At 71.4% G+C, this 53666-nt stretch carries 51 protein-coding genes and 1 pseudogene; 21 read left to right on the top strand and 31 right to left on the bottom strand.

Annotated features, from left to right (window positions below; all coding sequences use genetic code 11):
* Positions 1 to 95: pseudogene (locus ABGB05_RS32700) on the top strand (IS982 family transposase); the annotation flags it as partial.
* A 219-nt stretch (positions 96 to 314) separates the two neighbouring features.
* Here the strand turns inward: ABGB05_RS32700 and ABGB05_RS32695 are convergent.
* Complete coding sequence (locus ABGB05_RS32695) at positions 315 to 554, bottom strand: winged helix-turn-helix domain-containing protein (protein ID WP_347657820.1); 240 nt, start codon at positions 552 to 554, stop codon at positions 315 to 317.
* Positions 555 to 1443: 889 nt separating this feature from the next.
* Between ABGB05_RS32695 and ABGB05_RS32690 the strand changes: the two genes are divergently transcribed.
* Positions 1444 to 3669 carry a transporter substrate-binding domain-containing protein gene (locus ABGB05_RS32690; protein WP_347657819.1) on the top strand — a complete coding sequence of 742 codons (2226 nt, stop codon included), beginning with the start codon at positions 1444 to 1446 and terminating at the stop codon, positions 3667 to 3669.
* A 39-nt stretch (positions 3670 to 3708) separates the two neighbouring features.
* Here ABGB05_RS32690 and ABGB05_RS32685 read toward each other — a convergent pair whose 3' ends face one another.
* Positions 3709 to 3843: a hypothetical protein gene (locus ABGB05_RS32685; RefSeq protein WP_347657818.1), complete on the bottom strand. Its 135-nt coding sequence runs from the start codon at positions 3841 to 3843 to the stop codon at positions 3709 to 3711.
* A 102-nt stretch (positions 3844 to 3945) separates the two neighbouring features.
* Entirely contained in the window at positions 3946 to 4353 is a 408-nt protein-coding gene (locus tag ABGB05_RS32680; RefSeq protein WP_347657817.1) for a hypothetical protein, read from the bottom strand.
* A 457-nt stretch (positions 4354 to 4810) separates the two neighbouring features.
* Between ABGB05_RS32680 and ABGB05_RS32675 the strand changes: the two genes are divergently transcribed.
* Positions 4811 to 6142, top strand: a complete 1332-nt coding sequence (locus ABGB05_RS32675; protein ID WP_347657816.1) for a diaminopimelate decarboxylase — start codon at positions 4811 to 4813, stop codon at positions 6140 to 6142.
* Between the two features lie 70 nt (positions 6143 to 6212).
* Here the strand turns inward: ABGB05_RS32675 and ABGB05_RS32670 are convergent, their stop codons facing one another.
* From ABGB05_RS32670 to ABGB05_RS32650, 5 genes are read right to left on the bottom strand one after another with little or no spacing between them, the layout of a single operon-like run.
* Positions 6213 to 6389 (bottom strand): hypothetical protein, encoded by a 177-nt coding sequence (locus tag ABGB05_RS32670; RefSeq protein WP_347657815.1) that lies wholly within the window; start codon positions 6387 to 6389, stop codon positions 6213 to 6215.
* A 20-nt stretch (positions 6390 to 6409) separates the two neighbouring features.
* Complete coding sequence (locus ABGB05_RS32665; RefSeq protein ID WP_347657814.1) at positions 6410 to 7321, bottom strand: acetylhydrolase; 912 nt, start codon at positions 7319 to 7321, stop codon at positions 6410 to 6412.
* A complete protein-coding gene (locus tag ABGB05_RS32660; protein WP_347657813.1) occupies positions 7312 to 7665 on the bottom strand; it encodes a transcriptional regulator in 354 nt (117 codons plus the stop codon). Before ABGB05_RS32660 ends, ABGB05_RS32665 begins: the two co-directional genes overlap by 10 nt.
* On the bottom strand, positions 7662 to 8387 hold the full coding sequence (locus ABGB05_RS32655; RefSeq protein ID WP_347657812.1) for a hypothetical protein: 726 nt from the start codon (positions 8385 to 8387) through the stop codon (positions 7662 to 7664). The genes ABGB05_RS32660 and ABGB05_RS32655 overlap by 4 nt, the downstream gene beginning before the upstream one ends.
* A gap of 58 nt (positions 8388 to 8445) precedes the next feature.
* On the bottom strand, positions 8446 to 9129 hold the full coding sequence (locus ABGB05_RS32650) for a phosphatase PAP2 family protein (protein WP_347657811.1): 684 nt from the start codon (positions 9127 to 9129) through the stop codon (positions 8446 to 8448).
* A 182-nt stretch (positions 9130 to 9311) separates the two neighbouring features.
* Here ABGB05_RS32650 and ABGB05_RS32645 point away from each other — a divergent pair, with 182 nt between their 5' ends.
* From ABGB05_RS32645 to ABGB05_RS32635, 3 genes are all read left to right on the top strand, one after another.
* On the top strand, positions 9312 to 10280 hold the full coding sequence (locus ABGB05_RS32645) for a GlxA family transcriptional regulator (protein WP_347657810.1): 969 nt from the start codon (positions 9312 to 9314) through the stop codon (positions 10278 to 10280).
* Positions 10280 to 10897, top strand: coding sequence for a DJ-1/PfpI family protein (locus ABGB05_RS32640; RefSeq protein WP_347657809.1), 618 nt, complete (start codon positions 10280 to 10282; stop codon positions 10895 to 10897). Before ABGB05_RS32645 ends, ABGB05_RS32640 begins: the two co-directional genes overlap by 1 nt.
* 185 nt (positions 10898 to 11082) lie before the next feature.
* A complete protein-coding gene (locus ABGB05_RS32635; RefSeq protein ID WP_347657808.1) occupies positions 11083 to 11535 on the top strand; it encodes a hypothetical protein in 453 nt (150 codons plus the stop codon).
* 115 nt (positions 11536 to 11650) lie between these two features.
* On the opposite strand, the gene ABGB05_RS32630 is transcribed toward ABGB05_RS32635, so the two are convergent.
* Positions 11651 to 11782: a hypothetical protein gene (locus ABGB05_RS32630; RefSeq protein WP_347657807.1), complete on the bottom strand. Its 132-nt coding sequence runs from the start codon at positions 11780 to 11782 to the stop codon at positions 11651 to 11653.
* An 89-nt stretch (positions 11783 to 11871) separates the two neighbouring features.
* On the opposite strand from ABGB05_RS32630, the gene ABGB05_RS32625 reads away from it, so the two are divergent.
* On the top strand, positions 11872 to 12036 hold the full coding sequence (locus tag ABGB05_RS32625) for a hypothetical protein (protein WP_347657806.1): 165 nt from the start codon (positions 11872 to 11874) through the stop codon (positions 12034 to 12036).
* A gap of 59 nt (positions 12037 to 12095) precedes the next feature.
* On the opposite strand, the gene ABGB05_RS32620 is transcribed toward ABGB05_RS32625, so the two are convergent.
* Entirely contained in the window at positions 12096 to 12824 is a 729-nt protein-coding gene (locus tag ABGB05_RS32620) for a restriction endonuclease (RefSeq protein ID WP_347657805.1), read from the bottom strand.
* 112 nt (positions 12825 to 12936) lie between these two features.
* On the opposite strand from ABGB05_RS32620, the gene ABGB05_RS32615 reads away from it, so the two are divergent.
* Positions 12937 to 14097, top strand: coding sequence for a histidine phosphatase family protein (locus ABGB05_RS32615; protein WP_347657804.1), 1161 nt, complete (start codon positions 12937 to 12939; stop codon positions 14095 to 14097).
* A 142-nt stretch (positions 14098 to 14239) separates the two neighbouring features.
* On the top strand, positions 14240 to 15346 hold the full coding sequence (locus ABGB05_RS32610) for an ADP-ribosylglycohydrolase family protein (protein ID WP_347657803.1): 1107 nt from the start codon (positions 14240 to 14242) through the stop codon (positions 15344 to 15346).
* Between the two features lie 131 nt (positions 15347 to 15477).
* On the opposite strand, the gene ABGB05_RS32605 is transcribed toward ABGB05_RS32610, so the two are convergent.
* The 10 genes from ABGB05_RS32605 to ABGB05_RS32560 all read right to left on the bottom strand — a co-directional run bounded on the left by ABGB05_RS32605 (position 15478) and on the right by ABGB05_RS32560 (position 30399).
* Positions 15478 to 16659: a phosphotransferase gene (locus ABGB05_RS32605; RefSeq protein WP_347657802.1), complete on the bottom strand. Its 1182-nt coding sequence runs from the start codon at positions 16657 to 16659 to the stop codon at positions 15478 to 15480.
* A gap of 283 nt (positions 16660 to 16942) precedes the next feature.
* Positions 16943 to 18952 (bottom strand): ABC transporter permease subunit, encoded by a 2010-nt coding sequence (locus ABGB05_RS32600; protein ID WP_347657801.1) that lies wholly within the window; start codon positions 18950 to 18952, stop codon positions 16943 to 16945.
* 65 nt (positions 18953 to 19017) lie between these two features.
* A complete protein-coding gene (locus ABGB05_RS32595; RefSeq protein WP_347657800.1) occupies positions 19018 to 20448 on the bottom strand; it encodes an extracellular solute-binding protein in 1431 nt (476 codons plus the stop codon).
* Between the two features lie 710 nt (positions 20449 to 21158).
* The gene (locus tag ABGB05_RS32590; RefSeq protein ID WP_347657799.1) at positions 21159 to 22853 is read right to left on the bottom strand and encodes an NAD-binding protein; all 1695 of its coding nucleotides are present in this window, start codon (positions 22851 to 22853) and stop codon (positions 21159 to 21161) included.
* A complete protein-coding gene (locus ABGB05_RS32585; RefSeq protein ID WP_347657798.1) occupies positions 22850 to 25378 on the bottom strand; it encodes a hypothetical protein in 2529 nt (842 codons plus the stop codon). The genes ABGB05_RS32590 and ABGB05_RS32585 overlap by 4 nt, the downstream gene beginning before the upstream one ends.
* A gap of 731 nt (positions 25379 to 26109) precedes the next feature.
* Positions 26110 to 26799 carry a TetR/AcrR family transcriptional regulator gene (locus ABGB05_RS32580; protein ID WP_347657797.1) on the bottom strand — a complete coding sequence of 230 codons (690 nt, stop codon included), beginning with the start codon at positions 26797 to 26799 and terminating at the stop codon, positions 26110 to 26112.
* 76 nt (positions 26800 to 26875) lie between these two features.
* Complete coding sequence (locus tag ABGB05_RS32575; protein WP_347657796.1) at positions 26876 to 27925, bottom strand: PQQ-dependent sugar dehydrogenase; 1050 nt, start codon at positions 27923 to 27925, stop codon at positions 26876 to 26878.
* A gap of 227 nt (positions 27926 to 28152) precedes the next feature.
* The gene (locus ABGB05_RS32570) at positions 28153 to 28689 is read right to left on the bottom strand and encodes a DUF1097 domain-containing protein (protein WP_347657795.1); all 537 of its coding nucleotides are present in this window, start codon (positions 28687 to 28689) and stop codon (positions 28153 to 28155) included.
* Between the two features lie 55 nt (positions 28690 to 28744).
* The gene (locus ABGB05_RS32565) at positions 28745 to 29482 is read right to left on the bottom strand and encodes an SDR family oxidoreductase (protein ID WP_347657794.1); all 738 of its coding nucleotides are present in this window, start codon (positions 29480 to 29482) and stop codon (positions 28745 to 28747) included.
* Positions 29483 to 29511: 29 nt separating this feature from the next.
* Positions 29512 to 30399 (bottom strand): SDR family NAD(P)-dependent oxidoreductase, encoded by an 888-nt coding sequence (locus tag ABGB05_RS32560; RefSeq protein WP_347657793.1) that lies wholly within the window; start codon positions 30397 to 30399, stop codon positions 29512 to 29514.
* A gap of 924 nt (positions 30400 to 31323) precedes the next feature.
* On the opposite strand from ABGB05_RS32560, the gene ABGB05_RS32555 reads away from it, so the two are divergent.
* The gene (locus ABGB05_RS32555; protein ID WP_347657792.1) at positions 31324 to 31743 is read left to right on the top strand and encodes a hypothetical protein; all 420 of its coding nucleotides are present in this window, start codon (positions 31324 to 31326) and stop codon (positions 31741 to 31743) included.
* Between the two features lie 62 nt (positions 31744 to 31805).
* Here the strand turns inward: ABGB05_RS32555 and ABGB05_RS32550 are convergent, their stop codons facing one another.
* Complete coding sequence (locus ABGB05_RS32550; protein WP_347657791.1) at positions 31806 to 32429, bottom strand: TetR/AcrR family transcriptional regulator; 624 nt, start codon at positions 32427 to 32429, stop codon at positions 31806 to 31808.
* A gap of 145 nt (positions 32430 to 32574) precedes the next feature.
* Between ABGB05_RS32550 and ABGB05_RS32545 the strand changes: the two genes are divergently transcribed.
* Complete coding sequence (locus ABGB05_RS32545; RefSeq protein WP_347657790.1) at positions 32575 to 33612, top strand: ATP-binding cassette domain-containing protein; 1038 nt, start codon at positions 32575 to 32577, stop codon at positions 33610 to 33612.
* Entirely contained in the window at positions 33609 to 34427 is an 819-nt protein-coding gene (locus ABGB05_RS32540) for an ABC transporter permease (RefSeq protein ID WP_347657789.1), read from the top strand. The genes ABGB05_RS32545 and ABGB05_RS32540 overlap by 4 nt, the downstream gene beginning before the upstream one ends.
* A 132-nt stretch (positions 34428 to 34559) precedes the next feature.
* Here ABGB05_RS32540 and ABGB05_RS32535 read toward each other — a convergent pair whose 3' ends face one another.
* The 5 genes from ABGB05_RS32535 to ABGB05_RS32515 form a co-directional block, all read right to left on the bottom strand.
* A complete protein-coding gene (locus ABGB05_RS32535) occupies positions 34560 to 35456 on the bottom strand; it encodes an ABC transporter ATP-binding protein (RefSeq protein ID WP_347657788.1) in 897 nt (298 codons plus the stop codon).
* A gap of 16 nt (positions 35457 to 35472) precedes the next feature.
* On the bottom strand, positions 35473 to 36276 hold the full coding sequence (locus ABGB05_RS32530; protein ID WP_347657787.1) for a hypothetical protein: 804 nt from the start codon (positions 36274 to 36276) through the stop codon (positions 35473 to 35475).
* Positions 36273 to 36992 carry a hypothetical protein gene (locus ABGB05_RS32525; protein WP_347657786.1) on the bottom strand — a complete coding sequence of 240 codons (720 nt, stop codon included), beginning with the start codon at positions 36990 to 36992 and terminating at the stop codon, positions 36273 to 36275. Before ABGB05_RS32525 ends, ABGB05_RS32530 begins: the two co-directional genes overlap by 4 nt.
* A gap of 64 nt (positions 36993 to 37056) precedes the next feature.
* Positions 37057 to 38001 (bottom strand): zf-HC2 domain-containing protein, encoded by a 945-nt coding sequence (locus ABGB05_RS32520; RefSeq protein WP_347657785.1) that lies wholly within the window; start codon positions 37999 to 38001, stop codon positions 37057 to 37059.
* Positions 37998 to 38714: a sigma-70 family RNA polymerase sigma factor gene (locus ABGB05_RS32515; RefSeq protein WP_347657784.1), complete on the bottom strand. Its 717-nt coding sequence runs from the start codon at positions 38712 to 38714 to the stop codon at positions 37998 to 38000. Before ABGB05_RS32515 ends, ABGB05_RS32520 begins: the two co-directional genes overlap by 4 nt.
* 283 nt (positions 38715 to 38997) lie before the next feature.
* Here ABGB05_RS32515 and ABGB05_RS32510 point away from each other — a divergent pair, with 283 nt between their 5' ends.
* Together ABGB05_RS32510 and ABGB05_RS32505 are read left to right on the top strand one after the other, a co-directional pair.
* Entirely contained in the window at positions 38998 to 40293 is a 1296-nt protein-coding gene (locus tag ABGB05_RS32510; RefSeq protein ID WP_347657783.1) for an asparaginase, read from the top strand.
* A 216-nt stretch (positions 40294 to 40509) separates the two neighbouring features.
* Positions 40510 to 41778 (top strand): TrpB-like pyridoxal phosphate-dependent enzyme, encoded by a 1269-nt coding sequence (locus ABGB05_RS32505; protein WP_347657821.1) that lies wholly within the window; start codon positions 40510 to 40512, stop codon positions 41776 to 41778.
* Positions 41779 to 41932: 154 nt separating this feature from the next.
* Here the strand turns inward: ABGB05_RS32505 and ABGB05_RS32500 are convergent, their stop codons facing one another.
* The 5 genes from ABGB05_RS32500 to ABGB05_RS32480 are packed head-to-tail and all read right to left on the bottom strand — an operon-like array spanning position 41933 to position 44880.
* Entirely contained in the window at positions 41933 to 42886 is a 954-nt protein-coding gene (locus ABGB05_RS32500; protein WP_347657782.1) for a hypothetical protein, read from the bottom strand.
* Positions 42855 to 43544, bottom strand: a complete 690-nt coding sequence (locus ABGB05_RS32495; protein ID WP_347657781.1) for a hypothetical protein — start codon at positions 43542 to 43544, stop codon at positions 42855 to 42857. Before ABGB05_RS32495 ends, ABGB05_RS32500 begins: the two co-directional genes overlap by 32 nt.
* A gap of 48 nt (positions 43545 to 43592) precedes the next feature.
* The gene (locus ABGB05_RS32490) at positions 43593 to 44000 is read right to left on the bottom strand and encodes a VOC family protein (RefSeq protein ID WP_347657780.1); all 408 of its coding nucleotides are present in this window, start codon (positions 43998 to 44000) and stop codon (positions 43593 to 43595) included.
* Positions 43997 to 44518 (bottom strand): SRPBCC family protein, encoded by a 522-nt coding sequence (locus ABGB05_RS32485; RefSeq protein ID WP_347657779.1) that lies wholly within the window; start codon positions 44516 to 44518, stop codon positions 43997 to 43999. Before ABGB05_RS32485 ends, ABGB05_RS32490 begins: the two co-directional genes overlap by 4 nt.
* Positions 44515 to 44880, bottom strand: a complete 366-nt coding sequence (locus ABGB05_RS32480) for a metalloregulator ArsR/SmtB family transcription factor (RefSeq protein WP_347657778.1) — start codon at positions 44878 to 44880, stop codon at positions 44515 to 44517. Before ABGB05_RS32480 ends, ABGB05_RS32485 begins: the two co-directional genes overlap by 4 nt.
* A 189-nt stretch (positions 44881 to 45069) precedes the next feature.
* On the opposite strand from ABGB05_RS32480, the gene ABGB05_RS32475 reads away from it, so the two are divergent.
* From ABGB05_RS32475 to ABGB05_RS32445, 7 genes are all read left to right on the top strand, one after another.
* Positions 45070 to 46011 (top strand): SMP-30/gluconolactonase/LRE family protein, encoded by a 942-nt coding sequence (locus ABGB05_RS32475; RefSeq protein WP_347657777.1) that lies wholly within the window; start codon positions 45070 to 45072, stop codon positions 46009 to 46011.
* A 229-nt stretch (positions 46012 to 46240) separates the two neighbouring features.
* The gene (locus tag ABGB05_RS32470; RefSeq protein WP_347657776.1) at positions 46241 to 47740 is read left to right on the top strand and encodes an FGGY family carbohydrate kinase; all 1500 of its coding nucleotides are present in this window, start codon (positions 46241 to 46243) and stop codon (positions 47738 to 47740) included.
* Positions 47737 to 48408, top strand: coding sequence for a histidine phosphatase family protein (locus ABGB05_RS32465; RefSeq protein WP_347657775.1), 672 nt, complete (start codon positions 47737 to 47739; stop codon positions 48406 to 48408). The genes ABGB05_RS32470 and ABGB05_RS32465 overlap by 4 nt, the downstream gene beginning before the upstream one ends.
* Before the next feature lie 22 nt (positions 48409 to 48430).
* On the top strand, positions 48431 to 49219 hold the full coding sequence (locus ABGB05_RS32460) for a DeoR/GlpR family DNA-binding transcription regulator (RefSeq protein WP_347657774.1): 789 nt from the start codon (positions 48431 to 48433) through the stop codon (positions 49217 to 49219).
* Positions 49197 to 50726, top strand: coding sequence for an FGGY-family carbohydrate kinase (locus tag ABGB05_RS32455; protein ID WP_347657773.1), 1530 nt, complete (start codon positions 49197 to 49199; stop codon positions 50724 to 50726). The genes ABGB05_RS32460 and ABGB05_RS32455 overlap by 23 nt, the downstream gene beginning before the upstream one ends.
* A 3-nt stretch (positions 50727 to 50729) precedes the next feature.
* Positions 50730 to 51740 (top strand): 2-hydroxyacid dehydrogenase, encoded by a 1011-nt coding sequence (locus ABGB05_RS32450; protein ID WP_347657772.1) that lies wholly within the window; start codon positions 50730 to 50732, stop codon positions 51738 to 51740.
* Between the two features lie 347 nt (positions 51741 to 52087).
* Positions 52088 to 53666: DHA2 family efflux MFS transporter permease subunit (locus ABGB05_RS32445; RefSeq protein WP_347657771.1), on the top strand; the 1579-nt coding region annotated here is incomplete at its 3' end.

Raw genomic sequence — 53666 nt, 5'->3', positions numbered from 1 at the left:
TCGGTCAGCGCCTCCTCGCTCTGGCCGCTGTGATCTGGCACAACACCAACATCGGCGCACCCAACCCACGATCACTCATCGCGTACGACCATTGACCAGCAAAGATTTAGGACTCAATCATCTAGGTTTCTATATGCTCGGCCATCGCACCAGGAGTCGTCGCTCCACCATCCCCACGAGGCAGATCAAGTCCGGGCTACGCCTACGAACCCCCGCTTCGGTCGCAGGATCGGTGACGACGGGCCAGCCGACGCACCTGAGCGAAGGCTGGCTAAACAGCAGCGGTCACCGCCGTTGCCGGGCAGACTGCCCGCTCAGGGCTCCCGCATCCACGTTGCCGGATCGGTGATGAAGATTCCCTTGCCCTGGTGACGCCGGATCACCCGCAACGCCTCCAGCCGCGCGTACGACATCTGTACGGTGCCGTGACTGACGTCGTACTGCGCACGCAGCTCAGCAATCGAGGGCAGCTTGTCCCCCGGCTTCAGCCTCCCCGATCTGACGTCGGCGATGATCTCGTCGGCTATCCGCCAGTAATCCGGCATCTCAGGCATGGCGCTCCTTGCGTGGCACGCCAATTCGATCACATGACACCCCCACTCAACAAGCTGCATTGACTTATCTAGCTGTACTAGATATGTTTCCTGATGAGCCGCTCCTCGCGTGGCAACGAGATCGGCTCACCTGCGGTCGGGGCGGGTGCACACGTCCCGACCTTTCCTGGACTGCCCTGCTGTCGTACCGCCGAACGAGGCTGCGGTGGCAGGTGCCGGGCGGGCCGGTCACGGCCGGCAGGTGGACGGCCCGCCCTTCCAGTTCGGACCAGAGGGAGGTATTGGCAACCGCGCCCACCGCTCGACCCCGGGCAGCCCCGGCCCGAGACGGTACCCCCACGACGGGAAGGATCGAGGTGGCACAGATCTATCGAAGTGGTCACGCCTACGGCGGCGGCCAACCGGACCGCTGCCCCCGCTCGAGGTACGGACCCGCGAGTTCGCGCCGCGCCGACGCGGCATCGACCCAGCGGAGGTACGCGCCTTCCAGCGCAGACTGGCCGACGAGCTGGCCGCTACCCTGCAGGAGCTACGGATCGCCTGCCAGGAGAACGACCGGCTCAAGCGGGCGCTACGAGACTGGCATACCCAGCACGCCCGCCGGTGCGACCCGGAACAGCGGTCCCGGGGCAACACCGGCCGCTGGTAGCCGGCAATGCCCTCGCAATGGTGGTCGCCCCCGGACGGTCGACGTCAGCCAGCCGCCCCGATCACCCCTCCCCCACCGCCCGGACCGTCGCAATGGTGGTCGGCCCCGGAGGTCGACATCAGACCGTGATCGAGAAGGTGGTGTCGGCGCTGAGCCGGGACGGCCAGGGGCTTCGTCGCCGGATCGGCGTCGGAGGCTGCCCGCCGTTACGGGCCATCGACGGCCGACTAGGCTGCCGGGGTGGCGGACGGTGGCTTCCGGCTGAGTGTGGACTATGGCACGTCGCACACTGTGGCCGTGATGCGCTGGCCGGACGGGCGTACCCGTCCACTGTTGTTCGACGGTTCGCCGCTGCTCTCCTCGGCCACCTGCGTCGAGGACGGCGGCACGATCCTGTCCGGTCAGGACGCCACCGGCGCGGCCCGGCGGCGGCCGCACGGCTTCGAGCCGTATCCGAAGCGGCGCCTCGGCGAGAGCACTCTCTGGCTCGGTGACCGGGAGGTCGCCGTCAGCTCGCTGGTGGCCGCCACGTTGGCCCGGGTCGCAGACGAGGCCGCTCGGGTCGCGAGGCCGGGCGAGCCCGGATCGGTACTGCTTACCGTGCCCGCCACCTGGGGGCCGACCCTGCGGGCGCTGCTGGTGGCCGCCGCCGTCGAGGCCGGCCTGCCCGAGCCCCGGCTCGCCGCCGAGCCGGTCGCCGCCGCGAGCTACCTGGTGGGGGCCGGTGAACTGGCCGTGCCGGCCGGCGGTCACGTCGCCATCTACGACCTGGGCGCGGGCACCTTCGACGCGACCGTGGTCCGCCGCACCGCGACGGGCGGCTTCACCGTGCTGGCCACCGACGGGCTGTCGCAGACCGGCGGGCTGGATCTCGACGCGGCGCTCGTCGGCCACATCGGTCGGGTGCTGGCTGACCGCGACCCGGTCCGGTGGCGGCGGCTGACCGCACCCGACGACGACGCCGACCGCCGCGCCGCACTGGCCCTCTGGGACGAGGCCCGTCGGGCGAAAGAGAGCCTGAGCCGGACCTCGGTCGGTTACCTGCACGTCCCGCTCTTCGACGAGTCGGTGCCGGTCGGCCGGGAGGAGTTCGAACGTCTGGCCCGGGTGGTGCTGGACCGCACCGTCGAGGTGATGATAGCGGCGGTCCGCTCGGCCGGCACCGGAGCGGAACCGGCCACGGTCGTCCTGGTCGGGGGCGCGAGCCGGATCCCGCTGGCGGCCACCCTGCTGCACCGGGCCCTCGGGGTGGCGCCGATCGTCACCGAGCAGCCGGAACTCGTGGTCGCCGAGGGCGCCCTCGCGGTACCGCCGGACGACATGCTGCCGGCCGGCCCGGCCCCGGCACCACCCGCCCCGCCGCTCCCGGCACCGCTCCCCCCTGCGGCCACAGCACCGACTGGCCCGCCGGTCCCAGCACCAGCCGGAACGCCACCGCCCGCCTCAATGCCGACCGCCCCTCCGACGTCACCACCTCCGACCGGCTCTCCGGCGCCGGAGCCCAGCACGTCAGCCCCGGTACCGGTGCCGGGAGCCGACCCGTCGGCCGGCGTCCCGGGCCGGTCGGCGCCGTCCCGGGCACGCGGCCGGGTCCTGCTCGCCGGGGTACTCGTGCTGGCCGTGCTGGCCGTCGCCGTGGTGCTGCGCCCGTGGGACTGGCCCGGCGGTGGGGACGCCGGCCCCACGCCGGGCTCGCAGCCGACGCCGACCTTCGCCGACGGCACCACCATGCGAAGGTTGCAGGCAGCGGGGCGGATCGTGATCGGCAGCAGGTTCGACCTGCCCGGCACCGGTTACCGGGAACCCGACGGGACGATGTCGGGGTTCGACGTGGAGATCGCCCGGCTGATCGCCAGTGAACTCGGCCTCGACCCCGCCGGCGTGCAGTGGACGGAGGCTTCGTCGACGGACCGGGAGCAGCTCCTCGAGCAGGGCGCGGTCGATCTCGTCATCGCCACCTACACCATCACCGAGACCCGCGCCCACCGCGTCGCGTTCGCCGGGCCGTACCACCTGCCGGGGCAGCAACTGCTGGTACGCGCCGACGAGACCACGATCACCGGCCCGGAGTCGATACCGACCGGCCGCCGAATCTGCACCGTCACCGGTACTCCACACCGTAGCCGGCTCGAAGAGCAGCTCGGCCGGTCGTTGGCGACGACCTCGCTCGGCAGCTACCAGGAATGCGCCGAGGCGCTGCTGATGCGCGGGGTCGACGCGATCACCGGGGACGGGTCGGCCCTGGTGGGCCTGGTCGCCGGCAGCGACGCGGGATTCCGGCTGGTGGGCCGGGCATTCGACCCGCAGCCGTACGGGATCGGCCTGCGCAAGGATGACGAGCCCTTCCATGTGTGGCTCACCGAGACGTTGCGGCGGATCATCGCCGACGGTCGCTGGCGGGCCGCCTGGCGGCGCACCCTCGGCCAGTACGACAAGCAAGAGCCGACAATTCCTGAGGTCCGCTGAGTTCAGAGCGGTCTTCGCATCGTGCCCCAACGCGTCGATTCAACCCTCGTCACCGACGACGGGCCTGAGCCCGTACTCCACGTAGCCAGCGCCTGCGCCCACGATCACCACTGCATCCAGCCAGCAGCCGTCGACGCTGCCTTCCCCGACGACTTCCCACCTGAGCTCGCCCACGGCCGACACATCCGGGCCCTCAGGGGCGACTCAAAGCCGGTCCGAACCCGGTCGACCGCCGCGAGCGCGGTTCAGCCCACAAGCCGGGGACACTGAGTTTGGTCAGGTACCGGACCGCCGCGTTGACCGGGCGGGCCGGGCGGCGATCCAGGTCCGGGTCCGGCGGTAGCCGATCCCGAGCATCGTGGCGACGGCGACCGTCAACACGTACCACCAGAGGTCGCCGTCCCGGGTGGTCAGCTCGCCGTACCGGTTGGCGAGGAACCCGGTGAAGACCAGTACCGACAGCCCGCCGACCCAGGACACGGCTCGCAGGTCGGCGACCCGGGCCGCGAAGACGCCGGCCGCCAGGGCCATCACCACCAGTCGCGCCGGCAGCTCCCGGGGCGGGAACAGGGCCCCCGCCACGCAGGCGGCCAGCACGACAAACACCGATCCGACGCCGACGTTGATCCCGGTCGGCGTACGCCCCGCCCGGTCGGACTGCACCCCGGAGCCGGAACTGGACATCTCCCCCACCTCACTCCGACGCCCGACGGCACCGGGCGTCCACCCGGACCGGGGAAGGGCTCCGGCACACCGCCACCGACCCAGGTCAACGCAGGATCGGGCGGCCGCCAACCGGCCTTGACGCGTTCCCGACGGGGAGCGCCGGTTTCCGCACGTCCCGCCGACGGGCCGGCGACAGACCGCCGACGTGATGACGGGCCGGCAACAGACCGCCGTCCTGATGACGGGTCGGCGACAGACCGCCGACCCGGTGACAAACCGCCCACCGACCTGACGATCGGCCGCTGACCAGCGCAGCGCCGGACCGGTGACCCGCCCGGCCAGAAGGGCCGTATCGGCGGCATGGGGAAGCGGGCCGTCGCCGTAGCGGCGGCGTCAAGACCCCTGGCGGACCGACCGCCGCCAGGGCGACCGTCGTCGCCGTGACCACATCCGTCCGTTCTGCTGGAGGCGTCCGATGACCCTGGCGGAGATCCTTCCCTCCCTGCGCACCTCGCTGCGGACACCGCTGGAGGAGGTCTGGCCGGCCACCGCGTCCTGGGGCGCGCACGGTGACCTGTTCGTCGGTGGGGTCGGCCTGGCCGACGTGGCTGCCCGGTATGGCACCCCGACCTACCTGCTCGACGAGGGCGACGTACGGGCCCGCTGCCGCGACTACCTGGCCGCGTTCGGTCCGGACAACGTGGCGTACACGGCGAAGGCGCTGCTCAGTCGGGGTGTCGCCCGATGGGTGGCCGAGGAGGGGCTACGGCTCTACGTCGGTTCGGCGGGTGAGCTGCGGGTGGCGCTGGCGGCCGGCTTCCCCGCCGACCGGGTGGTGCTGTACGGCAGCGCGAAAACCCCCGAGGACCTGGTCGCGGCGTACGCGGTCGGGGTCGGCACGATCGTCGTCGAGTCGGTCGGGGAGATCACCCGGCTCGCCGCGACCGCTCCGCCCGGCCAGCGGGTGCTGCTGCGGGTGATCGGGGCGACCGATCCGGCCGACGGCGTCGACCGTCGCTTCGGGCTGCGGATCGCCTCCGGGGACGCGGCGGCGGCGGTGGCCCGGATCGTCGCCCAGCCCCGGTTGACCCTGGTCGGGGTGGACTGCTCGGTCGGCCACCAGGTCAGCCGGTTCAACCGGTACGAACACGAACTGCACGTGGTGCTGGACTTCCTGGCCTCGATGCGGGCCCGGCACGGTGTCTCGGTGACCGAGTTGAACCTCGGCGGCGGGCACGCGGTCGCCTACTCCGGTGGTGATCCCAGCCTGGCCCTGGCCGCCTTCGCCGGACGGATCCGGGGTGTGCTGCGGCTGGTCGCGGAACGCCACGAGCTGCCGGTGCCCCGGCTGACCGTCTCGCCGGGCCGGGCGATCGTGTCCCGGGCCGGGGTCACCCTCTACCACGTCGTCTCGGTGACCCGGGACCAGGACGGACGCGGCCTCGTCGCGGTCGACGGCGGGATGACCGACTGCCCGACGGGCGCGCTCTGCGGTGCCCGGCACAGCGCGGTGCTGGTCGGGCGCCCCAGCTCCGCCCCGTCGGTGCCGACCTGCGTCGTGGGCCGGCACAACGACGTCGACGACGTGGTCGTACCGACCCTGGCGCTGCCCTCCGACGTACGCCCCGGTGATCTGCTCGCGGTGGCCGGCACCGGTGCCTACCACCACAGCCGGGCGTCCAACTACCACCTGGTCGGCCGGCCGCCGCTGCTCGCGGTCCGCGACGGCCGGGTCAACACCCTGGTACGCCGGGAGTCTCCGGAGGATCTGCTCCGCCGTGACGTGGACGAGCCGGGCTGCTGCTGACCACGGGTCCCCGGCGGCCGGGCGCGGCCTGTCGGGCCGCCCGCCACGTGTGGTGGGCGGCCCGTGGCCGTCAGGGGAGGTACCGCACCTCGGGGAAGGCCCGGCTCGGACCGTCGAGTAGCCGGCTCCGGATGCCGCGGAGATGACGGTCGAAGAAGGCCAGCGGGTAGGCCTGCTGGATCCGGGTCGCGCGGGCCGGGTCCAGCGTGCCGATCCAGCCCTCGAGCTCCTCGTCAGTCCAGCCCATCAGCCTCGCCAGCTGCGGGATCAGCGACTGGTGGTCGCAGTAGGCGCCGTGCCGGGCACCCTCGGCCTGCACGTTGAGCCGCCATCCGCGCAGGAGTTGCCAGAACTCCTCGACGGGTGGGGCGTCGACCCGGTTGAAGTCTGTGCGGTCATCAGCATGAACGGCCGGTCCAGGGCTGCGGGCCGTGGTCCCGACTCCATCGGGCCGTCGAAGCTGAGACCGGCCCGCACCCGGCTGTCCACGTTCATGACCAGGGCGGCGGCGGTGGCGCCCTTCGAGAAGCCGTACACGCCGACGTGGCGCAGGTCGAGGGCGGCGGCCAGGCCGGCGGGCAGCGGAAGGTGTCCGGGGTTGCGGCCGGCGGCGATCTTCTCGAGGCGGTCGAGAACAAAAAGGATGTCGTCGGCGTGGGTCCAGGGTGTGGTCGACTCGTCGTCGGGGACGGCGAGCCGGCCGTCGGGGAACTCGACGTAGGCGTCGTGGGGGTGGTCGACGGTGGCCACGACGTAGCCGTGGCTGACCAGTTCCTGCGCCACGACGGTGGCCTCGGAGCGGTGGCCGTTGGCGCCGTGCGAGAACAGGATCACGGGGTAGCGGCCGGGGCGCACCGGCGCGCCGTCGCGGCCCGACGTGAGTGGTCCCGCCGCCACGTCGGGGTCGAAGCCGTTGTCCTCGAGGAGTGCCCGCAACGGCGCGGCCGGCATCCACGGCGTTCGCGGATAGTGCCGGGCGCCGGGCGTGGCCGGGTACCAGACGCTGGCCATCGTGCTGCGGTCGGCGAGGTGCAGCGACACGGTACCGACCGGATGCGGGCCGGTGGGTGCGGGCAACGTGAGCCGGACCGGGGCGGCCGTCACCCGGCTGGCACCGGCAGCCGTGGCGAGCGGGACGGCCAGGCCGGCGGCGAGCAGGCTGCGGCGGGTCAGGGGCATTTGTCCTCCGTGGTGGTTTCGACGCGGGCGATCAGCACCTTGAGCCGGCGGATTTCCTCGGCGAGGGCGGTGTTGCCGGCGGGGGTGAGGGTGATCCAGGTGCGGCCACGTTTGCCCTCGTAGCCCTTCTCGATGTCGATCAGACCGGCCGTCTCCAGCACGCTCAGGTGCTTGGAGAGGTTGCCGGCGGTCAGGTCGAGCTGGATACGCAGGTAGCCGAACTCGACGCGCCGTGCCTCGTGCGCGATGGCGAGGATGCCCAGCCGCACCCTCTGGTGCACGACCTCGTCGAGGCCGGTGGCCGGGTGGTCGGACGGGTCCGGGGTGTCGGTCGCGGCGGTCACCGCCGCCTCCGGCGGGCCACCGAGAAGCCGATCCCGCCGGCCAGGAGCACCGTGCCGGTGATGAGCTGGGGCGTCGTCATCGACAGCCGGAGCTGGGTGTCCGCCGCCGACATGAACGACAGGAGTGCCCAGTCCGGCGGTACGGCGCCCTCGGTCGTCGGCAGCACCAGCAGCACCAGCGCCAGGTAGCCCAGGGTGAACAGCAGCAGCGGGACGTTGCGTTCCAGGCGGGCCAGCACGAGCAGCGCAAGACCGATCAGGCCCCACGGGGCGATCAGCCGGTCCAGCACGATCCACCAGAACGGCGACGGACCGCCCCCGAACGGCGGGTGGCTCGGGAGGTAGAGCGCCGCCGCCACATACGCCGTGGTGAGGACGCCGGCAGTCACGGCACCGGTGATCGCGTACGGCAGCACGCGGGCCCCCAGCCCTTGCGCCCGGGCGGCCCGCACGTAGCTGACCGCGATCGCCGCGTAGCCGAGCAGGAGTGCCGGCGGCCAGTAGTAGAGCAGGCCGCGCCGCGCGAACATGCAGCCGTCGGCTTCGCACCGCACCATCATGAAGAGCCAGTCGAACGGGATGGCCAAGAAGGTCGCCGCGGCCAGCACCAGCAACGCGACCCAGGTCAGGCGCTGGTCGCGGCGCACGCGGCCGGCGAGGATGCGCATGTCGGAGAGGAGGCGGCGGGGGTCGTCGCCGGCCGACACCGAGTCAGTGGTCATAGCAATAGGTTTCCACAGCAAACCTATTTGCACTACCCCCAACTTGGCGAAACACAGTTCAACCCAGACCTGCCCCGATGGACCCAGCCGTCGACGCGGCCGCGCGCCGGGCCGGCCAGAGCCGGAGCACGCTGGCGAGCAGCAGCCCGACGCCGGTGGTCGCGGTGACGGCGGCCACCACGTCGATGAGGTAGTGCTCGCCGAGCAACACCCGACTGGCCGACACCAGCAGCACCGCGCCGACCGCGACCGTCAGCACCGGTCGGCGCCATCCCGGACCCAGCCGCCAGGCGAGCAGTACCGCAGTGAGCGCGGCGGCGGTCACCACCACCGCGTGGCCGCTCGGATAGGTCCAGTCCGCCGCCGCGACCGGCGGGCCGGGTCGCTGGAAGACGACCTGCAGCAGCAGGGCGCTCGCGGAACCGAGCAGCAGGAGCAGGTGCCGGGCGAGTGGTCCGGCCGCCCGCCGCCGATCCCGCCAGAGCAGCCGGCCGGCGACCACCAGCAGCAGGGCCAACGCCGCCAGGGTGCCGACGCCGCTGACCACGGTGGCCACCGCCGCCACGGGCACGCCCGGATCGGCGTACAGGTGACTCAGCAGCCAGGCGTCCAACGGTGGGACGTCGTCACCGAGCAGCACGCCGACCAACGACACCGTGGCGGGGCCGGCGGCCCCGCCCAGAAGCACAACACGGCGGTCGGCAGGCGGACCGGCCGGAACGAGGTCAGGACTGATCGACATACCGACAGTCTGGGAGTTCCGCCGGCCGCCCGACCTCCGTCGACGCCCTGAGATCCCCCGGATACCCCGCCCCCTGATGGCCGACGTACCCCCGGGGCCGGCCGCCGCAGACCGCTATCGTGGCGGAAATCGTCAAGACGGCGTCATTGCCGCCGGCTCCGATCCGCCGCGACCATGGGTGCATGAACCGCCGCCGGATCGTCTTCGTGCTCTTCCCCGGATTCCAGGTCCTCGACCTGACCGGCCCGCACGAGGTGTTCACGCAGGCCGAACGGCTCACGCCCGGCTACACGCTGGAGACCGTGACGGCGACCGGCGAACCGGTCACGTCCAGTGGTGGCCTGACCTTCACCCCGACCAGCGGCATCGGGGCGGGCGACGGCGAGCCGATCGACACCCTGATCACGGTCGGCGGGCCGGGTCGGGCGCGGGCGTGCGCCGACCGGCGGCTGGTCGACTGGGTCGGCACGGCCGCCGCCTGCTCCCGGCGGATCGCCGCCGTCTGCACCGGCGCGTTCCTGCTCGCCGAGGCGGGGCTGCTCGACGGCCGGCGCGCGGTCACCCACTGGGCGAGCTGCGCCGAACTCGCCCAACGGTATCCGGCGGTCACCGTCGAAGCCGACCCGATCTTCGTCCGGGACGGTACGGTCTGGACCTCGGCCGGCGTCACCGCCGGCCTCGATCTCGCCCTCGCGCTCGTGGAGGCGGACCGGGGTGCCGAGACGTCCCGGACGATCGCCCGGCGCCTCGTCATGTTCGTGCAACGCCCCGGCGGTCAGACCCAGTTCAGCACCCAGCTCGCCGCGCAGCGTCCGAGCCGTACGTCGCTGCGCGACGTGCAGACCTGGATCGCCGAACACCTCGCCGACGATCTCGGCGTGCCGGTGCTGGCCGCCCGGGCCGGCATGAGTGAACGGCACTTCACCCGGGTCTTCGCCGCGCAGACCGGGCAGACCCCGGCCGCGTACGTCGAAGCGGCCCGCGTCGAGGCGGCCCGACGACTGCTGGAGAGCACCGACGGCACCGGCGAGACGATCGCCCGGCGCTGCGGCTTCGGCACCGTCGAGACGATGCACCGCTGCTTCAAACGGACCGTCGGGGTCACGCCCGGCCGCTACCGGCAACACTTCGCCGACCGAGGAGAACTCTGATGCGCATCGTCATCCCGCTGTTCGAGCGGTTCACCGCCCTCGACGCGGTCGGCCCGTACGACGTACTCAACCACCTGCCCGGCGCCAAGGTGGTGCTCGCGGCGGCCGACGCGGGTCCGGTCCGGGACGGCGCCGGCCGGCTCGCGCTCACCGCGGACGCGGCGCTGGCCGACATCACCGCCTGTGACGTGCTGGTGGTGCCCGGCGGCCCCGGTGCCCGCGACTACCCGGCCGACGGCCCGCTGCTGGACTGGCTCCGCCGGATCCACCCGGGCACCCGGTGGACCACCTCGGTCTGCACCGGTTCGCTGCTGCTCGGCGCCGCCGGGTTGTTGACCGGACGCACCGCCACCACCCACTGGGCCCGGACCGGGCAGCTGGCGTCGTACGGCGCGACGTACACCCCGAAACGGGTGGTCGTCGACGGCAAGCTGATCACCGCCGCCGGTGTCTCGGCCGGGCTCGACATGGCGCTCACCCTGGTCGCACGCCTCGCCGACCGACTCACCGCCGAAGCCATCCAGCTCCTGATCGAGTACGACCCGCAACCGCCCTTCGACGCCGGGTCCCTGGCGAAGGCGTCCCCGGCGGCCCGGGAGCGACTCAGGACTCTCTGACCGCCGCGCCGACGCCCCGGTCCGCCAACCGAGGCGGGCGACCGCGAGGGTACGGATGCCGGGCACGAAGGTTGCCGATCAACCGGCGGCGCCGTCGCCGGTGAAACCCTGCTGAAAGGGCGATGAAGACTCGTCTCGATAGCGTCGCGCCGACATCCGGATCCGATCAGCCGCGGAGGTAGGCGATGAGACGTGGACGCACGATCGTCGGGACACTCGGCGTCGCCGTGGGCATGCTGGTTCTTGCCCTGGCCGGCGCCCCGGCACAGGCGGCCCCGACGTCCCCGGTGACGGACTCGACCGTCATGGCCGCGTCGCCGGGTATCTCGCCGGCCGCCGAGCGGGTCACGCACGTCGGCCGGTACGACTTCGCGGACCACCCCTGTCCGCTCGGCCGGGCCTGCCTGGCCGTCTGGGACGACACCGTCAGTCAGTGGAAGGTCTTCCACCTGTACCGGTGCGGCGTGTACACGCTGTCGAACTGGTACGACCTGGGGGCGATGAAGAACAACCAGACCGGCAACGCCGCGGTGCGGACCTACGGATCCGGCGGTGGCCCGATCAGGACGTACCCGCCGAACGGCAACAACATCTACGAGGTCGACTGGTATCCGGTGTGGACAGTCAGGCCCTGCTGATCCCGGCCGGCGTCGGCGGTGGCGGTGGTCGCCCTGCTCGTCGTGGCTGACCGACGTTTCCGCCCGGCGACCGACCCTCTGCGGGCCGGCCCGGCCGTACGGTGCCCCGCCGGAGTCACCCCGATGTGCGGATGTCGTCGAGTTCGGTCTGCCCCTCGCTGGCGCGGTCGGGCAGGAGCAGCAGCGTGACGGCCCGTTCCAGCCGGGCACCGATGCGTTCCCAGCCCCGTACGGCGGTGCGCAGCACATCCCGGTCGCCGGTGAGCCTGCCTGGCCCGGGCCCGGGCCAGGCAGGCTGCCGCCCAGGCGTTGTCGGCGCCCGCCGGTTCGGCCCGGGTGAGCAGGTCCGCCGCGTCGGGCAGTTCGGCGACCACGGCGGCGATCGGCACCGGCCTGCCGGTGTTCGGCCACTCGGGTGACTACCAGCGGCTCGACCTGGTCAACGCACAGGCGTTCGATTGCGGCATCATCGCCCTGCACTACGCGCCCAAGCGGTCCTGAACCTGGTCCGCCGACCGCGACGCCGGGTCGGTTGGTCCGGCGTCGCGGTCGGGACCCGCTCAGCCTCGCCCGAGCGAGGCGGGCGGAATCCCGGTGTACGCCCAGTGCGCCAGGGCCGTCCGGTCGAGCAGGACGATGTCGAGTTCCCGGGCGAGTTGCTGTCCGTCGCCAGCGGTGAACGAGCCGTTGGTCACGATCGCGCAGATGTCTCCCCGGTGGATGCTGCGGCAGGTGCCGGCGAAGCGCTGGATCGCGGCGCTGCCCACCCGGTTCGTCGGGCTGTGCCGCTTGCACTGCAACACGAGCCGCCGGTTGTCGGGGGTGGTCGCGACGATGTCCGCGCCCCGGTCGCCGGCCCGACCGCTGACCGTCACTCCCGAGAATCCGGAACGGGTGAGCAGCGCGGCCACCCACTGTTCGAACTGCGGACCGGTCATCGTGTCGGTGACCTCGACGTGCAGCGCCCGCGCCTGCTCCTCCGCCCGCTGGCGCTGGTTGGCCCGGACAACCAGGGTCAGCACGCCAGCTCCGGCGGCCAGCAGCCCGACCAGGATGACAACCGACCAGATCGGATGTCGCCGGACGAACTCGGTGACCAGCCACAGCGCCACCAGCAGGGCCAGACCGGCAAGCCACCAACCGGACCGGTCGGGGGTGGACCGGGCCGCCGGACGGCGGCGCGATACCCGGGGCGCCCGCCGGAGGCGGGAGGTGGTCGCACGTCGGGTGCGCTGGTGGCCCCTGACCCGGGTGCCGTCGCGTCGTCGGTACGAACGCACTCGAGACATCGAAACTCCTGTAACGAGAGGGTGCCCCAGTGTGACATTCGCGTACGACAATCCTGTCGTCCGCCAAGGTGGCAAGATCAGTTGGATCATCGGCGACAGGCGAGGAGGCAGGGTGGCGAACCGGTTCCTGCATCTGGTCCGGCACGGCGAGGCGACCGCCGACGGCAGGCTCACCGAACGGGGTGAGCAGCAGGCCCGGCTGGTGGGCCGGCGGCTGGCCGGGCTGCCGATCACCACGATCCAGCACAGCCCGCTCCCCCGGGCGGTCCGCACCACCCAACTGATCAGCGAGTGCCTGCCCGAGGTGCCGGTACAGGTGTCGGAGCTGCTGGACGACCACGTTCCGCCGGTACCCGACCCGCAGTCGCTTCCCGACGTCTACCTCCGGTTCCTCGACGGCGTGACCGCCGAGGAGTACGCCGTCGGAGCACGGCTCGCCGAGGCGGCGATCGCCCGGTACGCGGTGCCTGCCGAGGTCGACACCCACGACCTGGTCGTCACCCACAACTTCCAGATCGGCTGGTTCGTCCGGCACGCCCTGCACGCCCCCGGCTGGCGCTGGTTCGGCCTTAACCAGGGCAACTGCGCCCTGACCACGATCCTCTACCGTTCCGACCGCCCCCGGCCCTGGTGCTCTTCAACGACATGGGGCACCTGCCGCCGGAACTGCGCTGGACCGGCTTTCCGGCGGACCAGCACGTCTGACCAGCCCGGTGCCCCGGTCAGCCCGGTCCACGCACCTGTCGGTCAACCCGACACCGACCGGACGGGCCCTTGCCATACTGGCCCGATGATCGCCCCGGTGCTGCAGACCGCCGTGTACGTCCGCTCCCCCGACCAGACGCAGGTCCTGCTGATCCATCGAAACAAGCGCCCGCAGGACGTCCACCACGGCAAGTACCTGAGCCTCGGCGGTCACGTGGAGCCCGGCGAGGACGTGCTGACCGGCGCCCGCCGCGAGGTCTACGAGGAATCCGGCCTGGTCACCGCCGACCTGGCGCTACGCGGCACGATGCTCTGGACCGGTTTCGGCCCTCGACGGCTGGACCTGCTGTGTTTCGTCTTCCGAGCGGACAGCTTCGACGGTACGCCGCACCTCGGCAATCACGAGGGCACCCTCGAGTGGGTACCGATCAACGACATGCACAGCAGGCCGATGTGGGACAGCGACCATCTCTGGCTGCCGATGGTCTTCGACGCCGATCCCCGACCGTTCCACGGCGTCATGCCGTACGACGGCGACCGGATGCTCGACTGGTCCTACCAGCGCTGATCGCGAACCCGGTACGTCCGACGGCACGACCGCCGCGACGGTCCCAGGGGACACCGGCCGCCGGGACCGGCACCCGAGCGGTTGATCCGGCACGACCGCGAGGGGCAGCGCACGCTCCGTACCGGTTCCTATGCTCCGAGGCATGGATCTGAAGAAGCGGACGGCCCTGTTGTCGAAGACCCGGGGCTGTGTGCTCGGCCTTCTCCTCGGTGACGCGTTGGGCGGGAGCGGCGGCACTGTCCCGATCAGCGGCGCGGTGCCGGCGACCAGCGCCGGCCAGCTCGTCTGTTTCGCCATCGAGGGCCTGATCCGGTTCAGCGTGCGGGGCAGTCATCGGGGGATCTCCAGCATGCCGGGTGTGGTCTGGCACGCGTACCACCGGTGGGGCGCCCTACAGGGTGTCAAGGACATCAAGCGCTGGCGGGATCGGGAGTGGCCGGACGGCTGGCTGGCGGACCTCTCCATCCTCGGCCACGGACGGGGCACCGCACCATCCATCGCGACGGTGATGCGGGGCGGGGAGATGGGCACCGTCAAGGAGCCGGTCGGTACCAGCGTCGACGCGTACGGGCTTGTCCTCAGCCTGCCGGTCGGGGTGATGTCCCTGCTCAGACCCGCCATGCGCGGCGAGTTCGCCGCCGACGTCGCAGCGCTGACCCACGGGCCGGAGGCGATCGAGGCAGCCCACCTCGCCGGCGCGATCGTCTACCAGCTCACCGAGGAACCGGAGCAGGAGCAGGACGTGGAAGCGAGCCAACGACGAGCGCGGAGCCCGGCGTCGACAGTGGACATACCGGCGGCGGTGCGGACGACTCTGGAGACCTGTGCCGAGGAGGCCGGCGGTGCGGCCGGGCAGGCCCTGGAACAGGCGTTGGCCGCGGCCGCGTCCCGACCCGCCGACCCTGCCGAACTGGCCCGGCTCGTACCCGACGACCGGGCGGTCTCCGCGCTGGCCGGCGGTGTCTATCTCGCCTGCTCGCTACGAGATCCACACGGGATCTTCGAGGCGCTGCTGCTCGCCGCCTCGGTCGGGCAGGGCGGGCACGTGGCCCGGGTCACCGGCGCGCTCCTCGGTACGGCGTACGGCGCCGACCTGCTGCCCGCCAACCGGATCGCCCGGTTGGAACTGGCCTGGGTGGCCGACACCCTGGCCCGGGACCTGCTCGCCGAACGACTCGACTCCCCGTCCGGCGGCGAGTACATCGACGGACCCGACCCGTACTGGTACCGCCGCTATCCGGGCTGGTGAGCCGACCATCGGGCGTGGGCCTGCCGGGTAACCGCCTCGGCGGTACGGCTCCGGGCCGGGCGGTGGCGCGAGGGTCGGCCACCGCCCGCGCCCCGGGCCGGAAGGTGCGCTGGTGACGGGGTCAGCAGGGTTCATGAAAGGGTCAGGACCGCCACGTCGAGGAGCCGCTCCAGGGTGGACCGGGTCGGCAGGTGGGACAGCAGGTGCGTGACGCTGCGGTCCGCGTACCGTCGATCCTCCGGGTCACCGGCGGCCAGGGCGTAATCGACCTGCCCGGAGACGTAGTTCACCAGGCTGGTGACCGCTCCCCGGAACATGGTGAGATCCAGGTCCGGAAGGGTGCCGGCGGTTTCGCGGTACCCGTCGACCAGGGCTCGCGCCCCGACGGTGTTCACCGCGCCGCCGGGCTCGACGGTCCAGTCCAGCAGGCCGTTGGCGAGTTCCCAGCTCGGTGGCTGGCCTCCGGCGTGTTCCCACCCGGTGACCACGAGCCGACCGTTCGCGCCCCGCCGTACGCTCGCCGGGCCCAGCGTGTTGTGACACAGCACCGGTGCCGGCGGTGCCGGGGCGTCCGCCCCGATCAGCTCCAGGTCCACCAGGGTGGGCACCGCCGCGGCGAGCAGGGGCGCCCACCCGGCGGAGCGCCCCGTCGCCGTGGCCGCGACTTCCGGCCACTCCACCCCGCTCAACCGTGTCCCGTGCCAGGGGCTGATCCGGTCCACCGGCAGGGCGAGTCCGTGGATCGTGGCGAGGATCGCGCCCACCTCGCGGGTCACCGTCGCGCTCGCCGGGGCCGACAGCGGCGGCCCGGAGTGCAGCCACTCGGAGACCCGCCAGCGGTGTCCCTCGACGGTCTCCACGATCCGGCCCGACCGGCTGCGCACCGGAGTCGGCAGCAGTACGCCGGCGGCGGCTACCGCTTCCTGCAGTCGGACGTCGGTTTCGGCGTCGACGATCGGCCACCAGGTGTCCATCGTCCGGACCGCCCAGCGGCCACGGTCCGTCTCCAGCGACCACTGCCGGCCCATGTCGTCGGGGCGGGCCAGCGCCCGCATCTCGCCGACCACCTCGCCGAGCCGGTAGCGGTCGGCGAGCGCGCGGGCGAGCGCCGGGGCGGCGACGTCGGACCGGCCGCGCCGACGGTCGACCTCCGCCTTCAGTGCGGTCCAGGTACGGAAGCCGTACTGGCGGGCCAGCGATGCCTGCGCGTCGGCCAGTGACGCGGTCGGTTCGACGTCCCGCAGTCCGGCCAGCAGGTCCTTGGCCTGCTGACGCAGGTGGTCGAGATGGGGGTTGTCGGGCAGCGTTTTCACGGAGCACCTCGCTCTACGCCCGGACTCGCACGGGCGGATCAGAGCTTCGGCATCCGTCGCTCACCTCGGAGGCGAGGGGTGGCTTCAAGCCTTCCGGCGAGTCTCGGCGCGATCCCCACGCGCTACGGACGAGGGTAGCCCGTGGTCACCGACCACTGTCAAGTGCTCGCCTCGGACCCGTTGGCCCCCACCAGCCGTTCGCACCACGATCGGCTGGTGGGGGCCAACCTGCCAGCTGGCCCACCCGGGGCTCATGGCGCTCGTCGACGCGCGCGGATCCAGGTCAGCCCTTCACCGCGCCCGCGGTGAGCCCTTCGGTCAGGAAGCGCTGCCCGAAGGCGTACATGACCACCACGGGGATGCTGACGAGCAGCGACGCCGCGGCGAGCTGCCCCTGCGGTACGACGTCCCCGGTGATCATCGACTGCATCCCCACCGGGAGCGTCTTGTACTCGTCCTTGGTGATGAACACGAAGGCGAAGAGGAACTCGTTCCAGGCGTTGGTCAGGGTGAACAGCGCCACCGCCAGCAGGCCCGGCTTGGCCAGCGGCAGCATCACCCGGCGGAACGCCTGGAAACGGGTGCAGCCGTCGACCAGCGCGGCCTCCTCCAGCTCGACGGGAATCGACGCGAAGTACCCGGTCAGCAGCCACGTGGCGAACGGAAGCGTGAAGGTCGGGTACGTCACCACCAGCGACCACAACGAGTCGGTGAGCCGCGCCTCGATGAGCAGCTGGTACAGCGGGATGAACAGCAGCGCCCCCGGCATCACGTAGGTGATCAGCACCGTGACGGTGAACCCCTGCGCCCCTCGGAACCGCAGCCGGGCCAGCGCGTAGCCCGCCAGGGCGGCACAGACCAGTGCCACCACGGTGGACGCCAGGGACACCAGCACCGTGTTGAGGTACCAGCGCCCGAAGGGCTTGGTGGCGAAAAGGTCGGTGAACTGCTGCAGGGTCCACGGGGTCGGCCACAGGTCGTCGTTGCGCATGACGATCTGACCCTCGGACTTGAAGGCCGTGACGACGATCCAGTACAGCGGGACCAGGACAAAAACGAGCAGCGCGGCGAGCGCGAGACCGGACGCCAGGCCCGACATCAGGGACGACGCCCGGCGGTGTCCGCCGGACTGGAACGCCGAGACCACCCGGCCGACACCCGCCGCGACCAGCAGGATCACCCCGAGGACGACCGCCGCCTTCCAGATGATGTGTGGCGACGCCCAGGCCAGCGCAGCGGTGAGCACCAGGGCGACGACCCACGGCAGCGCCGTCCGCGCTTTCGACGTCGACCCCGCCGTCCGCCCTTCCGACGTCGACTCCGCCGTTCCCGCCTTGCGCTCGGTCCGTCCCGGCCGCGCCTTCCGGATACGTCGGGTCGGCGCGGTGCCGACGTCCCGGTACATCAGCCGGACCAGGAGGTACACCAGCCCGCCGATGACCGGCAGCATGACGAGCGTGACCGCCGCTCCCGCGCCGTACTGCAGTTGCAGGATCGCCTTCGAGTAGGCGACCAGCACGTACGGCGCGGTCGCGTCGCCCGGACCGCCCTGGGTCAGCAACCAGATGAGGTCGAAGTTGTTGAACGTCCAGATCGACGAGAGGGTCACCGTCACGGTGATCACGTGACGCAGTCCCGGCAGCGTCACGTGGACGAACCGACGCCACGGCGAGGCACCGTCGACGGTCGCCGCCTCGTACAGGTCTGCCGGGATGGCCTTCAACCCCGCGAGGAACGCGACGGTGAAGAACGGCACCCCCTTCCAGACGTTGACCATGATCACCGACGGCATCGCCAACTCGGCGTCGGACAGCCAGCCCGCGGGCCAGCTGTCGACCAGATGCAGGGAGGCCAGCAGCGGCCCGATCCCCGACTCGGTGAGCAGCATGTTGACGCTGCCGAAGATCGGGTCGAGCAGCGACCGCCAGCTGAACGCCGTGACCACCGTCGGCACCACCCACGGCAACAGCAGCAGCCCGGCCAACACGGCCCGCCCACGGCGCAGGTGGTGCAACAGCAGGGCGGCGGACAGCCCCAGTACGACCTTGAACACCTCGGCGTACGCGGTGAAGACGAACGAGTTCACCACGCCCGTACGGAACTGGTCGTCGTCGGCCAGGGCGAAGTAGTTCGCCAGACCGACGAACACGCTCTGCTGCCCGTGCCGTTCCGTCGTGCTGGTGACGACCGACCAGACGATCGGCACGAGCACGAGCCCGCCGACCAGTATGGCGGTGGGCGACAGGAACAGTGCCGCCAGCCGCCAGTCGCGACCCAGCCTCCGCCGGGTCACGCTGAGAGAGCCGGACCCCGGTGGCGGGGTTGCCGCCTTCGCCGGGGCCGGCGCTGGACGGACCGTCACTGTGGCAGCCCCTGCTGGGTGAAGATCTGCACCATCTTCTCGTGGGCGTCCTGTACGGCCTGCGCGGGCGCCGTACCCTGGATGACCTGCTGCATCATGTCGGTGAGGACGTAGGCCCCGACGGCGGCCTGCTGGCCCGCGCTGGCCTTCTGCGGGAAGTTCAGACCGTTCTTCGTCTTCAGCGGCAGCGACAGTTCGGTGATCTTGCGCATGATGGGGAACGCCGGGTCCCCGCTGGTGAAGAACGGGTCGGCGTCCCAGACCTTCTCCCAGGCGGGCAGCGCCAGGCCGGGCGCCTCCTGCGCCACCCCGAGCAGGGCGGGCGCACTGACCAGGTACTGCGCCAGCAGCTTGGCGAGCGGTGCGTTCTTGGCGCCCTTGAAGATGACGAAGGCCTGGGACTGTCCAAGCAGCAGCGGGTTGTCGGTGGCCGGCCCGATGCAGTCGGAGAAAACGTGGGTGTTGTCGTACACGGGGTTCTTCTTGGTCCTGGAGTCCGCGTAGACGCTGAGCTGGTTGCGGGTGTAGCCGAGGATCCCGGCGAGCCAGTTCTCGTTGTTGCTCGAGTCGGTCCAGGCGGCCACCCCGGGCGGCAGCATCGGCTTGTACTTGGGGTTGGTGTAGATGTCACCGAGGAAGGTCACCGCCTGAACCGTCTCCGGCGAGTTGAACATGACCTTCCTGCCGTCGTTGGAGGCGATCGCCCCGCCGTACGAGTTGATCAGCGCCTCGATCATGCCGTTGGCGTCACCGGACCGGTTCACGGTCATGCCCCAACCGAACCGGCGCTTGGCCGGATCGGAGATCTCCAGGCACAGGTCCCGCAGCTCTTCCCAGCTGTAGATGTCCTTCGGGGCGATGCCCTTGTCCTGCATCCAGTCCTTGCGCAGGAACGACCCGATCCCGATGAAGTGGTAGGGGATGGCGAACCACTTGCCGTCGAAGACGCAGAAGTTCTTGGACTCCGCGGTGGGCTCGCCGTACTTCGCGGTCAGCGCCTGGACGACGTCCGTCACGTCCTCCAGGTCGCCCAGCGCCTGGAACTGCGCGACGAACCGCGAGTCGGTCATGAACGCGAGGTCACGCGCCACGCCACCTTCGACCTCGGCATGGATCTTGGCCACCACGTCACCGGCGTCGGCCTGGACCAGGCTGTTCTCGATCTTCGTACCGGTGCTGTCGGCGAACTTCTTGATCGAGCTGTCGAGCGCCGCGTTCGCCGCCTCCGAGTACAGCTTCTGCGACAACATCCCCATCGAGGAGCCCTTCAACGACGCCGCGGCGTCGATCAGCTCCTTCGGAACCTCGGCCTGCACCCGGGGAGTCGACGGCGTACTGTCTCCGCACCCAGCCAGACCGGCCGCGCCGAGCAGCCCCACCCCCATGCCCAGAAAGCCGCGCCGGGACCACAACGGGTTGCCCTCCATGACCATCCCCCTCCTTCGTCTCGTCTCACCGCTGAACGTCGAAAGGGGGCCGGGAGGCTTGTCGCCTTCCCTGTGTACGCCTGAGGACGGCGCACGAGGACGGATTGTGTGGTGGTCGCAGCCCCCCTGCCGCGCAGTCATCGGGAAAGATGCCCCGTGCTCGGCGGGCCTCCCCAACCTGCCCCGAGACGTGCGCGCCGCCGGTCTGGGACGTCGGCCGGCCCGGCGGTGCGCTCACCCTACACATTCCGGAAAGTCGCGCCTAGGGATGGAAGGAAGTTCTGAGAAAACCGTTGCCATTTGTCACCGCCAATAGCAGCGCCCGAGGTCACGGCACGTCCCTCGCATCAGCAGCATCGAGGGCGATCGTGCTTCATTGTGACCCGGCGGTCACTCCGGCATGGATGCTCACGCCTCTCGCCCTGCCGACAGCCGGGTCCTCCGGCCCTTATCGCGCAGGCAACGGCCGGCTCGCGCTCCACGCTCGACGGTGGATCTTCGACCAACCGCCCGGCCGTCGCCCGTGGCTCCGCCCGCGTGAACCGGCCGGCGACACGCGTCACCGCCTCGTGCAAGGACCGCCACACAGCCGGGGTCTACGCTGCCGCAATCCGTGGCCAGAGCAGGGCGGTCCTGTACCACGGGGCGCGAGCGCCGCACCGGTCGGCCAGTCGACGCCCGTCACGTCGACCAGCAGCTCGAACACTCGTTCATCGCAACGGGCTTTCCACGCGGGTAAGTAGGCGCCCGAGCCCCGCCGAGGTACCAACCGCGATCACGCGGTGCTCGTGCTTCAGGCGTGGATCACCGAAAGGCGGGAACAGCATCGGGCGGTCCTGACCGTGGCTTACCGCTATGACGCGCACCAGCCCGGGCGCCTCAGCGGTACTGGTCAGCGCTCCGTCGAGTTGTGAACTGGCGCCGACGGCGAATTCGGCCAGCAGCAGAACGTCACGTTTGACAGGAATGATGCCCAACATCTCCCGTGACATCAGGCTGGCTGCGAAGGCTGGCGCGGCCAGGGCCGCCACGCTTCGGGATACTTGGATGCCGAAGGCCTCGGCGACCCGACTGGCGAGTTCGTCGTCGGCGAGACGCAGCACGATGGAGAGATTCGGCTGTCGGGAACGAGCACGCAAGGCCGTTTCAAGGTTCACCACGTCATCCGAGGTGACGACGATCAGCGCACGTGCGGCCGGTACAGCGTCGAGTGCCTGCATCCGGGTGGCGTCCTGGACGAGGACCGGAATGTTGAGTTGGCGGGCAATATCCACGCCGCGTGCCTGTTCGGAGCTGTCGACGGCGATGACCGGTACACCCTGGGCGTGTAGGTTGAGGATCACTGCGGTACCGACGTTGCCCAGTCCGACTACCACGACTGGGGCGCCCAAGCTCGAGAGTCGCCCGAGGGACCCGACCAACCGCGAGTTGATGACGGCCTCCGTTACCGCGGCGGCGAGCAGCGGTACGAGCCCGACGCCCAGCAAGGCCAGAGTCGCACTCACGATCTGGAGGAATACAGGTCGATCGAATTCGAGTTGCCAGCCGTTCGTGGCAAAGGCGATGGCTATCAGTACGGCGCTGACGGGGTCGAGTGCTTCTGCCCAGGCGATCAATGTACTACCGAGCGCGCAGAGCACCAGCATGACAATCAGTGCAGTTCGTATCGGTCGGCTGACCATACTGGATAGGCGTCGGAGTCGGCGTAGCAAGCCCGCCGTTCCGCCCTGCCTCGTTGTCCGGCGAGCCGGGCGAGGCGTACCGACAGGAACATGACCTGTCGCAACCCGGGCCAAAACCAGATCCGCCTGGTTGGCGTCGCCGGGAAGCAATTCCAGCCGGTCGCGGCAGGTAACCGCGAGCCCACAGACGACCTGATCGCCTGGTACCGCCTGACGCGGTGCGGTGTACAGGGTGCCCAGTTCGTCACTCTGGCAGACGACGGTGGGAGCATCCAGCGCGGCGTCCACGAAGGCTTCGCCGGCCAGCGCCGCGTCGGAGACCACCACCGTGTCGCCCAGCAGCAGACTGCGAACGCCGGCACCCAGGGTCTGGTCGAACATCCGCAGGACGACCCGGGCATCGGGGTTGATCTCTCGGATGATCAGGGCCGTCCGGATGTTGCCCACGTCATCCTGATCCAGCAGGGCCACGGCGTTGGCGTCAGCCAGCCCGGCGCGACGGAACGCGTCCGCGTCGAGATGCCGCGTCGGCACTGTCCGAACCGGCAGTCGGGCGATCTCGGCGTCGCGGTCACCGCCGCCCATGGTCAGCACGACGACACGGGCCCGGTAGCGCGCTACCAGTTCGACAACCGTGCGGTAGGCCAGGTCGTCGGAGCCGCAAACGACAACCTGGGCGGTGTCCGTGTCCGCATTCCCCCTGCCCGGCCCGAAAGAGGTCACAGCACATCCACGATCGAGGTGAGGTTCCGCGTGGGTAGCCCTGACGTCCAGGTAGTGACGTGGCTGCCGCCCACCACGGCCAGAATGTCTGCCACAGCCTCCCACTCCTGTGCGTTCAGACCGGCACGCCACAGCCGAACAGTGGAGCGCATCCAGTCCGTCGGATCCGCCTGAGGCGTGCACACATCGGCGAGAGGCAGCGGTCGGGGCGCGAGGTACACCGCGAGTAGGAACAGGTTGGCGGTATAGGCGGCAGCCGCTCGCACCACGTCGTCCGCCTGCGGTCGGTAAGGTACCGCCCGGCCCCGCGTCTCCCACCGGCGCGCATGGCCGCAGAGGTAGCGGAGAAGCTCGCGGCAGCGCCCCTGTTGCTCGCCGGGCAGAGCGGCGAACAATGCCCTGGCATAGTTCAGGATCGGCATGCGTAACGCCAGGCAACGGTGCGACAACAAAGCCCGCAGCATTCCGATGTCCAGCTCCATGCCGGCCCGCTGGGACATACGCCAGGTTTCCGTCAGCACGTCGAGCAGTTCCACGACATGCAACGCAATCAGGAACTCTTCGAACGTCGCGTGCAGAAACTCGTAACAGCGGTCGGGCTTGAGGCCGACTCTCGTGTTTATCTCGGATGTCTGCACAAAGAAGAACTGGCCGATGGTTCGCTCGGCGTTGCCCGCCGGGCTCGGCGTACCTGGGGACGGCTCCTCGTCAAGGAGGGCGGCGAAGTCAGCTGCCAACTCGGACTCGGAGACTCGCAGTCCGTCGGGCCTGTTGAACATGGCAAACGCCGCGATCCCCAGGTGCCGGAGAGCCCTCCGGACGGAGGTTTCAATTTCAGCAGGATTCTGAACAGTCTTTCCGACCTCCCGGCGGATGAAGTTGTCCAGGAGCCCGCGGTAGAGGTCGGCCTCCGAGAGAACACTGTCGGACAGGTCAGGCACCTGGGGATCGGAGCCGTAGAGCGCGAGCATCAACAGAAGCAACGGCTGGTGCGCGAGCTCAGCGTGCCTGAGCACAGCGTCGGCGGCTACCGCCCGGGTATGTCCGGCGAAAATTCCTGACCGATTGACCTCGTTCCAGGTGTCGAGCCAACGAACCACCGCTGGTTCGTCAAAGTCCACAAGCTGGACCATGGAGCACCCTGTGGGCAACCGCGCTCGATCTGCCACGACGGTACGGGTGGTCACGATCACGGCGACAGGACGTTGCATCTCGTATTCCCGTCGCTGGAAGTCCGCTACTTCCTGTAGATAACCGATCTTCGCCCTGTGATTCGCCGCAAGCAACAACTCGTCGAACCCGTCGAGCAGGACGACGCGGATCAACTCCGCACTCTCATCCGTCACACCAGCCCAGGTGACTCGGCCATGAGTGGCCGAATCGAGGGCTTGTTGGATCTGCTCCCAGACCGGAGCGTCAGCATCGACGGACCGGAGCGGAACACGTACCGCCACGTAACCCTCTGCCGGCAACCGGGCGGCCAGAACGCGAGTGAGTAGCGACTTCCCCGCACCGGGATGGCCCAGTACCAGCATGGGCAGCCTGGTCCCCTCCGGCGAGGCGAAGTGGCCCGCGAGGAACCTGTCAAGATCCGAACGAACGCTCTGTTCACCCCACCACGCTTCCTGGGCGGGTCGAGCGTTCGGCATGAAAACGGCGTGCCGGAACCGCGGCGTGACGTATCCCTCCTCCAGCGTGGGAAACGTCGTACCCGTCGAGTGGTGCAGTGTCCCCTCGGGTACGAGCGAATTCGTCAACGCACTGCGGTTGACCAGCCCCAGCATGCCTACCTGAGAGTGAGGGCCGGGCGCCGGCCGTGGCGCCGTCTGCAGTAGCAACTGCTCGAGCCGAACCAACTGTTCGGCCTGCTGTTCGAGGATGGCGCTTACGGAATGGCTCAAGATCGAGATCTGGCCGCGTGTGGCCGCGTGCTCCTGGAACCCAGCCCAGATGAGGAACTCAGGTACCTCGGCGGCGAGTTCGAGGTAGGACGACCGATAGCGTCTGACCGACTCACGCACGACCCGGTCGCGCAGACTGTCGATCTGGGGTATTCCCTGACGCACCTGCGGCCATGCCTCTAGGCCGTCGAAGAACCGGGTCGCCGTCTCGGTAGCCTGCGCGAAGAACCTCGGCAGCTCTGTGCTGGCGATCTCGTCAAACCCTATGACAGCAGAGGGCATTGCCACAGGCGCTTCGTAGAGGCGCTCCACGGCAGTCGCTGAAGTTCGGTAATCCAGCGTGATCAGCTGGATCTTTTCTCGTTCCGTCACCGCCAACGAACGGTAGCCCGAACCAATCGCCTCGGCGAGGCTCTCGAAGAACGCGGTGCCGACGATAATCGTGTGGGCGGCTTTCAACAGCTCATGTCGCCGGTGACCAGCCGCGCCACGGACGGCGGGCAGTCCATCCTGAGAAAGCTGACGTACCAGGTGGACCGCTGCGCCCTTCTGGTCCACCCAGCCCCACAGCGCCCCCAACGGCGCGGCGACCGTGGCCCCGAGCAGAGGTCCCGCCAGGATCACGCCTCCAAGCACCCTGTCCACAGTCTCCAGCAACGGAGGCTGATCTCGACCCAGGATCCGCAGGGCTCCACGGAAGGACACGGCGGGGTCACGCATTGCTTCTCCGTCCTTCTGCCTGGCCGAGGCGTCGGTACCTCACGTGACCCGATCTGCCACGACATCGTCAAGGCTCACCGCAACGCTGGTGACCATTTTGACAGGGGCCGACGATCCTGGGGTGCCGAAACTGGCGGACCTGGTACGGCCGCTGTCCGCCGCTCCGAGGCGACCTGCGCTGATCTGGCCTGCTCTTGCCCAGGTCTGTGCCCGGAGCGCCCCGGCCCTTGGTGGAGACGGTGATCATTGCGCGGGGCCTACCGCACTCGACGAGGCTCCCGCGGACGCCCGTCCGGCACGGTCTCGTGCTGGGCCGACAGCACGGCAGGCGAACCGACACCACCCGTCCAGCGGCGTTGCAGTACCGGCCCACGCTTGCTGATCCCTACCACGACCACCTGTGCCGATGCCGTACACAAGAACCCGCCGTCGGCGCAGGTGCCTGTTGGCGGAGATCAGAGAGTTGGGCTGCGCCGGCAGCATCAACCCCGCTCCACCGCCACATCGCCAACGCCCGGCTGGATCACCCACGCCCAAACCGCCGACCTGCCCCACCTAAACAACACCTTCACCCGCGGGCTCAGTCTGACCGCGACACTCTCAACGCCGCCGTCAGCTGCCGGTTCCTGCCCCTATCACTGCCTGCCTATGCGGTGTAACCATTCGCCGAGCAAGACGCGTTCCCCGTCGGTGAGGACGGTGGCCTCGTCGAGGTGGGCTTGTAGCGAGACCGCGGCGTTGAGCAGATCGGTGGAGGTGGCCGCGGTAACGGTGTCCGTGGTGATGGCGGCCAGGATGGACTCGCGGGCGATCGTCGAGAGTGCCAGGTCGCGTTTCGCCGGCGGTGTGGCGATGAGCGTGAGCGTCACACCTTTGCCGGTGGAGTGGACGAGTTGGGCGGCGCGTTCCTCGGTCACGCGAAGCCGGCCGACCTGGGCAATGCGGTTGACCCGGTGGGCGAGGATGGCGGCGGCCTGTTCCGCGGCCGGAGACTGGTGGCCGGGACGTACGTCGCCGAAGATGAGGGTGTAGAACGCCGGCTGGGCGAGACCGAATTCGACGTGGAGATCCCAGCCGAGGCGCAGGTCCTCGACGGGATCGTCGCTGTCCGCTATCGCGGTCTTCCCAGCCAGGTAACTGGCGAGACCGTAACTGCCGGCGGCGTCGAGCAGGCCCTGCATGTCACCGAACAGCCGGTAGATGGCTGGCGCCTGCACGTGGGCCGCCGCGCAGACGGTACGCGTGGAGACGGCGTCGCGTCCGCCTTCGGAAAGGAGCGTCGCCGTGGCCTCGATGATGCGTTCGCGGGGGCCTTTGGCGGGCATGGCCGTAGGGTACATCGGCTGTCACCTCCTCACGCCGACAAGCCGCGGAGCGTCGCCGGGATCGTCGGTGTGCCACTCAGCCTGGTCGGACCTCGACGCGCAGGATGCGGTCGTCACCCGGACGCGGATCGGTACCGCCCCAGGTGGCGCGGTCGGTGTTGGAGGTGACCAGCCATAGGGCCCCGTCGGGGGCGACCTCGACGGTACGGATGCGTCCGTGGTCGCCTTCGAAGTGCTCGACGGCATCCCCGGTCGCAGCGTTGCCGTCGACCGGTAGTTGCCACAGACGTTGACCGCCGAGCGCGCCGATCCACAGGGACCCGGCGGCGTACGCGACACCCGAGGGCGAGGCATCGTCGGGGTGCACGGTGAAGATCGGCGGCACTCCGGTGCTGCCGTCCAGGCCCTCGGTTTCGGGCCAGCCGTAGTCCTGCCCCGGTCGGAGGATGTTCACCTCGTCCCAGGTGCGGTGGCCCAGTTCGGACCCGTATGCCGTACCGTCCGGCCCGAAGGCGATGCCCTGGACATTGCGGTGCCCGGAGGAATAGATCGGAGAGCCGGGCGTGGGGTTGTCTCGCGGGATGGAGCCGTCCGGACGGATCCGCAGGATCTTGCCGTTGAGGGTGGCCTCGTCGGCAGCGTTCTGCGGCTCGAACGCGTCGCCCGTGCCGATCCACAGGTTGCCGTCCGGGCCGATCACGACGCGTCCACCGTGGTGGCGGTCGGCAGTCTGGATTCCGTCGAGCAGCACCCGCTCCTGCCGCAGCGATCGGAAATCGTCGGCGACCCGAAGGGCGACGATGGCGTTCTCCTGTGCACCGGACACCGAGGCGTAGACCGTGCGATCGGTGGCGAAGTCGGGTGAGGCCGCCATGCCGAGCAGGCCGCCCTCGGCGCTGGCCACCACACCGGGTACCGTGCCGACCGGCTGCGGCGTGCCGCCGCCAGCCGGGACTCGGACGACATCACCGCTGATCCGCTGTGACACCAGCGCGGATCCGTCGGGAAGGAAGGCCAACCCCCAGGGCGCGTCCAGGCCGCGGGCGATCTCGACGGGTTCGCCCAGCGTCGCGACTGGGCGGTCATCGTACGTGACGCTCGGCTGCCCGCTGCCGGGGCTGGTCATCGGCTGGGGATCGGGCGAGCAGGTTGTCAGGGCAAGCGCGGCGATCAGGCTCGAACCCGTCGCGGCGTGTCGAAGTGGTCGATGGAACACGGCTGTACCTCCTCTGAAGGGTGAGCTTCCGCCGCTGGCCGGTCGTAGCTGGTGTGGTGCACGATCGAGCCGGCACCGTGCCGGTGGGCCGGGTTGCACCGGCCTGTCGACCTGTGGTGCCGGCTCGTCCGCGCCACTCAGGCGGCGAATCGCCGTTGCAGGCGCTGGCAGGTATAGCCGGCGCCGGCGCCGACGCCGCTGGCCGCGATCAAGGTCAGCAGCCCCGTCAGTACGTCGTCGGGGTGCAACGCGAAAAACGCGACGAGACCGACGAACCAGGCGAGCATGTTGTTGAGCACGGGTGTGGTGCGCATGCCGACGGCGACGCAGGCGAGTACGAACACCGCGACGGGAAGCGCCGCCACCCCGATCGACGGAGACAGGAGGGCCACGATGAGGTGCCCGACCACGGCCAGCAGCATTCCCGCCCACAGACTGATCACGGCGTGGACGCCGTGCAGGGCCGAGGTGGGGCGGGTGAACCAGGCCACCCAGCCGACGAACATCGCCCAGGCATGTAGACCGACTGCCTCGGTGAGGAACGCCGCCGCTGCCGCGATGACGGCTGCGACGAGGGTGAAGCGTACGAATTGACCAGAGGACGATGCTGCGGCGCGCGACACGGGCGCGGCCGGTGTCGGTGCGGTTGCGGAGTCGTGGACTTGCCGAGTCATCTGCTGTTTCCTCCTCATGCCGCCAAGGGCGGCTGGTTGGGCGGTCAGCGGTTCGTCAGGCGGCGCCGCCGTTGACGAAGATGGTCTGCCCGTTGATCCATCGACCGTGACCGGCGAGCAGGGACACCACTTCGGCGATGTCCTCCGGGCGGCCGAGCCGTTCCATCGGGTTCTGCTTCGCGATGCTCTGGATGAGGTCGTCGCTCTTGCCCTCGAGGAACAGGGCCGTCGCCGTGGGTCCTGGAGCCACTGCGTTGACGGTGATGTCCCGGCCGCGCAACTCCTTGGCCAGGATCGGGCTGAGGGCCCCCACGGCTGCCTTGCTGGTGGCGTACGCGGCGTAGCTGGGCAGGTTGAGTCGGGTGACCGAGGTGGAGAAGTTGATGATCGCGCCGCCCGGACGCAGACGACTGATCGCTTCGCGGGCGACGACGAAGGTGCCGCGAAGGTTGGTGCGGTGCATCCGGTCGAACTCGCCGAGGTCCAACTGGGCGACCCGGCTGAGGACCATGACGCCCGCGGCGTTGACGACAACGTCCACGCCGCCGAACGACCGCTCGGCGGTGTCGAACAGTGCGGTGACCCCTCTCTCGTCGGCCACGTCCACCTGAGCCGTCACGGCGCGCCCCCCGACGGTCCTGATCGCCGCGACCGTGGAGTTCGCCTCGGTCTCGTTACCGAGGTAGCCGACGACCACGTCCTGGCCGTCGGCGGCGAGCCTCAGTGCGACGGCGCGACCGATCCCCCGGGATCCTCCGGTCACGACGGCGACCCGGCCCTGGTTCGAAGGCACGGTGTTCTCCTTTCTCTGGTTCCGGTTGGTCAGGCACCGGCCGGGGTGAGCAGCTCGGGGTAACCCAGCCGCCGGACGAAGTCGGCGCGGGTCCGGTACGCGACGTCGTTGACGTGTTCCACCCCGGCGTGGGCGTCGTCGATCACGGTCCGAAAGGGCTTCTCGCCGAAGGGCAGGGCCAGGACACGGACGATCTCCGCGGCGACGCCGGCGGCGCCCATCAGCGGGCGCCTGAGCAACGCGGCGGTGGCCCGCTCGGTACGTTCGACGAGCTGGTCGAGGGCGGCGTATGCCGACGCGACGTCCTGGTCGCTCGCCCGACTCGCGTTGGGGAAGTGCTCGGTGCCCTCGGTGATGGCGCCCGGCATGACGATGACCGTCTCGATGCCGAACGCGTTGGCCTCGTAGGCGGTCGTCACGGCGAGCGCGTCCATGGCGGCCTTGCTGACCACGTACGGGCCGAGGAACGGCGGGGTCGTGACCGGGATCGTGCTGCCGACATACATCAGCACCCCGGCCCGGCGCCGCCGGAAGTGCGGCAGGACCGCACGGTTGACACGATGCGCGCCGACGGCATTGACGTCTATCAGGCGCGTGACGTCCTGGTCGGTGAACGCCTCGACGTAGCCGACGTACAGGTGCCCGGCATTGTTGATGACCACGTCGAGGCCACCGTGCCGTTCGACGACGCTGCGCACGGCGGCGTCGGCGGAGTCCTGGGACGTGACGTCGAGTTCGACGACGTGCAGGTCGGTGCCGGACTCCCGGGCGTGTGCCCGCATCTCGGCCGCATGCGCGGCGTTACCGCCTCCGACGTCCCGCATGCTCGCGTAGACGGTGTGACCGGCGCCGGCCAGGGCGCGGGCGGCCAGGTTGCCGATCCCGGTGGCGGCTCCGGTGATGAGGACGACAGACATCGGACGACGCTCCTTCGCATTCCGGTAGCATTGATACCACTATATTTGGTAAGGGCGATGTAGTCAAGGTGCTATCGGATCGCCGTTACTTCCGCTACCACGCGGCCCGTCCGAGACACCGCCTCCATGCCACCGACCTCGTGGCCGACGACGCCGACCCGACCCGACCCGAACAGGCAAATGACGCACTCACCGCAGGGCCCCGAGCTGCGGCGATCCCGGCGCCGGCCCGCAAGGCGCGTCGAAACGGGATTGCCGACTGTCACCCCTCGCCGAGAAAGCCGCCGCCACGCCAGGCCAGGCCAACCGGCGCAGCCGACGCAGAGACGCCCTCCGCCAGGCGGGACCCGCGGCGCTCGGGACGAGCAGCCCTCCCCGAGTCCCCGACCTACCCGGGACGCGTCGCGCGCCCCGGGATGCGCGCACCGCAAGGGGCACGCTCGACGTCAGCGCCGACACCGCCAGCGGTGCAGACTTCGGTCTTTGCGAGTTTCGGGACGACGTAGGCGGTGCACGCGCCGTCAGGGCGAGGCGCCAGGTCTGGGCATCGGTCCGGTCCGGCGGCTGTCGACGAACGTCTCAACTCACGGGGACACGACCCCTACGCGGCACCGCGACGCGCACCGTCACGCCAGAGGGTTCAGTGTCCCAGCAGGACCCGCAGCGTGCGGCGGAACTGGTCCGCGGCACTTGGGCTGATCGCCGCGAGGAACGGGAGTTCCTCATGATCCTTGTTACCGGAGGGGCCGGTTTCGTGGGCTCCCACACCGTCCGGGCGCTCGCCGAGGCCGGGCAGGAATGCGTCCTGCTGCAGCGCCGGGGCCCCCGGCGTCCCCGCGAGCCTGGCGGGCCTGCCTGTGCACGCCGCGCAGGCCGACGTCGCCGACCTCGACGCGCGGACACTTGCGGGACTCCTCAACATCGGTGATCTTCGAGTTGCTTGCCGGGCACCTGTCGGCCGTCACCGATGTCACGATCGTCAACGCCCGGATCTCCGGCATCCGGGGGACCCGGCGGGCACCTGCCCGACCCGTTTCTCGTCGCCTCGACGCTCGTGCACGCCGCGCCGGTCGGGCGCTCGCCCTCCTGCAGCTCACCGAGGAGCTGCACCACACGACACACAACGTCGCCTCCGGTCGTGCCACCAGCAACGCCGAGGTCATCACCGCGATCCGATCCGTCGAGCCCGGTTTCCGGTTCGAACTTCCCTCGGCCGGGGCTCGCCCGCGGGCCTGGCTCGACATCACCCGCCTGCGCGAGGACACCGGATTCGAACCGCAGTACGACACCGCCGCCGGCGCCGCCGACTACATCGCCTGGCTCCGGGCCGGCAACGAGCGGTAGCGCCACCCCACCGCCGAACACGCGGCGGGGGCCGACCCGCCGTCGGAGACCCGGGCACCGGATCAGCCGGCCGAGCCGACGGGTTCGGGGCCGAGCAGGCTGTCCAGCAGGGCGTCGAGGACCGCGAGCGCGGACTCCGGGGAGTACTGTCCACTGAGGATGTAGACGCCGAGCCCCTCCACGGTGGCCAGCAACGCGGTCGCGGCGTGCAGTGGGTCGCCGCCGGACGGCGGCGCCGGGCTGGCCGCCCGGATGACCCGTACCCGCTCGGCGATCCACTGGTGCATCAGGGCGTTGTCCCGGCCCAACTCGGCGGCGATCGCCGGGCGTACCGCGGCGTAGGCGAGGAAGGCGAGGGCGACCCGGCCGTCGAGTTGTCGCCGCTCGTCGAGCGGGAGCAGGGCCATCAGCAGGGCACGCAGCGAGACCCGGGGGGACGGGGACTCCCCCAGGGCCTGTTCGGCGGCGGCGAGCCGAACCTGGGCGTTGTCCCGGACCACCTCCATGGCGAAGGCCATCATCTCGTCCTTGGTCCGGAAGTAGTGCTGGACCATGCCGGAGGAGACGCCGGCCTCGGCGGCGACGTGCCGCAGGCTCACCTCCTCCAGGCCACGGTCGGCCGCGATCCGCAGCAGCGCCTCGGCGATCAGCGCCCGCCGCGCCTGGTGATCCACTCTCTTCGGCATCCCACCCATGCTTTCACAGTGCAGTCGCATTGACACGTGCTCGACCGGAGTTTTACATTGCAGTTGCAACGTAAAACTCCACTGTCCGGGGCGGATCGTATCGAAGCGACCGGGACGCCCCGCGCCACCGACCGGAGGAGCTCCCATGTCCCGTTCCGCCAGTGACCTGGCGATAGAGGCCTCCGGCCTGGTCAAGAGGTTCGGCGCGGTCACCGCGCTCGACGGCGTCGACCTCGCGGTACCGGCCGGTTCGGTGTTCGGTGCCCTCGGCCCGAACGGTGCCGGCAAGACCACGGCGGTCCGCATCCTCGCCACCCTGCTCCGACCCGACGCCGGAACCGCCCGGGTCGCCGGTCACGACGTACTCCGCGACGCCCACCGGGTACGGCAGACGATCGGGTTGACCGGCCAGTACGCCTCGGTCGACGAGGACCTCACCGGTCGACAGAACCTGACGATGGTCGGTCGGCTGCTCGGGCTCTCCCGGACCCGGGCCGGGCGGCGCGCCGACGAACTACTCGACGAGTTCGGGCTGACCGAGGCCGGACAGCGGTCGGTCAGGACGTACTCCGGAGGCATGCGCCGCCGACTCGACCTGGCCGCCAGCCTGGTCAGCCGGCCCGACGTGATCTTCCTGGACGAGCCGACCACCGGGCTCGACCCGGTGAAGCGCGCCGAGATGTGGGGCAGCATCCGCCGGCTGGTCGCCGAGGGCACCACCGTCCTGCTCACCACGCAGTATCTGGAGGAGGCCGACAACCTCGCGGACGAGGTCGTCGTCTTCGACGCCGGCAGGGTGGTCGCGCAGGGCAGCCCGCACCAGCTCAAACGACGTTCCGGGACCCGGACCCTCGAGGTGCAGTTGACCGACCCGTCCCGGCTGGCCGAGGTGACCGGCCTGCTGGCGGCGATCGTCGACACCGAACCGAGCCGTGACCCGGGCGCCGGACGGCTCAGCATCCCGGTCACCGACGGCACGGCACTGCCGGCGGTGGTCCGCCGGTTGGACGACGCCGGCATCGAGGTGGCCGAGTTGGCGTTGCGGCTGCCCAGCCTCGACGACGTCTTCCTCGCCCTGACCGGACACACCACCGGATCCGGAAGCGGGAACACCGTCGGAACCGACGCGGGCACGACCACCACCGGGCCGGCCCGGACCCGCACGGAGAGGAGTGCGGCATGACCCCTACGACCGGACCCGGGCCGCTCGTGGCCGACCGACGACCCCGACGTGTCGGGCTGACCCACGGTCTCGCCCAGTGTCTGACGCTCTCCTGGCGCGGCGTCGTCAAGATCCGCCGCAACCCGCTCGTCCTGGCCGACGTCCTGCTCGGCCCGGTCGTCCTGCTGGTGCTCTTCGTGTACGTCTTCGGTGGCGCCCTCGAGGGCAGCACCCGGGAGTACCTCCAGTTCGTCCTGCCCGGCACCCTCGGCCTGATGACGCTGTTCGCGACGATGGGGGTCGGGGTGGCCCTCAACCAGGACGTCGGGAAGGGGGTCTTCGACCGGTTCCGCAGTCTGCCGACGATGCGGGCCGCACCGCTGGTCGGGGCGATCGGCAGCGATCTCGTCCGTCAGGTCGTCGCGATCGGGGCCCTGCTCGGGTTCGGCACCCTGCTCGGATTCCGCTTCCAGACCAGTGTCTGGTCGGTCGTCGCGGCCTGTCTGCTCGCCCTCGCCTTCGCGATGGCGCTCTGCTGGGTCTGGGTGCTGCTCGGACTGGTGATGAAGGATGCCCAGAGTGTGCAGGGCCTGGGCGCGATGATCATCTTCCCGTTGGCGTTCGCCAGCAACATCTTCGTCCGCCCGGAGACGATGCCGGGCTGGCTGCGGGCGTTTGTCGAGGTCAATCCGATCCGACACCTGATGGACGCGATGCGGGGACTGATGCTGACCGGGCCGGTGGCCGAACCGGTGCGCACCACCCTGCTCTGGATGGTCGGTTTTGTGGTCGTCTTCGCCCCGCTGGCGTTGGCCGCGTACCGCCGCCGCACCTGACCTGTCCCGGGGATCCGGGGGCGCCGTCGTCGCCGGCCGCCCGGGTGTACCCCCCCGCCGGCCACCCCCCGGCCAACCAGCCGGGCGCACCCCGCGGCAACCGGGAGGTAGGCCGGCCGGCGACCGACCGGCCTACCTGCCGGTCGAACCGCTCGGAACCGGTGCAGCGGCGCGCCGCATCAGGGCGACGTAGCCGTCCTCGAGGGAGGGCGCGGCCGGGACCGCGTCGGCACCGGGCCGGGTCGGGCTGACCACCCGGTAGTGGGTGCCGTCGGTCCGGCTGACCGCCGACACCACCACCCCGGCCGGCGGCGGCCCGCCGACCCCGGTCACCACCTCCCAGGTGGCCCCCTCGCCGACCCGGACCAGGTCGGCGACCGTACCGGTGTACACGACCCGGCCGGCGGCCATCACCGCGGTGTGCTGGCAGGTCTGCGCCACGTCCTCGACGATGTGCGTACTGAGCAGCACGGTACGGTGCCCGGCCAGCCCGGCCAGCAGGGTCCGGAACCGGACCCGCTCCTCCGGGTCGAGGCCGGCGGTCGGCTCGTCGACCACGATCAGAGTGGGGTCGCCGAGCAGTGCCTGGGCGATGCCGACCCGGCGACGCATTCCGCCGGAGAAACCCTTCATCCGCCGGCCGGCCACCTCGCCGAGCGCGACGAGGTCCAGCAGTTCGTCGACCTGGGCCCGGCGCGCCCGGGTGTCGTCCAGCCCCTTGAGCAGGCCGACGTAGTCGAGGAACTCCCTCGGCGTCAGGTCGGGATACAGGCCCAGGTCCTGCGGCAGGTAACCGAGACGTCGTTGCACGGCGAGCCGGCCGGCACCGGTGGTCAGGTCGTGACCACCGACCCGGACCTGTCCCGAGCCGGGTGGCAGTACGCCGGCCAGGATCCGCATCAGGGTGGTCTTGCCGGCGCCGTTCGCGCCGAGCAGCCCGTACATGCCGCCGGGGATGCTGAGGTCGACCGAGTGCAGCGCGGTTACCTTGCCGAACCGCCGGGCCAACCGGCTGATCTGGATGTCCATGTCGAAACAGACCCTTCTAGACGGTGGTACGGCGACGGCGGTTGAACACGAGGCCGGCCACCAGCAGCGGCAGCAGACCGGTCAGGACCAGCAGAAGAACGCTGGACAACGCGGCGAGGCCGTCCGGCTCCGGACGGAGGAACGACAGCCAACCCGGATCGCCGGCGTACATCTGCCACTGTCCACTCAGCCAGCTCGCCGGATAGGCGCCGACCGGGGTGAGCAGGGTGCCGGTCAGCGACGGAAGGATCTCCGCGCCGAGAAAGTTGCCCCAGAACCAGTAGCCGACGAAGAGCACCCGGAACAGCGGCGCGGAGACGACCAACGGGCAGACCAGGGCGAACCCGGCGACGAACGCCAGCCCGGGGAGCATCACCACGGCGAACACCAGCACCGTCCACCCGAGCAGCAGCGGGTCGCCCCGGTGCAGACTCTCGTAGCCGCCGGCCACGAGCATCAGCAGGAACACCGGCAGGGCGGAGGCGGCGAGGCCGCCGAGGTACTTTCCGGCGAGGAACCGGCCCGGGCCGACCGGCAAGCTCTCCAGCAGCGCGGTGGTGCCGAGCCGCCGGTCCCGGATGAGCCGGTCGGCCAGCACCATGCCGAAGCCGAGCGGGACGACGATCCCGAACAGGATCGCCCAGGTGGTCATCACCTCGGCGGGCGGGGTGTCCGCCGGCAGGTGGCGGGGACCCTGGTCGCCCTGGATGGCGATGAGGAGGCAGCCGAGCAGCAGCGTCACCAGCCAGAGCGACCGTTTGCGGGCCTGCATCCGGAACTCGTACCGGCTCACCGCGAGCAGTTCGGACATGCCGGTCACACCTCCTCCTCGGTCAGCAACTGGTGGGGCCGGCGCAGCAGCAGGGCGACCACCACGACGATGAGCAGTCCGGAGGCGGTCAGCGCCAGCCGGTTGGTCCACCAGTCCCCGTCGACCCCGAACCGGACGGTGGTGAACAGGAAGAACGGTCGCGCCCAGCCCTCGGCGGCGAACCAGGCGGCGAAGAGCAGTTCGCCCAGCCACACCACGGCGACGACCGTGGTGGCCACGACGAGACTGCGGCCGAGTATCCCGACCAGCACGGCCAGGGCGGCGAGCCAGAGGGTCGGAGGCAGCCAGACCAGCGTCGACGCCAGCGGTCCCGGCCCGGCCCACAGTCCGGTCAGGCCGAGAATCGCGGAGAAAAGCAGCGTGCAGACCGCCCCGGCCAGGGCCAGGGTGCCGAGCCTGCGGCCGAGGGTGACGGCGTACCGGGTGGGCAGGGAGAGCTGCAGTTCCCGGCAGCCGTCCCGGGCCAGCATGCTGACCGCGGCCATGCCGGTGGTCAGCGGCAGCAGGACCTCCGGGCCGGCGAGGAGCATCCGGCCGACCTGGTCTCTGGACGACCCGCCGTTGGCCGCGAGCAGGGCCAGCGCCACCCCGACCAGCAGGGCGGTCAGCGGTGCGGCGAGCAGTGTCCAACCGGCCCGCCGGGCCTCGTACCGCCAGAGCGGTAGGCGTCTGTTCTGGATTGGCCGGATCAATTCGGATTTCACAGTTATGAGTGACTTGTTCCGTCCGGATGGTTCATCCGTACACCGGTGACCCACACCACAACCATCACCAGCCGTACGCCCCGACGGAGCGGCCCGGCCGGTGCGGGGAGAGCGCCACCGCTCCGGCCACCAGCAGCGCCGCACCCGCCAGGACCGGACCGCTGGTCCGCCACAGTGGTTCCACCACGTCCAGGACCGTGTTGTCGAGGGTGCCGGTGCCGGCCAGCGCCCGCAGACCCCAGAGCGAAATCGCGGCCCCGATCCCGATCGCCGGCCGCCACAGCACCGACAGCGTGAAACTCACCGCGGAGAGCAGCGCCACCGGGCCGAGCCAGGCCACGAACAGCCGTGCCGGACTGCTGCCCACGTCGAACCAGCCCAGGCCGAGGGAGGCCACCGAGGCGGCGCCGACGATCACGCCGAGGACCAGGCTGAGCCGGGCGAGCAGCACGGTGCGTACCCCGGTCGGACTGGCCGCCACAAGCTCGGCGGCCGGATCGGCGCCGCTGCCGCAGGCGGCGGCCACCGCCAGTGCCGCGACCAGCGGCACCACCATGGCGAGCACCCCGCCGGAGAGGGCGGGTGGCGCCCACGCGGCGACGCCGGTACCGAACGCGAGCACCACCCCGGCCACCGGCCAGACCCGCCAGTCGACGAGCCGCCACTGCCGGGCCAGGAGCCGCAGCGCGCGGGACCCGGCAGCGCCACCCGGCGTCGCCGCGTACCGGGGCACGCCCCGTGGCCCGCTCGCGGCAGAGCCGACCGGTTCCGGCCGGGCGACCGGCTCGCCGTCCGCCGACAGCCGGGCGAGCACCGCGTCGAGCAGCCCGGCCGGGGGTACGGCGACCGCCGCGACCCGGTCCGCGACCGCGTCCGCGACGCGGTGCCAGGCGGCGGCCTCGGTGGCACAGCCGGCGCATCCGGTGAGGTGTCCGGCGACCTGCCGGGCCTGTCCGTCCGGCAGTGTTCCGGCCGCGTAGGACGCCAGCAGTGCGGTCGGGTGTGTCATCGTCCGCTCCCCCTTCCCGAGGATCCGACCGGTGGTGGCCACCTGACCGCCGGCGGGGTGCCGGTCGGCGCGGCCGACGACGGGGTCGTCCCGGCGGACGGCGCCCTCGGGCCCGCTGCTGCCGCCCCGGTCGATCGGTCGCCGGCCGTCGGACTGGCGGCGGTCGGGCTGCCGGCGGCGTGGCCGGGCAGCGCCCGGGCGAGGCTGGCCCGGGCGTGGAAGAGACGGCTCTTCACGGTGCCGACCGGGATGCCGAGCACCTCGGCGATCTCGGCCTGCGCCAGTCCGGCCCCGAACGCGAGGTCGAGCACCTCCCGGTGTCCGGCCGGCAACCCGGCCAGGGCGGCGGCCACCGCCCGGGCGTCGGCCCGGGCCACCACCACCGCCTCCGGTCCCGGCTCGGCGGCCGCCACCTCGGCGGCGGCCTCCACCGGTACACACACCGGCTGCCGGCCGGGCAGCCGGTGCAGCGCCTGCCGCCGGCAGATGCCGAAGAGCCAGGTACGCACCGTCGACCGTCCCTCGAACGAGCCGGCGCCCCGCCACAGGGCGAGGAGGGTGTCCTGGACCGCCTCCTCGGCACGGCCCCGGTCGGCGAGCAGCCCCTCGGCGTACGCCAGCAGCGCCCGGCCGTGCCGGGCGTACAACTCCGTGAAGGCCCGCTGGTCGCCGGTGGCCACCCGGTGCAGCAAGGGCCGGTCCCTGTCATCCATCCCGCTCCTGGGTAGCCCGGAGGGCCGCCGAGGTTCACGCTCCGGGGCCGGTTGTGTGGCTGATCACAGCAGAAAGGGCTCGAATGGCGGACAGGCCGGGCAGGCCGGCGACGAACCGACCGGCCAGCCAGCCGGGTGACGACACTCGACCCACCGGGCGCCGGCACGGCGATGGTTCTGGCCGGTTCCGGCCGGCAACCACCGGTAATGATCTTGTAACGACTCGGTAAGGGTCGGCCCGGATGATGCCCGGAACCCCCGACATCCTCACCTGGAGGTCCCGTTGTCCAGCCTGAAGGATCGACTCCGGACGAACCCACGGCGTGGCGTCGCCGTACTCGTCCCACTGCTCGCCGCGGCGCTGACCGCGACCGTGGTCTCCGTCCTCGACGACACCCCCGCACCGGAGGCGCTCGCCCTGCCGGCCACCTCCGTCGGCGCGGTGACCGGGCCGTCCGGCATCCGCAGCGTCGCCTACACCGAGGCGGTCAACCGGGCCAAGACCCGCAAACCCCGGGTGACGGTGATCGGCACCGGCGGCACCATCTCCGGGGTGGCGACCTCCCGGAGCAGCTTCACCGACTACCGCTCCGGCCAGATCCCGATCGCCAGCCTGGTCGGGCAGCTCCAGCCGGAGATCGGCCAGGTCGCCGACGTCACCACCGTCCAGTTCGGCAACAAGGGCTCGGGCGGCTACACCATCGGCGAGTTCCACGCCCTCACGCTCGCCGTGGAGAAGGCGCTCCGGGACTCGGACGGGGTGGTGGTGACCAGCGGCACCGACACCATGGAGGAGTTCGCGTACTGGCTGGACCTGACCGTGCAGAACCGCAAACCGGTGGTCCTGACCGGCGCGATGCGCCCCTGGGCGGCGGTCACCCCGGACGGGCCGCAGGTCATCGGCGCCGACGGGCCCGCCAACCTCTACAACTCGATCGTGCTCGCGGCGAGCCAGTCGACGTACTGCTACGGCACGGTGCTGCTGCTCGGCGACGAGTTCCACGCCGCCCGGGACGTCACCAAGACCAGCGCCTACCGGATGGACACCTTCCAGACCCGGGAGTTCGGCGTACTGGGCTGGATCGACGGGCCGAACATCAAGGTCGGCCGGGCACCGGCCCGGGTCGACGACTGCGACTCGAAACACCGGTGGATGACACCGTTCGACCTGTCGAGGATCGCACCGACCGCACTGCCCCGGGTCGAGGTCGTCTACGGCTACCAGCAGGCCGGCGGCGAGGCGATCACCGCGTTCGCGGACGCCGGGGTGAAGGGGATCGTCACCGCCGGCACCGGTGCCGGCGGACTCTCGTCCGCGCAGAGCGCCGCCCGGACCGCCGCCGCGGCGAAGGGCGTCGTGTTCGTCAGCACCACCCGTACCGGCTCCGGCTCGGTCTACGGTGGTAGCACGACCACGCCGATCATCGCCGGCGATGACCTGCTGCCGCAGAAAGCCCGACTACTGCTCCTGCTCGGCCTCGCCTTCGCCCCGGACGACGTGGCCAAGGTGCGCGGCTGGGTCGGCACCCTCGGCAACCCGGAGTGGGACACCGCCCCCACCGGACACCCGAAGGACTGACCGACACCGGGCGGGTCCACCGGGGCGGACGGCGGTCGGCGGGCCCGCCCGGCGGACGGTCGACACCCTGACCGGCTGGCATTCATGGACATGCCAGCCGGGTACCAGGTCTAATCCAGCTCATGACCGAACCGAGCAGGATCCTGTTGGACGAGTCGGAGCTGCCCCGTCGCTGGTACAACATCGTCGCCGACCTGCCCAGCGCGCCGCCGCCGGCTGCATCCGGGCACCCTGCGCCCGGTCGGACCGGACGACCTGGCCCCGCTGTTCCCCGCCGCCCTCATCGCCCAGGAGGTCACCGACGAACGGTGGGTCGACATCCCGGACGAGGTTCTCGACGTCTACCGGCTCTGGCGGCCGTCCCCGCTGCACCGGGCCCACCGCCTGGAGAAGGCCCTCGGCACCCCGGCCAAGATCTTCTACAAGTACGAGGGCGGCTCACCCGCCGGGTCACACAAACCGAACACCGCCGTGCCGCAGGCGTACTACAACCGGGCAGCGGGGATCCGGCGGCTGACCACCGAGACCGGGGCCGGCCAGTGGGGCACCGCGCTCGCCTTCGCCTGTTCACAGTACGGACTGGACTGCGAGGTGTGGCAGGTGCGTGCCTCGTACGACCAGAAGCCGTACCGCCGCATCATGATCGAAACGTTCGGTGGTGTCATCCACCCGTCCCCCTCCGAACTCACCGCAGCCGGTCGTGCCGTGCTCGCCGAACACCCCGACTCCCCGGGTTCGCTGGGCATCGCCATCTCCGAGGCGGTGGAGGTGGCCGCCGGCCGGGCCGACACCAACTACGCGCTGGGCAGCGTGCTCAACCACGTGCTCCTGCACCAGACGGTGATCGGCGAGGAGGCGCTCGCCCAGCTCGGCAAGGTCGGGCTGACCCCGGATCTGGTGATCGGGTGCACCGGCGGCGGCTCCAACTTCGGCGGGCTGGCGTTCCCGTTCCTGCGGGAGAAGCTGGCCGGGCGACTGGACGTGACGATCCGGGCCGTCGAACCGGCGAGCTGCCCGTCCCTGACCAGGGGCGTCTACGCGTACGACTACGGCGACACCGCAGGGCTGACCCCGCTGATGAAGATGCACACCCTGGGCCACGACTTCATCCCGGATCCGATCCACGCCGGCGGGCTGCGGTACCACGGCATGTCCCCGCTGCTCTCGCACATCTACGAACTGGGCCTGATCGAGGCGGTGGCGAAGACCCAGCGGGAGTGTTTCGAGGCCGGGATCCGGTTCGCCCGTACCGAGGGCATCGTGCCGGCCCCCGAGCCCACCCACGCCCTGGCGGCCTGTGTCGAGGAGGCGCTGCGGTGTCGGGAGACCGGTGAGGAGAAGGTCATCCTGACCGCGCTCTGTGGACACGGCCACCTCGACCTCGCCGCGTACGGCGCCTACCTCGCCGGTGAGCTGGTCGACCATGAGTTCTCGGCGGAGCAGCTCGGCGCCTCGGTCGCCGGTCTGCCGGTGGTACCGACCTGACGGATCAACCCCTCGGCGATGTCGTGGGTGGTTGTTACGGTCCGCGGATGGCCCTGGTGGAGGTTCTCGAGGACGACGAGCACTGACGGAGTTCAGCACCCTGGTGGTGGCCGACGCCCAGCCGGACGCCGGGGTCGAGGAGCTGCCGATGCGATCACGCCCCCGCCGCGCTGACCCCGGCCCCGTCGAGCGCGGCGACCAGCCGGCGCGCCTCGGTGACCAGCCGGCTCGACCTGCGCCGCGCGACCACCTCGACCAGCCCCGGAACCTCGACCCGCACGCCGGTCAGGGTCGCCGCCTCGGCGGCCAGCGAGAGCAGGTCGGGCGTGCCCCGGGGCGGGGTCGGCGCGGCGAGCAGCGCCGGCAGCGCGGCGGCGAGCAGCCGCCACACGGTCAGCGGTGCGCCGGCCGCCGCCGCGTCCCGCAGTGGTTCGACCGTCCGGGTCACGGTGAGCGCCCCGGTCACACCCAACTCCCCCAGCTGCCGGCCGACGGCCTCGGCATCCAGGTCACCGGCGGCGGCGAGGAGCAGCAGCGCGTCGAGGGCGGCGACCCGGTCCACGGCGTGCCGGGCGGCGAGCCCGTAGACCAGGGCGAGGTCCAGCGCGGGTCCGCCCCGGCCGGTGCTCTCGGCGAGCAACGGAAGCACCGCCGCCCCGCCCTGGATGTCCAGGTCGGCGGCGCCGGCGACGTCCGGCAGGACGTACGCGGCGACCAGTCCCCGGTATCCGGGGAGTACCGGGGGCCAGAGCAGGGACCAGGTGGCACAGTGTCCGTCGAACCGGGCCCGATGGCCGCTGAGCAGCCGCAACGGATCCTCGAACCGGTCCGCTGCGGGGCTGGACGGTGGCTGGAGTTCCACCGCCCGCCGCTGCGTCGGCCCGCCCTCCCACCGGTTCAGCCGCACGATGGTCGTACGGTGGACCGGTTCCGCGACGCCGCCGGTACGCAGCCAGTCGGCGACCCGGTCACCGGTCGGGGTACACAGCGCCGCGGCCCGCCTGGCCAGTCCCTCGTCGACGACCGGCGGCAGTCGCAGCAGCGCCTGGAGCAGGTCCCAGCGCCCGGGTTTCCGGTCACCGAGTGCGGTGATCCGGTCGACCAGCACCGTGGCGTCGAGGGAGCCGTTCGTCGAGGTCGGCGTCGAGAGCAGGGTGAGCTCGGCACGCTGGTCGCCTGGTGGGGAGCCGGCGCAGGAATCCGGCCGCCTCGGCGGCGGGTGTCTCGGCCCGTGGTGCGAAGGTCGAGGCCAGCATGTGGACCTCGGCGAAGCCACGCAGCCAGCGGTCGGGCAGCGGGACCTTCTTCTCCACCACCGCACCGTCCAGGGTGAAAACCGTGAGGTCGTCGGGGCCGACGGCGAGGTGTAGCGGGTCGATCCCGCTGATCCTGGCCAACGCCTCCCGCAACGGCGGGTTCACGTCGACGTTGGTGGTGCCGTGCGCGAGGATCTCACCGTCGATCCCGGCCGGCAGGGCGTCGAGCCGGGCGTAGACGCCGCAGCAGCCGGAGAAGGACTCGAAGCGGAGTCGGTCCCGGCTACCGGTGACGACCGGGTCGAGGCTGGCCGGGTCGACCGGCCGGTGGTAGCGGGTGCGGGCGACCTCGGCGACGGCGAGCAGGCCGGCGGCGGCGGCCCGGGGCGTGGTGAGGAACCCGGAGAAGAACCGGGGGTTGGCCACCGGCCCGCCGCTGGTCTGCAGCGCCAGCCCGTCGGGGCGCAGCGTGGAGGGGGCGAGGTACCGGTAGGTGGCGACGGCGGTCACGGTCGCGGATGCTATCCGCGGGCTCCGACAACCGCCGCCGTCCGCCGGTCACCCCCGTGACGAGATCTGTTGTACGGCCCAGCCGTTGCCGTCCGGGTCGTCGAAGAAGACGAACCCCACGTTGTCCAGCGGCTCCGGGACCGGCCTCGGGTTCTCTCCCAGCACCTGGATCTCGCTGACCTGCACGCCCCGTTCGACGAGCTGGGCGCGCGCCTGCTGGATGTCCGGAACGACCAGTTGCAGGCCGCGCAGTGATCCGGGGGTCATGGCCGGGCCCATGCCCTGGCCGATGACGATCGAGCAGCCCGATCCGGGCGGGGTGAGTTGGACGAAACGGACCTCGTCGTTGACCCGGGTGTCGTGGTCGACGTGGAAGCCGAGCTGGTCGGCGTAGAAGGCCTTGGCGCGGTCCACGTCGGAGACGGGTACGACGACAACTTCCAGAGTCCAGTTCATGGTGCTGATCCCTCTCCTGGCTGTTTCCTGACGGGCTGTGGTGCCACGAGCACCCGGTCGAGCCGGGCGTAGCTCTCGCTGACGCCGCGGGCCATGGGATACCGCAGCACCCGGTCCCGCCCTTCCGGTGTGGCGTACCGGATGGTGGTGGTCAGCGTCGTCCTGCCGTGGTTCTCGACAAGGCGGTGGCTGATCACGGTGACGCCCGGATACGACTGGTCGTCGTACTGCTCGGTGTAGCTCAGCCGCTCGACCGGCCGGATCAGTTGGTAGACCCCGCCGTGTCCCATCCGCGCTCCGTCCGGGCCCTGGGAGACGAACCGCCAGGTCCCGCCGACCCGCAGGTCGACCTCGCAGACGACCAGCTGCCAGCCCTGCGCGCCGAACCAGCGACGGAGCAGGTCGGGCCGGGTGAGCGCGTCGAAGACCAGCCGACGGGGTGCGTCGAAGTCCCGGGTCAGCACGATGTCCCGGTCGGTCGGCGTGCTGACCCGGACCGGTCTCGCGGCGCCGCTCACGACGGGCCGCCGACCAGTCGGTCGGGGCTGTCCCGTGCCTCGGCCTGTAGCGTGCCGAGCAGGTCGTCGAGGCGCTGGTAGCTCTCCTCCCAGTAGGCCCGGTAGTTCGCCAACCAGTCGACGGCGGCCTTGAGTGGCCGGGCCTCGAGGCGACACGGTCGCCGCTGCGCGTCCCGGCCCCGGGAGACCAGGCCGGCGCGTTCCAGCACCCTGAGGTGTTTCGACACGGCCGGCTGACTCATCCGGAACGGCGCGGCCAGCTCGGTCACGGTGGCCTCTCCGGCCGCGAGTCGGGCCAGGATCGCCCGCCGGGTCGGATCGGCCAGGGCGGCGAAGGTCGTGTCCAGCTGTTCGGGCGTCATCGCACCGTCCCTTCCGGCTCCACTACCGATCGGTTTTATAACCGGATGGTTTATAACCGTGCCCGTGGCGGCTGTCAAGGAACGCGGCCCGTCGTAACATGGTCCATGGCCAGACCGCGGATCGATCCCGTCGTGTGGCGACCGGACCGGGCGCCCACCCGGGCCCGACAGGGCAGCGGTGGGCGACCTATGCCACCGGTACGGCTGCGGACCCTTCCCGGCCAGGGCCCGGAAGACGTCGCCGTCGACTCCCGGGGACAGGTCTACACCGGACTGGCCGACGGCCGGATCGTCCTGGTCACGACGGACCGGGCCGAGACGGTGGCGCAGACCGGTGGTCGGCCGCTCGGCGTCGAGGTGCAGCCGGACGGACGCCTGGTGGTCTGCGACGCGCTGCGCGGGCTGCTCCGGGTCGACCCCGTCGACGGACGGGTGGAGACCCTGGTCGCGGCCGGTACGCCGATCGACGGTGCGCCGTTGCGGCTGTGCAACAACGCCGCGGTGGCCGCCGACGGGACCATCTTCTTCAGTGACTCCTCCCAGCGGTTCGACCTGGCGCACTGGAAGGCCGACCTGCTGGAGCACTCCGGCACCGGGCGGCTGTTGCGCCGTGATCCCGACGGGCGCACCGGGGTGGTGTGCGACGGGCTGCACTTCGCCAACGGCGTGGCGCTGGCCGCCGACGAGTCGTCGGTCGTGGTGGCGGAGACCGGGGCGTACCGGCTGGTCCGGATCCGGTTGTCCGGTCCACGGGCCGGCGGTGTGGACCGACTGGCGGAGAATCTGCCCGGCTTCCCGGACAACCTGTCCCGGGGTACCGACGGCCTGCTCTGGATCGCGCTCGGCTCGCCCCGCAACGTCCTGCTGGACCTGCTGTCGCCGCGACATCCGGCGCTGCGCCGGATGGTCTGGGCGTTGCCAGAGCGCTTCCAGCCGAAGCCGGCGGACACCGTCTGGGTCCAGGCGGTCGACGTGGACGGACGACTCGTCCACGACCTGCAGGCGAGGGTGCCCGGGTTCTCGATGGTGACCGGGGTACGGGAACACCGGGGCCGGGTCTGGCTCGGCAGCCTGCACGGGACGGCCGTGGCCGCGTTCGACGTACCGCCGGAGGGCGTGGCGACGGGCTGACCGTCGGAGCACCGCCACCCACGGATCCGTGTTAGTTAACACTCAACTCGTTAACTTCTCAGAACCAGTCGCCGCGCGGCCGACCGAGGCAGACCTCAACATGCCCCGGGAATCCGTGCTCAACGACTTTCGCATCGGGGATGCCCGGGCAACCGCGCTCGGGATGCGTGATGTTAAGTTAACGTCTACGCCTGTTCACTTGCTCTCGCCGTGGAGGCGGTAACCCCCGATGCGAAAACACCAGCCGGGCGCCGGCCGACTGTGGGCGGGCGTCGACGTCGGCACGCAGAGCCTGCGGGTGCTGCTCGTCGACGGCGAAGGCACCGTCGCCGGCCAGGGCACGCAGGCCCTGACCAGCCACCGGGCCGGCGTCCGACACGAACAGGACCCGACCGGCTGGTGGGCCGCGCTCGGCGTGGCGTTCCGGCGGGCCCTGCGGGATGTCGACCCGGCCCGGGTCGGCGCCGTGGCGATCTGCGGCACCTCCGGCACCTTCCTGCTGGCCGACCGGGACGGAACGCCGCGGACCCCGGCGCTGATGTACGACGACGCACGCGCGCGACCCGAGGCCGAGGAGATCGCGGCGACCGGCGCCGACCTGTGGGCCCGCCTCGGGTACGCCGCCCAGCCCTCCTGGGCACTGCCCAAACTGCTCTGGCTGCTCCGGCACGGGTCGGCGGCGCTGCGGGCGGACCTGCGCGCCGGTCGCACCACGCTCCGACACTGCGGCGACCATCTCGCCGCCCGGTTGACCGCGGCCCCGGTCGCCACCGACCGGAGCAGCGCGCTCAAGACCGGCTACGACCCGGACGCCGGCGCCTGGCCCACCGACCTGCTGGCCGCACTCGACCTGCCGGTCGGCGTCCTGCCCGACGTGGTCCGGCCCGGTACCCGGCTCGGCACGGTCGGCCCGGACGGCGCCGCGCACACCGGGCTGCCGGTCGGGGTGCCGGTACGCGCCGGCATGACCGACGGCTGCGCCGCCCAGATCGCCGCGGGCGCGCTCGACACCGGCAGCTGGAACTCGGTACTCGGCACCACCCTGGTCCTCAAGGGCGTCACCAGGGACCGGTTGACCGACCCGGCGGGTGCCGTCTACAGCCACCAGCACCCGGACGGCGGCTGGCTGCCGGGCGGGGCGTCGAACGTCGGCGCCGCCGTCCTGGACACCCGGTTCCCCGGCACCGACCGGTCCGCGATGGACCGGGCCGCCGCCCGGTACGAGCCGGCCGGTGGCCTGGTCTACCCGCTGCGTTCCCGGGGCGAGCGGTTCCCGTTCGTCCGGCCCGACGCCGAGCCGTTCGAGCTGGGTGTCTTCGTCGACGACACGGACCGGTACGCCGCCGTCCTCCAGGGAGTCGCGTACGTCGAACGACTCTGCTACGCACACCTGCGCCGCCTCGGCGCCGACGTCACCGGCCCGCTGTCGCTGACCGGCGGGGCGACCCGCAGCCGCTACTGGTCCCAGCTGCGCGCCGACGTGCTCGGCCGGGAGGTGACCCTGCCCCGGACCGCCGAACCCGCGTTCGGGATGGCGGTCCTGGCCGCCGCCGGCGACGGGCACCTCGCCAGCACCGCCCGGCGGATGGTCCGGGTGGCCGACGTACTGCCGCCCCGACCGGGCGCCCGGGAACGGTTCGCCGAACCGTTCGCCCGGTTCGTCGACGCGCTCGCGGACCGGGGGCACCTCGAGCCGGCGTTCGCCGACTACGCCAGGGAGCTGTCGTGACCCGTACGACGATCGTCCTCGCCCGACACGGCCGGACCGTCTGGCACCACCCGAACCGGTACGCGGGCCGCAGCGACGTACCGCTGGACCCGGTCGGTGAACAGCAGGCCCGGGACCTGGCCCGGTGGGCGGCCGGGGAGGCGTTCACCAGTCTGGTCTGCTCTCCGCTGCGTCGGGCCCGGGACACGGTCGCGCCGACGGTGTCGGCGACCGGGCTGGCGCCGGCGGTGGAGCCCCGGCTGCGGGAACTCGACTTCGGCGTCGCGGAGGGTCGTACGCTGGCCGAACTGCGCGCCGCCGACCCCGAGCTGGTGGCCAGGTTCGAGGCCGATCCGGTGGCCGGACACTTCCCCGACGGGGAGCCGCCGGCCGCGGCGGTCGCGCGGGCGCTCGACGCGCTCGCCGACCTCGCCACCGCCGACCCCGGCGGCCGGGTGCTGGTGGTCGCGCACAACACCCTGATCCGGCTGGTCACCTGCGCGGTGCTGGGCGTGCCACTGGCCGAGTACCGGCGCCGGCTGCCGGTGCTGGACCCGGTCGCCACGACCACGCTGCGCCTTCCGGTACCGGCCGACGCCGGGCCGGTGGCGTTGCTGGCCTTCAACGTGCCGTTGTGTCGAGGATGGAGCGATCCCGATCACCACGACGCCGACCAGAGGACACCATGAGCAAGCGAAGCGGAGTGCCGGTATGAACGCGCCTGACGTTCCGGAGCGCGCCCGGCCGGCGCAGCGCCAGGCGGAGATCGCCGAACACGTGCTGCAGCACGGCTCGGTCTCCGCCACCGACCTGGCGGAGATGTTCCACGTCAGCCTGATGACCATCCACCGCGACCTGGACGAACTGGCCCGGCAGGGTGTGGTCCGCAAGTTCCGGGGCGGGGTGAGCGCCCAGCCGTCCAGCGTCTTCGAGTCCAACGTGTCGTTCCGGCTGCGTGCCGCCCGGGAGGAGAAGCTGGCGCTGGCCCGGCGGGCGCGGACGCTGATCGAGCCGGGCATGGCGGTGATGCTCGACGACTCCACCACGACGCTGGAGGTGGCCCGGCTGCTGGAGGACGACCCCGGACCACTCACCGTGATCACCAACTTCCTGGAGACGATCAAGCTGCTCTCCGGGGTAGCCGGCATCCGGTTGCTGGCACTCGGCGGCGAGTACTACCCGACGCACGACTCGTTCCTCGGCGTCCCCTGCGTGGAGGCGATCGAGGCGCTCCGGGTGGACCTGCTCTTCGCCTCCACCTCGGCGGTCTCCGGCGGTTACGCGTACCACCAAGAGCAGGAGATTGTGCTGGTGAAACGGGCGATGATCCGTTCGGCGCAGCGCAGCGTGCTGATGGTCGACCACACCAAACTCGGCCGGGCCGCCCTGCACCGGCTGGCGCCGCTGCGGGACTTCAACCTGGTGCTGACCGACGCGCGGGCGCCGAAGGAGACGTTGGCGGAGATGCGGGAGCACGGTGTCCGGTACGAGATCGCCTGACCCGGTGGTGTACGGCGTCGACGTCGGCACCACCGTCACCAAGGCGGTCGCCTTCGACGTGACCGGTACGGCGCTGGCCCGGGCGGCCCGCCCGACCGTCCTGGACCGGCCCGGACCCGGCCGGTACGAGCAGGACCCGGACCAGGTCTTCGACTCGGTGCTGGCGGTCCTGCGCGAGCTGCGGGAACGGGTGCCGAACCCGGTGACCGCGCTCGGGGTCACCGGCCAGGGCGACGGGCTGTGGCTGCTGGACGCGCAGGGGTGCCCGGTCCGACCGGCGCTGTCCTGGCTGGACGCCCGGTCGACGCCGGTGGTCGACCGGTGGGCGGCGGACGGTCTGCTGGAGACGGCGTACCGGCGGACCGGGAACCATCCGTTCCCGGGCGCCTCGGGGCCGCTGCTCGCCTGGCTCGACGCGTACGAGCCGGACGTGCTGGACCGGGCGACCACCGCCGCGTACTGCAAGGACATGGTGGTGCAGCGGCTGACCGGGTTGCGGGCCACCGACCCGTCGGACGCCTCCGCACCGTTCCTCGACCCGCACTCCCGCCGGTACGACGAGGAGCTGATCGCCGCCTGCGGCCTGGCCCACCGCCGTCACCTGCTCGCCCCGGTCCTGCCCGCTCCGCACGACACCCTGAGCGCCACGGCCGCCGGGGCGACCGGGCTGCCCGTCGGGCTGCCGGTGGTCGGCGCGCCGTACGACCTGCCGGCCTCCGCCTGGGGCGCCGGGGTCCGGACGGTCGGCGCCGGCCTGCTGATCGTCGGCACCACGCTCGCCTGTCAGGTGCTGCGGGACCGGGTCGACACGACCGGTGAGCCGGCCGGCCTGACGTTGAGCACCTGGCGGCCCGACCGCTGGCTGCGGGCGCTGCCGGCGATGGTCGGCACCGCCGCCCTGGACTGGGTGCTGCGGCTGGTCGGCGCCACCCTCGCCGACCTGCCGGGGATGCTGGAGCGGGGCCGGGCCGACGGCCTGACCGTGCTGCCGTTCCTGGCCGAGTCCGGCGAGCGCGCCCCGTTCGTCGCCCCCCGGGCCCGGGCCCGGGTCGACGGCCTGCACCTGGGTACCGAGCCGGCGGACCTGGTCCGGGCCACCTGTGAGGCGGTCGCCTACAGCGCCCGGCACTGTCTGACCTCGGCCGGCCTGGCCGGGGACCTCACCGCCTGTGGCGGCGGCGTCGGTTCGACCCGGTGGGCGCAGATCTTCGCGGACGCGCTCGGCCGGCCGGTACGGGTGCTGGCCGGTGAGGAGATCGGCGCCCGGGGTGCCGCCCTGGCCGCGTTGTCGGTGCTCGACGGCAACCCGGCCGAACCGGCACCGCCGGTACGCGACGCGGACCCGGCCGACCTTGCCCCGCCGGTGGTCGATGCGGCCCCGGACGGCTGGTGCCCGCCGGGGCGGTGGTACGCGCCCGACCCGTCCGTCCGGGACCGGTACGAGACCGGGTACGCCCGCTACCTGGACCACCTCGCACAGGCCCGCCCGAGCTGGAACGAAAGGTGACCCATGAGCCCCACCCCGCTGTCCGTGCTGATCGCCGGCGACCACTTCGTGACACCCGACCTGGTCGCCGACGCCCTGCGGTCCCGGATCGGCCCGTCCTTCACCGCCCGGGTCGTGACACTGCCCTGGCCGCACACCCCGTTCGGGCGGGTGGCGGAGGTGGACGAGGCGTCCGGCGCCGAGGACGAGTTGATCGCGGCCCTGCCCGGGGTCGAGGTGGCGGTGACCCAGATGGGACCGTTCACCGCCCGGGTGCTGGCGGCGGCGGACGCGCTGCGGCTGCTCGTGGTGTGTCGGGGCGGTCCGGTCAATGTCAACCTGGCGGCGGCGGCCGAGGCCGGGATCGAGGTGTGCAGCACACCGGGCCGCAACGCGGTCGCCGCCGCCGAGCACACGGTGGCGCTGTTGCTCGCCGCGCTGCGGCAGATCCCGCAGCGGCACGAGGGGCTCCGGGACGGCGCCTGGCGCAGTGATCTCTACGCCCTGGACGAGGTGGGTACCGAGCTCGGCGGCAGCACGGTCGGCCTGGTCGGCTACGGCGCGATCGGTCGGCGGGTCGGTCGGATCCTGCGCGCGTTCGACGCCGAGGTGCTGGTCCACGACCCGTACGCCGACCCGGCCACCCTGGACGGGGCGAGCCCGGTCGGGCTCCCCGAGCTGCTGGACCGGTGCACGGTGCTGAGTCTGCACGCCCGGCTGACCCCGGAGACCGCCGGCATGGTCGGGGCCACCGAACTGTCCCGGCTGCGCCGGGGCGCGGTGCTGGTGAACACCGCGCGGGGCGGTCTGCTCGACTACGACGCGGTGGTGGACGCGTTGGAGTCGGGGCAGCTCGGCGCCGCCGCGTTCGACGTCTTCGACGCCGAGCCGTTGCCGGCCGGCTCGCGGCTGCGTACCGCGCCCCGGGTGGTGTTCACCCCGCATCTGGCCGGCGCCACCCGGCAGACCGCCGAGCGGGCCGCCGCCCTGGCCGCCGACGCCGTCGCGGCTTATCTCGCCGCCCGGGGCCGCTGACCGCGCTCCGGGACGCCGGGCCGCCGTGCACCTGCGGGTATTTCGCTGTGGGCATGGTCATAGCCGGGTCGGGACGAACGGTCGACCCCGCCGGGCCGTTCCGTCGATCCCCGGGTCGCCGGTAGTGGCGGCGACGAAGACCACACGGACGAGGAAAAGCCCCACGGTACGCCCCGCAGGGTGAGCAAGCACACGCTTCACCGAGGGCCGGCCGTACGACGGCCGGGTCCTGCGATCCTGGACGCGGAGCCGGCGACCGGAAAAGTGGCCGCCACAATCGCGCGGCCCACGTACCTTCTCACCCGCACCGGTCGACAGTGCCACCGGCCCCGAGGACTTGGAGATTCGTGACCAATCAAGCCGCCGTGGCGCCGAACAAGCTGGACGGCGCCGTTCTGAAGATCGCCGGCGTGGTCGTGCTCGGCGCGATCATGTCCATCCTCGACGTCACGGTCGTCAGCGTCGCGCTGCCGACCTTCCAGAGCGAGTTCGACGCGACGTACGCCCAGGTCGCCTGGACCATGACCGGCTACACGCTGGCGCTGGCCACGGTGATCCCGCTGAGCGGCTGGGCCGCCGACCGGTTCGGCACCAAGCGGCTGTACATGCTCGCGCTGCTGCTGTTCACGCTCGGTTCGGCGCTCTGCGCCAGCGCCGACTCGATCGGCCAGCTGATCACCTACCGGGTGGTGCAGGGCCTGGGTGGCGGCATGCTGATGCCGCTCGGCATGACGATCATGACCCGGGCCGCCGGCCCGGCGCGGATCGGCCGGCTGATGGCGGTCCTGGGCATCCCGATGCTGCTCGGCCCGATCGGCGGTCCGATCCTCGGCGGTTGGCTGATCGACGCGAGGAGCTGGCACTGGATCTTCCTGATCAACGTGCCGATCGGCGCGGTCGCACTCGTCTACGCCCTCCGGGCGCTGCCGAAGGACGCTCCCGAGCCCTCCGAGTCGTTCGACTTCGTCGGCATGCTGATGCTGTCGCCGGGTCTGGCACTCTTCCTCTTCGGCGTCTCGTCGCTGCCGGAGACCGGCACGATCACCGCCACCCGGGTCTGGGCGACGATGCTGGTCGGCGCCATCCTGCTGGTCAGCTTCGTGCTGTACTCGTTCCGGCCGCGCCACCCGCTGCTCGACCTGCGGCTGTTCCGCAACCGCAACCTGACGGTCGCGTCGATCTCGCTCTTCGTCTTCATCATCGCGTTCATGGGCGCCGGCCTGCTCTTCCCGAGCTACTTCCTGCAGGTCCGGGGTGAGTCGACGCTGCACGCCGGTCTGCTGATGGCGCCGCAGGGCATCGGGGCGATGCTGACCATGCCGATCGCCGGCACCCTGGCCGACAGGATCCCGGTCGGCCGGACCGTACCGTTCGCGATGGCGCTGATCGCCGCCGGCTTCTTCACCTTCACCCAGGTCGGCACGGACACCTCGTACCTGCTGCTCTGCGGTTCGCTGTTCGTGATGGGGCTCGGCATGGGCGGCACGATGATGCCGATCATGACCTCGGCGCTGCGCACGCTGACCGCCCACGAGACGGCCCGCGGTTCCACGCTGGTGAACATCCTCCAGCAGATCGGCAGCTCCATCGGCGCCGCGATCATGTCGGTGATCCTGACCAGCAAGCTGAACGGCTCGGCCGTGATCCCCGGCATGACCGACCCGCACACCGGCGAGCCGGTCACCGAGGCCGGCGCCGCGATCGCCCACCAGCACGGCGCGCAGATGCCGCTGGACCCGTCGCTGCTGGAACGGGGCCTGCGTTTCGTGGCGGACTCGTTCGCCAGCACCTTCTGGGTCGGCTTCGTGCTGGTCCTGCTGACCTTCATCCCGATCGCCTTCCTGCCGCGCAAGCGGGAGGTGTCGCGCCTGCTGGACGACCCGTCCGGCGAGGGCGGCGAGTCGACGCCGGCCCCGGTGCTCATCC

It is taken from the genome of Plantactinospora sp. B5E13, assembly GCF_039871775.1.
Lineage (GTDB): Bacteria > Actinomycetota > Actinomycetes > Mycobacteriales > Micromonosporaceae > Plantactinospora.
Note: the sequence above shows the minus strand (reverse complement) of the source record. Positions and strands in the feature narration are given on the sequence as shown.

Coding starts and splice junctions, on each gene's coding strand:
- ABGB05_RS32460 (WP_347657774.1), top strand. CDS start 48,431: ATGAACGCGCCTGACGTTCCGGAGCGCGCCCGGCCGGCGCAGCGCCAG.
- ABGB05_RS32450 (WP_347657772.1), top strand. CDS start 50,730: ATGAGCCCCACCCCGCTGTCCGTGCTGATCGCCGGCGACCACTTCGTG.
- ABGB05_RS32655 (WP_347657812.1), bottom strand. CDS start 8,387: ATGACCACTGACTCGGTGTCGGCCGGCGACGACCCCCGCCGCCTCCTC.
- ABGB05_RS32540 (WP_347657789.1), top strand. CDS start 33,609: ATGACCCCTACGACCGGACCCGGGCCGCTCGTGGCCGACCGACGACCC.
- ABGB05_RS32560 (WP_347657793.1), bottom strand. CDS start 30,399: ATGTCTGTCGTCCTCATCACCGGAGCCGCCACCGGGATCGGCAACCTG.
- ABGB05_RS32670 (WP_347657815.1), bottom strand. CDS start 6,389: ATGGGCTGGACTGACGAGGAGCTCGAGGGCTGGATCGGCACGCTGGAC.
- ABGB05_RS32515 (WP_347657784.1), bottom strand. CDS start 38,714: ATGGATGACAGGGACCGGCCCTTGCTGCACCGGGTGGCCACCGGCGAC.
- ABGB05_RS32620 (WP_347657805.1), bottom strand. CDS start 12,824: ATGTCTCGAGTGCGTTCGTACCGACGACGCGACGGCACCCGGGTCAGG.
- ABGB05_RS32570 (WP_347657795.1), bottom strand. CDS start 28,689: ATGACTCGGCAAGTCCACGACTCCGCAACCGCACCGACACCGGCCGCG.
- ABGB05_RS32490 (WP_347657780.1), bottom strand. CDS start 44,000: ATGAACTGGACTCTGGAAGTTGTCGTCGTACCCGTCTCCGACGTGGAC.
- ABGB05_RS32520 (WP_347657785.1), bottom strand. CDS start 38,001: ATGACACACCCGACCGCACTGCTGGCGTCCTACGCGGCCGGAACACTG.
- ABGB05_RS32475 (WP_347657777.1), top strand. CDS start 45,070: ATGCCACCGGTACGGCTGCGGACCCTTCCCGGCCAGGGCCCGGAAGAC.
- ABGB05_RS32645 (WP_347657810.1), top strand. CDS start 9,312: ATGAACCGCCGCCGGATCGTCTTCGTGCTCTTCCCCGGATTCCAGGTC.
- ABGB05_RS32635 (WP_347657808.1), top strand. CDS start 11,083: ATGAGACGTGGACGCACGATCGTCGGGACACTCGGCGTCGCCGTGGGC.
- ABGB05_RS32610 (WP_347657803.1), top strand. CDS start 14,240: ATGGATCTGAAGAAGCGGACGGCCCTGTTGTCGAAGACCCGGGGCTGT.
- ABGB05_RS32580 (WP_347657797.1), bottom strand. CDS start 26,799: ATGCCCGCCAAAGGCCCCCGCGAACGCATCATCGAGGCCACGGCGACG.
- ABGB05_RS32480 (WP_347657778.1), bottom strand. CDS start 44,880: ATGACGCCCGAACAGCTGGACACGACCTTCGCCGCCCTGGCCGATCCG.
- ABGB05_RS32550 (WP_347657791.1), bottom strand. CDS start 32,429: ATGCCGAAGAGAGTGGATCACCAGGCGCGGCGGGCGCTGATCGCCGAG.
- ABGB05_RS32470 (WP_347657776.1), top strand. CDS start 46,241: ATGCGAAAACACCAGCCGGGCGCCGGCCGACTGTGGGCGGGCGTCGAC.
- ABGB05_RS32545 (WP_347657790.1), top strand. CDS start 32,575: ATGTCCCGTTCCGCCAGTGACCTGGCGATAGAGGCCTCCGGCCTGGTC.
- ABGB05_RS32675 (WP_347657816.1), top strand. CDS start 4,811: ATGACCCTGGCGGAGATCCTTCCCTCCCTGCGCACCTCGCTGCGGACA.
- ABGB05_RS32680 (WP_347657817.1), bottom strand. CDS start 4,353: ATGTCCAGTTCCGGCTCCGGGGTGCAGTCCGACCGGGCGGGGCGTACG.
- ABGB05_RS32665 (WP_347657814.1), bottom strand. CDS start 7,321: ATGCCCCTGACCCGCCGCAGCCTGCTCGCCGCCGGCCTGGCCGTCCCG.
- ABGB05_RS32595 (WP_347657800.1), bottom strand. CDS start 20,448: ATGGAGGGCAACCCGTTGTGGTCCCGGCGCGGCTTTCTGGGCATGGGG.
- ABGB05_RS32695 (WP_347657820.1), bottom strand. CDS start 554: ATGCCTGAGATGCCGGATTACTGGCGGATAGCCGACGAGATCATCGCC.
- ABGB05_RS32650 (WP_347657811.1), bottom strand. CDS start 9,129: ATGTCGATCAGTCCTGACCTCGTTCCGGCCGGTCCGCCTGCCGACCGC.
- ABGB05_RS32640 (WP_347657809.1), top strand. CDS start 10,280: ATGCGCATCGTCATCCCGCTGTTCGAGCGGTTCACCGCCCTCGACGCG.
- ABGB05_RS32575 (WP_347657796.1), bottom strand. CDS start 27,925: ATGACCAGCCCCGGCAGCGGGCAGCCGAGCGTCACGTACGATGACCGC.
- ABGB05_RS32535 (WP_347657788.1), bottom strand. CDS start 35,456: ATGGACATCCAGATCAGCCGGTTGGCCCGGCGGTTCGGCAAGGTAACC.